The organism is Vagococcus elongatus, from assembly GCF_003987645.1.
Lineage (GTDB): Bacteria > Bacillota > Bacilli > Lactobacillales > Vagococcaceae > Vagococcus_A > Vagococcus_A elongatus.
This window is the reverse complement of record NZ_NGKA01000011.1, coordinates 57,672-99,929: the sequence shown is the minus strand read 5'-3', so window position 1 is coordinate 99,929 and position 42,258 is coordinate 57,672. Positions and strand designations below refer to the sequence as shown.

The following is a 42,258-nucleotide window of genomic DNA, read 5'->3' as shown; positions in this document are numbered from 1 at the left end:
CAACAAAAGTCGTTTGACAGTCACGGCAAAAAAAGCGTTGTTTTTTCAATTGAATGAATGTAGGTTGATGGGAAGAACTCAACCATTTTAACCGCGAGGTTAAGAACCCGTGTTTAACGATAGAAAAGTCTTCATTAATACTCCCACAGTTGGGGCAATGAGTGGGGTACAGCTAAGAGTGGCAAAATAAAGCAGGCTGGTAAGCCCCTTTATATCAACCTCCTGACAAAATTGTTTTTCAAAAGTGATATTTTCATCTTCTAAATTTAATGAGGTTCGGATACAATGATGATGAGACATATGAATCTTCCTTTCTGAATGGGTGATGGCAACTTTATTCTAACTGGAAAATTCATATGTTTCTATTTTTTTATAACAAAATAGGTATGAATGAATTTCTTCATCCACACCAAAAATTATACAACCGAACTATTCTGAGTGTAGCACAAATGACTTTTTTTAGTTGTCGAGCTTAATTTTACAATTGGCGGTATAATGAGGAGAAATAAGGATTATAAAATCCTCATGATTAAGGGAAGGAAAATAACAACGGAAGTTTTAACTGATAAAGGTATGATAGTGTTTTTTTCTGTAACTGTAATTATTGCAATTACTAAAGGCAACTTTATTTAACTTGTCCTAAAACTTGACATAGGATCAGGTATGATAAGTGGTCCGATAGATACGATACTAAGTATCATTTTATTTTTCCCTTTAGGATTTTTCTCTCCCGCTACTATACAAAAAATATAATCACATTGGTAGTGTTGCATTAACAGGATTTCTTTTTTCATTATCAATTGAAATCATCCAAATGTTTGGAAGAGGGGCAACAGATATAAATGACTTGATTACTAATACTCTTGGACCATGTTTAGGGTGCTTTATTTATAAGTCGTTTTCTCAATTCACTAAAAAAGAGTTGTGTATAAAATTTCAGGCTAGTAATATCAATGATGGAATCGAAGTGCTTTTTTTAATAGTCTGTTCATTTGTTATTATGGTTACAATCCAGCCGTGTATTATTTATAATTTGTTTGATTTAGCCTAAGATTTAAGTGATGCTGTGTTCCCATAAAAGCAAGTAGTGTAAATCTTTTAATGTTTTAACAAGCTACAAAGTGTAACGGAACTTTGTAGTCTGTACTACGTGGTAGGGAAAGTCGAATGAGTAAAAAAGTTTAAAAAAATAATTGATTTAACAAAGAGAGGAAGTGATACTGATGAATATTGTAGATAAAACTTTTTATAGTCTAATGGCTAAAATTCATTATGCAAGTGCGCGAAATAAATCCTCGTTTATGCAAAGTTATTTTTATTTACTGAAAGAATTTGATATCAGCTTAGGTTTTCATTTTACATGGAAAGATTACAAAGTAGTCTCGGACGAAATAGACTTGAAGATAAATAAAAGAATCTCCTTGGGAAAATTTGATTTAGATGATGTGGCTATTAATAATGATATAGAAGAAACAATAGATATATTAAACGGGTTAAATTTATATAGACCAAAAGAGTTGTCTAAAGATAAATATTTCGAACTGCTGTCAAGTTTAATGCACCTTAATAAAAATGAAAATATAAATTCAGAATCTTTTTTATCCCACAATGATGAAAAATATATTGAATATTGCAAGAATATACTTAAAGAGTATGTCTATCCCCACACGAAATAAGAAAGAAACAAAATTATCAGGGGACGACTTTACGATTACCAATGCTGCATGGCTTTATATGTCAATCACTCAGAACAAAAATATATATGATCACTAGTTAAACATCAAAAACGAATGCTTATTGTGATTGAAAATAAAAGGCTTATAGGCCTTTTTTATTTTTTGTAAAGTATACTTTGACTACAATTTAAAAATAAATATATTTGTAAATCGGTCACAAGTTTCAATGTTTGTTCTATACTATTACGGACAACTGATTTGTTCGATGTAAAGTATTACGATCTTTTTTTGAAAAAAAGCCATCCAATTCATGTTATGATGTATTAAAACAAAAATAAAGGAGATAAAGTTGGGATGAAAAAATTCATAGGCATTGCTAGCTGTTTATTATTTGCTTTTTCTTTACTTTCTGGATGCGGTCAATCATCTAACCAAACAACAGAGACAACCGCTAAAGAACTAGTCGGACAAACTGGCACCGCAATAAACCAAACAAGTGAAACTTCATCTTCTATTGAGCAGTCAGCTTCATTAAGGGCTGAAGACTTTTTAGGGAAGGCATTTAGCGGCACAGCCAAAGAAGGGGAAAAAATCTACGAATTTGAAATGGGTTTTGACGTGAAAAACCTCACTGGTAAAACTATTCGTGGGAAAGTACTGTACATGAGAGTAGGTCAAGAAGAGGGCTTTTTCGATTTGTATGATCAACTGGAGTTTACCCCTACAGATCAAGGTATTCATGTCAGCGCTCTATATATTGGTAGTCAAGTAGGAGTCGAATTCGAGGTCATACCAGGTGATGATGGAACTTTCTTGTTCACTGTCGGCGGAAAAGAGTGTGTTGTTTCCTACAACGAAGAAATGACACAACAAATGAATCAACAACGAGAAGCAACTTCGCAAGTTATCGATTCAGAAGATGCAATCAAACGAGCTCAGAAATTTATGGTCTTAGACAGTCAAGACCCTAATTTTTTTGATAACTATTCTTTTTATGAAGAAAGCGGTATTCAGACGGATAATCAAGGAAATGAATTCTATACTATCAGAGTCAGGCAAAATGCAAAAAATGGCATGAACTCTATGGCAATAGGTTTTATTAATGTTTATATTGAAAATGGGCATTGTGCTTGGCAATAAAATCGTAGTAACGATTGCTTACCCATTGGAGAATTATATTGTTTACTTGAGAATTTGTGTGAATCACTTTCTAAATCATTGATTTCAAAGGATATTCTAATAGGTCTTTTAATAAGTGCACTTTTACACGGTACAATTAAGTTGAAGGATTGTACAATACGTTTGAGGCAAATGAGGGGAAATATGCATGTTATCGGGAATAAAGGGAATCGGGGGTGGATAGACCAGTCGCTTGAACAATTAAGAAACTACCAAGAAAAGTAAGTGGAACAATTAAATAATTAAATTATTTTCTGATAATACTTAGAGTGATTATAGCTATTAGCGGTCGTAAAATCGAAAGATATTAAAGAAAATTAATCATCTAAATACGTAATATAGAGCGAGACAGCTTTAATGCTGAACCACTGAGATATCAATATCATCTATCATTTTGAGAGTTTGTTCAGTTTTTATGAGAAATAATTAGGGCAAAGTATACTTTAAAAATATGATATCCTGTATCATGTAAAAAAGTAAAAAGATGGTGGCTAATCTCTTAATTAGGGGTGATGCCTATGGGGTGCATAGCTTTTCTCCTGGAAAGGACTAAGCGTGTCTGTTTTTGAAGCTTTAACGCTGATGATCGCTTTTGGGACAATGGTTGTGCTGATAAAAGATGAAAAAAATTAAAAAAATAACCATCTAACACTTTGGTGGTAGTAGATGGTTAAAACTATGATTGTATAATTTTTGGTATTGATAAATAAGGACGAAATTCTCAAAGGATTTCGTCCTTATTTTGTTGATAACTTTCATTTTATTGTAAATTCGATAAACAGCACATCACAATATCAGTATCCTGATTTTCCAATTCTTGAATAATATGTAAATAGGTGTTCTGAGTTGTTGTCATGCTAGAGTGCCCCAGTCGTCGGGCAACGCTTGCTATAGACACACCAGCAAAAAGAAGTAGTGAAGCGTGTGTATGACGTAGGCCGTGAATTGATATTTCAGTTATGTGTGCAGATTTACAAAGTCGTGAGAGAATTCCATTTGCAGTTGAATTATAAATTTTTTCTCCTTCAGAAACGAAAATCGGTTTATCTGAAGGTTTATTTTTGATGAGTTGTGAAAACTGACTAATAGTCATCCAATCAATTGGTACTTTGCGAATCGAAGAACGATTTTTTGTAGGCTGAAAGCCTCCATTTTCTTTATAATTCCAGGTTTTATTAATTGCCAACGTTTGTTTATAGAAATCAAAGTCAGCCGGAGTAATAGCGAGGGCTTCAGAAAAACGAAGTCCTGTTTTTGCAATAAGTAAAATGAACCAATCCCAGTTAATAGTTTTTTCTAAATTCAAATTACCAATAAGTGATTGTAACTCGAACTGATTAAGATATTTTTCTTTTTTTGGACGAGGAGATTTACCTTTGATGATGGCACGACGTGTTGGATCACGTTCGATAAGTCCTTCGTCAACAGCATCCAGGATGGAGGTTTTTAGGTGACGGTGAAAATCCATTGTTGTCCTCTGTTCATGAATACTCGCATAGTCGTTGAGTAATTGCTGGTATGAAAGCCTAGTAATATCACATAAGCGAAGTGTTGGAGCAAGGGATTGAATCCATCGTAAACTTAGTTGATATTTTTTCATAGTTACTGGGCGAATTGCTCCATCTTTGTAAGTTTTAATCCAACGTTTAAAGTAGCTGTAAAATAACTCTTGACTATTCATTTAAAATCAGTCCTTTCTATGAATTAAGTTTATTTTACCAACTTACGCTGATGAAGCGCGATAGTGTCGTCGAATGACCGAAAGAATCTACCAATCTTAGATTGTTCATCTTTACTGTTTGGAACAAAACTTGTATAGTCTGAAATTTGTTTCAAAGAGATATGTTTAATAGCATTTCCAACTGATAGTGTTCTCATCGCTGATAAAAATGTTGGATTTACAGTTACTTGATAGATAAACTCTAGTTGATCAGATTGAATCCGCCCTACTCTCTGAGCCAAAAGAGCTTTTTCATTGCTGTATTTTGCAGTTTTCCCAAGATTTACCCCATCCATCGTGACCAATACATTTTCGCCACTCAGATTATATTTTTTGATCAGTTCTTCATCTGAGGTATCAATTCGATCGGTTACAGTGTTTTGTGACCTCAAACTTTCTGAAATATCTTTATTTGTTATTACCAGATATTCACCATTTTCATTGAATTCTTTACTCTTGAAGGCTTTTCCTGTGGTAACAACTCCCAATTCTCCCAACTTACGCTGTTCCCAAGCATTATTAAAAAAATCAATCCTATTCATCCGAATTAGAAATATACAAATATTTCATTGAAACGTTGACAATCTATTCCGGATATATTAACATTGTTAATATGAAATATAATCATATTCTTTGAAATCGTTGTGGGAGATTGAGAGGTGAAGTTTATGAAAAAAATAAAAATAAGTGAAGTTGTTTCATTTGTTCCCGGCATTAATCAAACGAGAGCCGAGAAACAGTTTGGAACAAAGGACATCAATTATTACGATCAATCATCTTTTGAAAGCGACTATGCCCATGAAGATGGGTCTGTTGTAGAGAGTTCAAGCGAAATGAATAACGAGCTTCTTTCACTAAATGAAGGGGATGTAGTTATTAGTCATTCCATGCAACTTGCGACAATAGTAGGTAAAAGTAATGTAGGGAAAGTATTATCTTTAAATTTTGTGAAAGTTGAATTTCTTAGTAATCAGCTTGATAAGCGATATTTTCTGTATCTGTTTAATGACCACAAAGATGTAAAACGACAAAAAGAGAGAAAGCTACAAGGGTCAGGAGCTGTTTTAAGAATACCTCTTAAAGTTCTAAGTGAAATTTCTATTCCCATGCCGCCATTGGAAAAGCAAAAAAGTATAGGCATGAGTTATACAGAAATGTTGAGATTACAAGGTAAGTTGACTAAGTACTCAGAATTACTGGAACAGTTCACAGGTTCAATTATAGAAGAAAGATTGAAGGAGGAATGAGTCAATGAAAAATCTTTCAGAGTTAGAGTTTGAAAAAGAAGTCATTGATTATTTGACGAAAATCGGTGGTACAAAGCAGTGGGACTACAAGAAGGACATAACAACAACCGAACAACTTTGGGCTAATTTTAAAGCTATCCTAGAGCAAAATAACTATGCTCGATTAGAAGAACCACTGTCGGAAACTGAATTCAGTCAAGTAAAGAAAATCATTACCAACATTGACTCACCTTATCGTGCTGGACAATTTTTATATGGTGTGAATGGTGTGTCAGAAATTGAAGTAGACCTTGATGATGGGCGCCATGTCTTTCTCACTGTGTTCGACCAAGCTCAGGTTGGGGGAGGTAATACGGTATATCAGATAGTCAATCAGATTAGACGCCCTAAAATCGTAGATGGAAAACCTGATCGGCGCTTTGATGTGACATTGCTTATCAATGGTTTGCCAGTGATCCAAATTGAGTTGAAAAAAGCACTTCATAGTACAACTGAGTCATTGAACCAAATGGAACAATATATTGCTGAGAAACAATTTACTGGTATTTTTTCGACGTTACAAATTTTGATTGCGATGACACCCTATGATATTCGCTACATGGCCAATACGTCACAAGAAAATTTTAATCGTGCCTTTGCTTTTAGTTGGCAAAATGAGGAAGATGCACGCCCGGTGCGTTCATGGAGAACGTTTGCGGATAAAGTGCTGTCTATCCCAATGGCTCATGATTTAGCTACACGCTACATGGTTTTAGATGGGACAAAAAATAAGGAAAGTATCAAGGTGATGCGTCCTTATCAAGTGTATGCGACTAAGCGAGTGCTTGATAAAGTTAGAAAGTTTGATTTTACTTATGATGATGGCAGATTAGGTTACGTTTGGCACACCACAGGGGAACGTGTCATAATAGTGATAGGGTGCAGTTTTTATTATAAAATCAAGGGTTTCAGGAATTTTAAACAAATATATTTCGTGCATTGCTTAGAGTAATTAGGATTTAATTGTTGTAAGCAGTGCATGAGAAGTAAAGATTTTGGTTCTTTAATAATTTACAATTATTTAGTATAATTATACTTAAGATGATAATTAGTTGCGTATTCGTAGAATTATATGTATCAACTGTATTCAAAAACATATTTATAAAGGGGAGATTTCTATGGAAGAACCTAAGATTACTGTAGATACAAGTATGTCTAAAAGGGATTATGAAAAGTTTTTATTTATTGCAACCTTTAGAAAGAATAAATTCACTATCCCTATTCTTATATTGATGGCCCTGATTGGAGGATTGTTTATAGGCTATGACGAGGATTATTTTAGTATAGTAAGGTTTTTTATAAGCTGGATTTTAATGTTTGTTTTTACTATTTTAGTTCTCGTGTTTAAAATTAAAAGAAAGAATGCCCAAAGAGTTAAGACAGATAAAACTGGTGCCTTTGATAGCATTAACACTTTGAGGTTTTATGAAGATAGAATTGTAATGGAGAATAAATCAATTAGATCAAGAGGTGAATTAAAGTATGATCAATTCCATGCTTTAATGGAAAGTAAGGAGTACTTTATTTTTTACTTTACTGCAAATCAAGCATCTCTAATCAAAAAACAGGACATAAAAAATCTAGATGAATTTAAAAACTTTATTTATGAAAAGTTTAGGGGAAATTATAAGTCTATATAAATACTTAGGAATAGGATAATAATTTAAGATATCTAGCTTAGGATAAATTAGTTGCATATCTTTTATAAAGTACGTCACATCAGTATTAATTATGTTCAACTAATTCATAATTAAAGGGAGGTTTATTTCATTAAGAAGAAAAACAAGAATATATGGATTGTGATTATAACAATAAGCATTGCGATATTATTTTCATTAAACTATTTTAAAAAAGACATTTGGGATGAAAATTCTGAACAATTGAGACACTCATTTGATATTATAAGTGGTACAGCTGTCATTGATGACTTATCCCAATGGACATCTTTTGATTGGGATGTGATGTATAGCTTTAGGCCATATGTATCAAAGGAGAGAGTGTATGAGGTTGTTGGATATAAATGGGACAATATAAGTGAGACTGTAAACGAGAATATGAATCAGATAGTATTTCTTAAAGATAATGAGGTTGTATGTTACTTATACGGATACCCTAATAATACTGGATTAGAATTTGACTTTGGTGAATATGAAGGTGATTATATAAAATTTAATTCAAATGATTTGATACCTTTTAATAGCATATTTGATGATAAAAATCAGATTAGACATTTTAATTATATTAAAGAGTAACCACTTGGTATCATTAATAAAGTACGTCATATCAGTAATAAAATTAAAAATAAAAAAATTATATAATCAAATCTTAGCGGTTCAAACATAAAAGTCTGGGCCGCTATTTTTATTTCCCATAGAAAGGAGGTCGACTAGATGGTAAATGATGAAGTTAATAATAAGGCTATAAATATTGAAATAAAAGTGGCCCAGTATTCAGCAAAGGCTATTTTGAAAACTATGAAAAGGATTATGGAAGATGCCGCTGAAAAAAGCCAACCACTTGCAGATTATCTTAGTGAGAAAAGAAAAACTAATTCAAGGAAACTTAAGGATATGGTAAAGAAAGGTCAGCTGGAAAATATTGATTTACAAAAGGGTGAAGTCAAGGAACTTAAAAACCAACTTAACCGATATGGAGTAAACTTTTCTGTAATGAAAAATAAGGAGTCAGGCTTATATTCAGTATTCTTTCAGGCAAAAGATACAAAGGCAGTGGATCTAGCCTTTAAAAAGGCCATAGAAAGATATGAGAAAAAGGAAAATAAGAGAGATTCAACAAGGGAAGTCTTAAATAAATTTAAGGAGAGGGTGAAGAATACGGTAGTTAAAAATAAGGTGAAGGAAAAACATCACCAACAAGAGAGATAAAATGAGTAGGCATTTAAGAGAAATCTTAGGTGTCTTTTTTATTGAGAAGAGGTGAAGTGAATGGATTTTGACTATTTTTATGGAAGAGACGCTGAAAGTTTTAGATTTATCCGTTTACCTATAGTTCTTATTGAAGATGATAAATTTAAAGGTCTATCAATAGATGCAAAGGTGCTTTATTCCATGTATTTATCAAGGAGTACTTTGTCTTATAAGAATAATTGGATAGATGAAAGTGGAAGGGTTTATATCTACTTTACAGTAGAAGAAACAGCTAGACAACTAGCTTGTGGAACAAAAAAGGCAGTAAAGCTTATAAAGGATCTTGAAGAGATAGGTCTTATAAAAAAGAAAAGAGCTGGACAAGGAAATCCTACTAAAATTTATGTTAAAGATTTTATGAGTGTTTTTAGAAATGAACAGTTTAGACCTGTCAAAAAGGAAAATCAAGACTTGTCAAAAGGACAATTCAAGAATAGTGATTTTGACAATTCAAGAATGGCAAAAAAGATAAGTCAAGACTTGTCAAAAAGACAACCTAACTATATAGAGAATAATAAGATTGATAATAGTTATATTGATTTTAGTGAAAACCATAAAAAAGGAACCTTCTTAAATGTAATTATTTCTGATGAAGAAGAAAGAAAACTAGAAGATATGATTCCTGATCTAAATGATTATATTGAAAGATTATCAGCTTATATGCAGAGTGCAGGAAAGACATATAGAGACCATGCTTCAACAATTATGACCTGGTATTTAAAAGATAAGAGTGAAGGAAAGCTTAAAAGCAAAAAGGCTTATACAGGTAATCCTTCAGACTATGAAAGTGAATGGAACTTAAATAATTAGAGAGGTAGAGAAAATGGAAGATAAAATAAAAACAATTGAAATTGATGGAGTTGAATTTCCTTTTAATGCAAATAAAGCATTTGAAAAAGATGGCCATATTTATTGTAGACAATGTGGTGAACAAATAGATTCAGAACCACTTGCTTGTCTGGGGAGTAAAAAAATAATATTTGGTAGAAAATGTAAATGTGATAGAGAAGAAGAAGCTAAAAGAAAAGATGAAGAAATAGCAAATCATATTAGAAGACTTAAAGAAGAATGCTTTAATACCAGCAGAAACCTTATAAGTTGTACTTTGGATAAGGTCATAGAACCTGATAGACAGGAAGTTATCATAGCAAAGAATTTCGTTAAGAACTTCAAAGAATTATCAAAAGGCAATAGTGGCCTTATATTTCATGGGAATGTAGGAACTGGAAAGACTTATCTAGCAGCTTGTATTGCAAATAAGATTATAGAGGAATATCAAATAAGAGTTAAGATGAGAAATATTCCTCAAATTATAAATGATATTGAAAAACGTGGCTTTGATATTGATAAAAATGACTATTACAGAAGGTTATCTAGCGTATCCCTTCTTATTCTCGATGACTTTGGGATTGAAAGAAATACAGAATATGTAAATGAAATGGTTTATCAGATTATAAACACTAGGTATGAATCAAAGAAACCAACCATTATTTCAACGAATATTCCTCTTGGTGTGATTATGAATGGAAGTAATGACATTGATAAAGAGAGGATATATTCAAGGATTAGAGAGATGTGTATTCCTGTTAAGATTGCAGGAAAAGACATAAGAACTGAGTTAGGAAAAAAGAAGTTAAGAGAAACTAGAGATTTACTTTTAGGATAAAGGTGAGGTGAATGAAATGAGTAAAATACAAATATTTAGAAACTCAGAGTTTGGACAGGTTAGGACAATATTAATTGATAATGAGCCATGGTTTATTGGAATGGATATAGCCCAAGCTTTAGGATACAAAAGACCAAGTGATGCTATTGCAAGCCATGTTCATGAGGGAGATAAGCTGAAACGGTGTTTTACCGTATCAGGTCAAGGTAGGAATTTGATAGTAGTAAATGAGTCTGGAATGTATGCACTTATCTTTGGAAGTAAACTTGAAAGTGCCATAAGATTTAAAAACTGGGTAACAAGTGAAGTTCTACCTTCAATTAGAAAACATGGGGGATATTTTTCAGGACAAGAGGAAATGAATGATCAAGAGCTTTTGGCAAGGGGTTATCTTGTAGCCTTAAGACAAATAGAAGCTAGGACAGAAGAATTAGAAGGTCTTATTCCTAAAGGAGAGTTCTTTGATAGATTTATTTCCCTGGGAGACTGTACTTGTCTTAGGGATACTGCAAAGGAGTTAGGAATTCCTCAAAATAGATTTATAAACATACTGATAGATAGAGGATACCTTTATAGAAATCAGAAAGGAAAGCTTAGATTTTACTCAACTGCGGCTGATTACTTTGAACTAAAGGACTATATCAATAAATATAACGGAGAGCCTGGAGTCTATACAGTAGTTAGACCTGAGGGAAGAGCATATTTCTTCTCCTTATTTAAAGAGATGGGAGAAATCTAGAAGGGAGGTAACTTTAGATGTTAATGTTAAATGAAAAAAGCTGTATTGACTGTGATGAGTTTGAATTTAATAAACATAATGAAGAAATAGATGAACTAATGGGAAAACTTACAGAACTTGAAGACTATGACTGTATAGTACTTCACAAATATATAGATATAGCTCACAAAGATAAAGAGATGGAGGTTCTTGATACAAGCCTATGGGATATATATGAGCTTGTGGAATATGCAGATTTTAAAAATGGTGTAGATATTCTTCTTGATGATGAAGGGTTTTTAAATTTATCAGTTTATGGACAAACCTATAAGGTGGTTGGTAAAGACCATTTTGTTAATTCGATTTTTAAAATTATTCCACGAGATGAAGAATATAACTTTCTTGATATATCTGACTTTATACTTGAAGGAAAGCCGATAAAACTTTCAGAAAAGCAGTTAGATAGGAAGAAAAAATCAACCATTGAACTTCTTAAGGAATGTAGAGAGAAGGCGGATAGGACTCATCTTGCAAAGGTGAGGGCTAATAAAAAGGAAATAGGTGAGGAAAGGTAAAAATCCCAAATGAAGGAGGGGAGGATTTGAGTGTAATAGAAAAAATTAAAAGAGATATAAAGGATTTACTCCATGTGCAAGATAAGAAGGCTTTTCTTAAAAAGAACATACCTTATCTTGCATTTTTCTATTTAGGAAATATTTTTTCTCACCATGTAAATTCATATGTAGGAGGTGATTTAATAGACCGTATATTTCAAGCGGTCCTGGAAATAGAAACAATGAGCTATCTCCCTAGCCTTGATTCAAGGGATTTACTCGTAGGTCTTATCCTAGCTGCATTAGTTAAGCTTATTATTTATAGTAAAGGTAAGAATGCTAAGAAATTTAGGAAAGGAGAGGAATATGGATCTGCAAGATGGGGTAATTCAAAAGATATTGCTCCATACATGGATGATGATTTTAGGAATAATCTTCTCCTTACTCAAACTGAAAGAATTACTATGAATAGTAGACCTAAAAATCCTAAGTATGCAAGGAATAAAAATGTTCTTGTAATTGGTGGTTCTGGTTCAGGGAAGACAAGATTCTTTGTAAAACCTAATCTTATGCAACTTCATTCAAGCTATGTAGTCACTGATCCTAAAGGAAGTTTGCTTCATGAGTGTGGCAAGATGTTAGAAATGAATGGATATGAGATAAAAACTCTAAATACAATTAACTTTAAAAAAAGCATGAAATATAATCCCTTCGCCTACCTTAGAAGTGAAAAAGATATTTTAAAATTGGTTCAGACTATTATAGCTAACACTAAAGGAGAGGGAGAAAAGGCAGGAGAAGATTTTTGGGTGAAAGCTGAAAGGCTTTATTATACAGCCCTTATTGGCTATATATTTTATGAAACACCAAAAGAGGAACAAAATTTTACTACTTTACTGGCAATGATAGATGCTAGTGAAGTTAGAGAGGAAGATGAAAACTTTAAAAACGCAGTAGACTATATGTTTGATGCCTTAGAAGAAAAGGATCCAGATCATTTTGCTCTTAAGCAATATCGCAAATATAAGTTGGCAGCTGGAAAAACTGCAAAATCTATTTTAATATCCTGTGGTGCAAGGTTAGCCCCTTTTGACATTAAAGAACTTAGGGATTTAATGAGTGAAGATGAAATGGAACTAGATACCCTAGGAGATAGAAAGACTGCCCTATTCGTTATAATTTCAGATACAGATGATACCTTTAACTTTGTAGTATCACTCATGTATTCCCAGATGTTTAACTTGCTCTGCGATAAGGCTGATGATGTATATGGGGGAAGGTTACCAATTCATGTTAGATGTCTTCTAGATGAGTTTGCAAATATAGGCTTGATTCCTAAATTTGAAAAACTTATAGCTACAATACGTTCAAGAGAAATAAGTGCCTGTATTGTATTACAGGCACAATCACAACTAAAGGCAATATACAAAGATAATGCAGATACCATAATAGGAAACTGTGATACAACCTTATTCTTAGGAGGAAAGGAGAATGGTACTTTAAAAGAGATTTCAGAAACATTAGGCAAGGAAACTATAGACCTATTTAACACATCAGAAACAAGGAGTAATCAGAAGTCCTTTGGGCTTAACTATCAGAAGACTGGTAAGGAGCTTATGACCAAGGATGAGCTTTTTGTAATGGATGGAAGCAAGTGCATTATGCAACTAAGAGGTGTAAGACCTTTCTTATCAGAAAAATTTGATATTACAAAACATAAAAATTATAAGTTCCTAGAAGATTATGATGATAGGAACTTCTTTGATGTTGAAGAATATATGAAAAGACAGGGTAAGGCAAGGCTCAATAAAGAGTCCATAATAACAAGATTGTAGGTGGATATATGAAAGTTAAGGTAAGAAGTCCTTCAATATAAGAAGGCAATTAAGTTAATAAATTTGATTTATACGATTGGATAAGAAATGATAATTTATATAGTACATTAGGTTATATAAGAAAATTAATTAAATAATTTAAAATTCTTTATGAAATTTAAATAAAGCCTTGACCTGTACCTTAGGGGGACTGGTATTATATAACTTATAAGGGGGTGAAACTTATGCTGATGAGCGAAGTAAAAGAGAAGACAAAATTAACTAGAAAAGCAATTGAATACTATGAAGAAAAAGGTTTGATTAAGCCTAAAAGAGAAGAGAACAACTATAGGGTTTATTCTCAAGAGGATGTAGAAAAGCTTAGTGAAATATATATTTATAGGAAATTAGGATGTTCTCTAGATCAAATAAAAGAACTTTTTAAAAGAGAAAGCAATTCTTCCTTGGCAGAAATTATAAGGGGAAGGGAAATTGAATCCCAATTAGAAAATGTTAGAGTTGAGGCTCTCAAACAGCTATTAAATGATGCAAATATAGACGAAGTAAAAGAGCAACTGGATTTTATAGATAGGCAAGAAACGATTTATTCAAAATTAATGAGAGTTTTTCCAGGATATTTAGGTCAATTATACTTTATGTCTTACAAAAATTTTCTCGATGAAAAATTGGAAGAAGATAAAGTTAAGTATTATGAAGAATATATAGAGCTTCTTGATAGTATGCCAGATTTACCTCTAACGGATGAAGAAAAGAATTTATTAGAACAATCTTCTAAAGATATTTCTAAATTGGATATGGAAAAAACTAATGAAGAAAAAATGAAAGCAATTGAAAACACTGATGAATGGCTTAAAAAAAATGAAGAGTTAATTTCTCAATATATGTCTTTTAAAACAAGCGATTTATATATGAACAACCCTATTATCAAAATCCAAGAAAAACTAAGAGAATACATGGAAAAGACAGGATATTATGAAGTAGGAATACCTCTAATAAGAAAGTTTAGTTCATCTTATGATGACTATTATAAAAAGTTGCTAAAAGCAAATGATAAGTTTATCGATAAGAAAAAATAAATAACACCTATAAAAAAGATGATAGTAATTAAAAACCTATTGTCTTTTTTTATTAAAAATTAGGAGGAGAAGATGAAAAAGATAAGAAATCCTACTAACTAGGCTAAGAAAACTAATAGATTTGATTTATAGCGATTGGATAAGAAACAAGTCCAGTCGCTTTTTTTATTTCAAAAAAGAAAAGAGGAGGCTAGAATTAGAATATGGCAAATTTTAAAGAAAGAGATATGAAAAATGTAACAGCTAATGTGGTAGGAGAAGTAAAATCATCTTCATTTTCCTGGGATGGTGAAACTATCAATGTAACAAACTTCTCCCTTGTAGAAAAGAAGAATGGGAAAAGGCACTATACAAACTGTGCAGCTTATGGTGAATGGTCAGAATTAGCAAAGGAACTAAAGGCTGGAGATCTTGTCCATGTCTTTGGATATATTAGGGAAAGAAGAAATAATGACAAACTATATAAGAATTTTATTGTAAAACATATGAATAAAATTGAAAAAGAAAATAAGGAGGAAAAATAACATGGCATTTTTTACAGAAGGAATAGCAGTCTTACAAACTTTGGTTACAGCAATAGGTGCAGGCTTAGGGGCTTGGGGAGTAATTAACCTTATGGAGGGATATGGAAATGACAATCCAGGAGCAAAGTCACAAGGAATTAAACAACTAATGGCAGGCGGAGGTATTGTTCTTATTGGAATGAAACTTATACCTTTACTTGCAAATACACTTAACTAAGAAAGAGGTAGATAAAATATGTTTGGACTTTTCGATAAGATAACTGAGTTTTTCCAGGAGATTTTTATCGGAATTATCCAAGCAAACCTTGAAGCAATGTTCTTAGATATAAATGAAAATGTAAGTCTTGTAGCTACGGAAGTCGGGAAAACACCAAGTGGCTGGAATGCAGAAGTATTCAGCTTTGTAAAGAATATTAACGACACTGTAGTGATTCCCATAGCGGGAATTATCATAACCGCCGTCTTGTGCATAGAACTCATAAATATGGTCATGGAAAAAAATAATATGCACTCTGATACCGATACATTCGATTTTTTTAAATATATCATAAAGATGTGGATTGCAGTATGGCTTGTAAGCAATGCTTTCACCTTCTCGATGGCAGTATTTGATGTATCGCAGACATTAGTAACTAAGGCGGCGGGAGTGATAAATACAAGTGCAGTCCTCGACTCCATGGATGTAGCAGCAATGGTAGAGAGTCTTAAAGATGAAAGCTTATGGAATTTGATACTGATAGCCTTGGATACTTCACTTGTGAAGCTTTCAATACAGGTTGTATCAATCATAATCATAGTAATAACCTATGGAAGAATGATTGAAATCTGCTTGTATAGCTCAGTATCAGCAATTCCATTTGCAACCATGGGAAATAAAGAATGGGGACAGATTGGAACAAATTATATTAAGGGATTATTTGCACTAGGGCTTCAGGGATTGTTTCTTATGATATGCCTTGGAATATATGCGGTACTTGTAAAAACAATTCATGTAACCACAGATATTCATACAAGCATATTCGGAGTTCTTGGATATACGGTACTTCTTGGAATTATGATGTTAAAGAGTGGAACAATTGCAAAGAGCATAATGAATGCTCATTAAAAATATATTTGGGAGGAATATAATTGAAACTTAAAAATAAGAAAGTAGCAGTGGGTCTAGCACTTACAGGAGTAGGTCTTATAGCTTCTGAAATTAAAAAGAGAAGGAAGATAGATGAACTTACAAAAAGGGGTTACTATACAGAGGGTTTTTTAGAAGATCTTGATGAAAAAGTATGGAGCTTAAATAGGTCTATGAAGGAGGTTGCAAAAGCTCATAATAGTCTTACAAAAATGACAACTGATGATTATGAAGACTTTGATGAGAGAATTTATGAAATTGAAGATGAAATTGCTACTATCTATTGTCATCTTGCAGAACTTGACAGGATTAAGAAAAATAGAAAAGGAGTAAGTGAAAGTAAAACAATATCAAAAAGTAAATCTGATGAACTAGAAGAAAGTATAGGTGACAGTGAAGAAAATGAAGTAGACCTTGGAGGAATAATAGAAAAGCTAGTGGAATAGAGAGGTGATAGAGATTGGCTTATGTTCAGATACCCAAAGATTTAAGTAATGTTAAAACTAAAGTGGCATTTAATCTTACTAAAAGGCAGCTTATTGGATTTGCAGTAGCAGGACTTATCGGTATTCCAACATACCTAAAGACAAGAGGTGCTCTTGGCAATGACCTGGCTGTCTTTTTAATGCTTATAATTACTATCCCTATTTTCTTTGTGGTCTTTTATGAAAAGGATGGTCTTTCATGTGAGAAGTACCTTAAATATGTATATCTTCATGAAAAACACCAGCCTAAAGTTAGGGTGAGTAAGGACAAGTTCATAGAAATGAGGAAGGAGGAGCAGGACATAAATGGCAAAAAATCAGGTTCAGCAAAGAAATCTAGAAAAAAGAAAAAGACAGGAAGAAAAACTACAAAAAAAGGAAAAAGAATTAAAAAAGGCAGTTAAAGAAACAAAAAATCTTAAGTCAAATCATAAAAAAGGCTCTCCATTCCTTGATTTATTTAAGAAAGAAAAGAAAAGATACACTATTGAAGATACTATTCCCTATAAGAAGATGTATAGAAATGGAATCTGCTATGTAGGTGAGGGAAAGTATAATAAACTTATAAAATATGAGGATATAAATTATCAGCTTGCACTTGAGGAAGATAGAGATCTTATCTTTAATCAATTTGCAGGCTTTTTAAATTCCTTTGATTCTACAACAGAGCTTCAGTTAAGCTTCGTTAACCAGGTAGGAAGGATCAAGGAAATGGAAAATGCAATTACTATACCAGATAAGGGAGATGATTTTGATGAGATAAGAGAAGAGTTTAGGGAAATGCTTAAGGATCAGCTTTCTAAAGGGAACAATGGTCTTAAAAAGTCAAAGTATATTATTGTAAGTACAAGGGCAGATACCTATGAACAAGCAAAACCTGTACTTGAAAGGATAGAGATAGATGTTTTATCAAATCTTAAAAGTATGGAGGTAAGAGCTGAAACACTAATAGGTATTGAAAGGCTAAAGCTACTTCACGACATGCTAAATCCAGATAAAGTGTTTGATTATGACGGACAAGGACTTGAAGATAGGGACACAAGAAAACTTATAATGCCCAGTACATTCAAGTTCACAAGTCCAAAATATATGCAGATGGGGAACTATATCTGTGCATTGAGTCATTTTCAGATTCTAGCAAGTGAACTTTCAGATAGGTTCTTATCAGAAATTATTTCTATTGAAGATAATATGTATATAAGTTTTCATATTCATGCTATAGACCAGGTAGATGCTATCAAAATGATAAAAAGAAAGAATACTGATCTTCAGAAAATGATGATTGAAGAGCAGAAAAAAGCCGTAAGAGCCGGCTATGATATGGATATTATCCCATCAGACCTCAATGTTTATGGTAATGACATAAAGAATCTTTTGACTGATCTCCAGTCTAGGGATGAGAGAATGTTCTATGTAACCTTTACAATTATGAATTTAAGTAAAAACAAGGAGAAACTTGAAAATACTATAGCTCAGATTTCTTCAATTTGTAACCGTAATAACTGTGCCTTAAAAAGATTAGACCACCAACAAGAGCAAGGATTTATGTCTATTCTACCATTAGGAGTAAACAAGATTGAGATTAAAAGGCAACTGACATCTTCATCAACTGCTGTATTTATGCCTTTTACAACAGAGGAACTATTTATGAGTTCCAATACAAGCTTATACTATGGGCTTAATTCTCTTTCGCATAATCTAATAATGGCAGATAGAAAGAAACTAAAAAATCCAAATGGACTTATTCTTGGAACACCAGGATCTGGTAAGTCCTTTGCAGCTAAAAGGGAAATGGCAAATGCTATTTTAGTTACAGATGATGATGTAATTATTACAGATCCAGAGGGTGAATATGGAAGCCTTGTAAAACAATTTAATGGCGAGGTTATCAAGATTTCAGCTAAGTCTAAAGATTATCTAAACCCTCTTGATATAAATATGAATTATGGGGATGGAGACGCACCATTAAAGGATAAGGCAAACTTTATAATGAGTATGCTTGAACTTGTAGTAGGTGGAAGTGGGCTAACTGCAGCTGAAAAATCTGTAATAGATAGGTGTCTTCCTAAAATATATAAGGACTACTTTGAAAATCCTATACCTGAGAATATGCCTATACTAAGTGATCTCTATACTCTTCTTCAAGAGCAAGAGGAAAGTGTGGGAAGAAAACTAGCTACAGAAATGGAAATCTATGTTACAGGCTCTTTAAATGTATTCAATAATAGAAGTAATGTAGACCTTAACAAAAAACTTATATGCTTTAATATAAAGGAGCTGGGAAATCAACTTAAGAAAATAGGAATGTTAGTAATACAAGACCAGGTATGGAATAAGGTTTCTTCAAATAGGGGAGCCAATAGGGCAACAAGATACTATATTGACGAGTTTCACTTGCTTCTAAAGGACCAGCAAACTGCCCAATATTCAGTTGAAATATGGAAAAGATTTAGAAAATGGGGTGGAGTGCCAACAGGTATAACTCAAAATGTGAAAGACCTTTTGGGAAGTGCTGAAATTGAAAATATCTTTGATAATACAGACTTTGTCCTTATGCTTAATCAAGCATCTGGAGATAGGGAAATCCTAGCCAAGAAACTTAAAATTTCTCCTTTTCAGTTAAATTATATTACAAATTCTAATGCAGGAGAGGGATTATTATTCTTTGGAAACACCATAGTTCCCTTTGTAGATAAATTCCCTAAAGATACGATTCTGTATCAGAAGATGACAACAAAGCCTGAGGAAGTGGAGCAAAAAAATGAATGAGAATAATAAGAAAAAAAGGAGAACTAATCTTGACATAGGTAAGAGAGAAAAAATAAAAGAATATAAGGAAAAGAAGGTTGATGATAGCCAAAGATTCCAAGAGTCTATTATAGAAACAAAGTCTAAATTAAATAATGTTGAGAAAAATGATGAGCCTACTTACAAGAAAAGTGGGCTTTCTTCATCTCAAAAACAAATAAAGAAGCATATGGATAAAAGGGAAAAAGTGGATAGTAAAACTCCTGAAATAATTGATTATAGGCGAAAAGAGGAAAGGGTAGGTGATTCAAGCAATTTAGAAAAAAGAACTTCAGAAAGTAGCCAGTTAAAAGGGACTATAAGAGATGATAAAAGTCTTGATATAGGTGCAAGAAAAAAGACTAACAATTACCTTGGTAAGAGAGTCCATGAGAAAGATAGATTTGATGATTCTATCATAAAGAAGAAAACTAAGCTAAAACATAGTCAAGTTAAGACTAGTGTGAAGAAAAATGAAATAGCTGAAGACAAGGAAGATATTGTAGGAGGTGATAGGAATCTCTTAGATAGTTTAAATGATAAATCAATAAATAAGAATAAAAGAAAAACCAATAAGTATGGAACACCAGATAAAGAGACTAAGAGCAATGACTCATTAAAAGAAGATGCCGAGAATCCTAATATTTCTGGCAAAGACGATGAAGAAATAAAAGCTGATGCTTATGAGGAAACAAGCTATGACCTAGAAGTTCTTAATAAGAATGGCAAAGTTTCAAACAAAAATTATTACAAAAGAAAAGCTATTTATGCTAGTCAGAAAAAAACAAATAAAAGGAAAGATGGAAAATTAACCACAGATGATGTTAAAGGCCTTAAAGATGGCATGGATAATAGGACAGATGAAAAATCTTTAAAAGAAAATATTACTCTTAGTGAGAAGTCAGAGAAAAAATATAGGAAAACTGAAAGTAGGTTAATTCATAAAGGGAAAAAAGCAAGTAAACTCTACCATAAGTCTAAGTACAGTAAGACAGGTAAGCTTCTGGGAGGAATATCTGGAGCAAGTTATTTAACCTCTGAATACATGAGAGCAGGGAGTGATGAAAATGTAGCTATTGATGCAGCAAATAAAGGTTTATATCTTAATGCAAACATGACAAGACATGCCCAGAATAGACTTCAAAGGAAAAGTCCTTTAAAGGTTGAAAGAAAACTGGATTTAAATCATAAGAAAAACATGGCCAAGGCTGAATATAATACGGAAGTTGAAGCTTTAAAGAAGGATCAAAATTTTCAGAAGAAGAGTGCCTACAAAAAACTGATTAAAAGAAAGCAAATGAAAAAGAAAATTTATGAAGAGCATAATATTGCAGTTACCTTCAAAGATAGACTTAAAAGGGGAATTGAAAATATTTTAAAAGGAAGTTCTCAGGTTATAAGAAGAAATATTAGGAGACTCCTTATTCTTCTTGCAGTTGCTATTATAGGTTTTATGACCTTAAGCCAGATTGCAACTTTTTTTATTGGTGGAATATCATCAGTAACAAGTCAAGTTATGAGTACCACATATTTGTCAGGTGAAGAGACTCTCGCAGATATAAATAGCGAATTTACTAATTATGAATATGAGTTGGCAGATGAGCTTGCCAATATTGAAAGCTATTATCCTGGATATGATGAGTACCATGTAGGAGGAGATACTGATATAGGGCATGATATTCATGAGCTTTTAAGTTTTATAACTGCTAGATATGGAGAAGTAACCAATGTTGCAAGTCTTAGTGGAGAATTAAAAGATCTATTTAATAAGATGTATAAGGTTAATTATGAAACTGTGGTGGAAACCAGATATAGGCAGGTATGCTATGGAAGTGGTGAAGATAGATACTGTGTAATGGAGCCTTATGATTGGTATATTTTGAAAGTTACAGTAGAGAAAAAAGAACTTGATACTGTAGCAAGAGAGGAATTTATTGGATATGAGGACAATCTTGCTCACTATGAAGCACTCCTTGAAACAGGTGGCAATATGGAACACTACTTTGGGGGAAGTGGTATAACCCCTGTAATACCAGATAGCACCATAATAGGTGACCTTATAAACAATCCTAATCTTTCAGATAAAGAAAAGGCTCTTGTATCAGCAGCATATAGGACACCGACAGCAGGTAACGGCTACTGTGCTGCATGGGTAAGCAATGTCTATGTAAATGCAGGTTTCCCAAGACCTGGAGGAAATGCTTGTGATCAATATTATTGGTATTGTCATAGTAATGATCTTTCAGAACTTAGACCTGGAATGATGGTAGCAGTACCTACTCACAATCATACTAAGGCAGGAAGGATTTATGGTCATGTTGGTATCTATGTTGGAAATGGGATTATAAGAGAAAATATAGGTATTGTAAAAGATACCAAGCTTTCAGACTGGATTTCCTATTATGGTAGCAGTGCAAAATGGGGATTTCCCTATTAAATGAAGGAGGGTTTAATGAATGGATAAAAAAACAGAAAATAGATATAAGAAAATAAAAAGAGACCAAAAAAAGCTAAAAGACCAAATTAAAAAAAGCGAAGATGAATTGGAACTTTTAAGGTTGGAAGAAGAGGAAATAGCAGGTCAAGAGATCATGGCTATATGTTATGAGCAGGAAATTAATCTTTTGGAAGCAGTGAAGATTTTTACTGAAGCAGAAAAAACAAGAGGAAATGAAAATAAAGTATTTAAAGAATTTGAAAAGGAGAATTTAACCTATGGAAAAGAACAATGATAAGAGAAAAATTATAAAAATATTACTAGTACTTGCAATAACAAGCATGATTGGGATAAACTTTGTTACCACTGTCTTTGCTTCAGATATTAGTGGAGAACTTGAAAGAGAGTTTGTAATTGATGTTAATAGTCCTGAATCTGCAAAGGACAAGGAGGACAACATCATAGTTGATGTAAATAAACCTTCACTCAATCCAGCGGAAACAGGGAATGGATTTGTGGTAGATGTAAATAAGCCTAAAGAGGAATCTACTATAACAAAGGAAAATCCTTATGAACCGTCAGACCCTAGTCAAGCAAGAGGGACTATTATAGAATCTGTTGGGGTAGATAATAAAGAATATCCTAGGAGAAGTGAGGTAGCAGATGTTAGAGAGGAAGCTAGCGGTGGTCAGATGAGGGAAAGACCAAAAGCTGATGCTAGAGAATTCCTTACTTTTCAAACAAAAAGTGGCAAGGTATTCCATCTGATTATTAACCACGACCAGCCTGATTCTAATGTTCAACTGTTAACTGAGGTATCTGAACAAGATTTACTAAATATGATAGAGCAAGATGAAGAAAGAAATGGCATATCTAAAGTCAAGGAGGAACCTAAAAAAGAAGTAGTAAAAAAAGAAGTAGTAAAAAAAGAAGAGCCTGAAATAGAGGAACCTGAGAAGGAAGATTCTAAAGGTTCTTTTTTAATTGTTCTACTTATCCTAGTGGGAGTAGGTGGTGCTGGATATTACTTTAAGTTTGTAAAATCTAAGGAAGATGGATTTGATGATTTTGAAGATGATGAGATTCCAAATGATGATGATTTTTTCAGCAATAATGATGAAGAGATAAATGATGGTGAAGTAGAAGATGAAGATACTGAATATACAAAGGAGGATTTGATTTAATGGGTAAAAGAACAGGACTATTTAAAAAAATACTAGCAGGAGTGCTTAGTTTCTCTATAATGTTTGGGGCAGTAACTCCTGTATTGGCAAGTGAGAAAGAGGATAAGACAGGTTATGATGTTGATATGACTATTGTAGTTGATATTTCAGGTTCAATGAGTGGAACTAAAATGACAAAGGCTAAAAATTCAGCTAAAGATATGGCAAAGGCTATATGGAAGGAACAAGAATCCTATGATATTAATACAAATATAGCACTTATTAGCTTTGAGTCTAATGTAATCCATCACAAAAATGATGGAGCAGACTTTTTCCGGAAAAAAGATGAGGACAAGCTCTTCAGTGCTATTGATGGTCTGTCTGCGAAGAATATGACCTTTACACAAGGAGGTATTCATGAAGCAAGAATGATTTTTAAAAACTCTACTGGAGATAAAAAAATCATAGTCCTTCTTTCAGATGGAGAAGCAAACCGTATTTATGAACCAAAGATTGACCTTGATGATTATATGAACAATAACAAAGAGGTTCTTGAAGGAAGTTTCTATTATGATAAAGCAGGACAAGACACCACTACTAGCAAGGGTAAGTTTTGTGCCCTAGCAGAAGCTAATCTTGCAAAAAGTGATAATATTGATGTTCTTGATATTTACACAGTCGCAGTTGATTGTAATGAACAAGCAAAAGAGTTTTTAAAAGAAGTAGCAAGTGGAGAAGATAAGTTTAAGGATTCAGATACAGATGACCTAGAAGATACTTTCAAAGATCTAACTGATGAAATAAAAGCTAATATAGAAAAAGAAAAACTAGAAAAAGAACTTGAAGATCTAAATAATAGGATTGATGAACTTGACAGAGAAAAATCAGAACTTGAAAAAGAGTTTGCTGAAGAAAGAGAGCAGGCAGCTAAGGATAAGGAGGAATTTAACAAGGAAATTAATGACTTAAAAGACAAAATTGATAAACTTGGAGAAGCTAAGGATAAATTAGAACAAGACTTAGCTGATGAGAAGGAAAAATCAGAAGAAGATAAAAAGGCTCTTGAAAAAGAAATAGAAGATCTAAAGCAAAAAACTGATGAACTAAATGAATCTAAAGAAAATCTAGAAAAAGAGATGGAAGACATAATAAATAAAATGGAGGAAGATAAAAAAGAACTAGAAAATGAGATTTCAGAACTAGATAAAAATATTGAGGATTTAAGGAAAGAAAAGGATTCGGTAGAAGAAGAACTTAATAAGAAAATTGAAGAACTGGATGATAGACTTAACCAGGAAAAAGCTGAGTATGAGAAGGATAAGGAAGAACTTGATAACAAGATTTCTGACCTTAATGATAAGTTAGACCAATTAAATAAGGAAAAAACAGAAATTGAAAATCAGCTTGAAAAAGAAAAAGAGGAATCTAAGGCAGAAAGAGATCAACTAAAAGAAAGTATTGATGACTTAGATAAAAAGATTGATGAAATAATTAAAGAAAAGGTAGAACTTGAAAAAGAACTGGTTGATGAAAAGAATAAGACAAAGGAGGAAAGGGAAAATCTTAAGGATGAGATTAATGAGTTAAATAATGATTTAGATTTAATAAATAAGGAAAAAGAAAGGCTAGAGGATAAACTAAATCATGTTATAGAATCCTTTGATAAAAAGGTAGAAAAACTAGAAGATGATATTGAACAATTATCTAAAGACAAGGATTTACTTGAAGAAGATTTAAGAAAAGAAATAGATAAGATGAATAAAGAAATAGAAGCCTTGAAAAAAGCAAAAGAAGAGATGGAAAAAGAATTAGAAAATCATAAGAATCAGTCAAGTAAGGATAAGGAAAAGTTAAATAATGAGATAAATAAACTTGATGATAAGATTTATAATCTTAGTAAAGAAAAGGATAAGCTTGAAAAAGACAATGAGAAATATAAGGAAAAATTTGAAAACCTTGAAGATGATGTAAAGGATTTAAGAGAAAATCTTGAAAGAGAAAAGGATAAAAACAATTTAAAAGATATGAATCTGCCAGAGGGTGTTAAAGCCAATCAATGGTATCCCGAAAAATTTGTAACTTTACCTGATAAGAAGACTTATGATGATGGTGAAGATATTGATATGGCTGGAATGAAGATGAGATTTACTCGTGTAATAAAGAGCAATGGAAAGTATATAAGAGAAACAGAAGATGTTGATTATAGGGACTTTAAGAATGGTTATAGGGGATGGGATTTTAATTTAAAAACTAAAACAGCAAAATATGAGGAAACTACCAATGGAAAGATGAAGATTGTATTTACATTCTCACTAAAATATCCTAATCAGTCCTGGTAAAAACAAGATAAATAGATAAATGATAGCGGCTCGGATAAGTAATTATATCTGAGCCGCTATTTTTTTGTCTAAAAATGAAATGGAGGAAATAAATTGAAATTAGTAATAGCAGAAAAACCAAGTGTAGCAATGAGTATTGCCAAGGTCATAGGTGCAAATTCAAGAAAAGATGGATACCTTGAAGGAAATAATTATATAGTTAGCTGGTGCATAGGTCATCTTATTAGAATGAGTAGCCCAGAGAGTTATGATGGAAGATATAAAAGATGGAATATAGAAGACCTTCCTATATTTCCTGATAACTACCAATATGAAGTTTCAAAATATACTAAGAAGCAGTATAGCATTTTAAAAAACTTGTTAACAGATAAAAGAGTTGTAGAGGTTATAAATGCTTGTGATGCAGCGAGAGAGGGAGAGCTTATTTTCAGGCTTGTTTATAACCAGGCAAGATGTAAAAAAACTATGAAAAGACTTTGGATTTCATCAATGGAAGATAAGGCTATAAAAGAAGGCTTTAATAATCTTAAAGATGGTAGAGAATATAAAAATTTATATCGATCAGCTTTGGCAAGAGGACAGGCAGACTGGCTAGTAGGCATGAATCTTTCAAGATATTACTCTTGCCTTCATAGTAACAATTATTCAGTAGGCAGGGTACAAACACCTACACTAGCAATGGTTGTAGATAGGGATAAGGCTATAAGAAACTTTAAAAAAGAGAAGTATTATACAGTTGAGATAAATGCAAAAGATATTTACCTTGAAACATCAAGGATTAATGAAGAAGAAAAGGCTAAGAGATTACTTTCATCTATTCCTAAAACTGTAGAAATAAAGGAAATAGAAAATAATAGAAAGATTACAAGACCTGATAAGCTTTTTGACTTAACAACACTTCAAAGAGAATGTAATAAGTATTTTGGATATAGTGCAAAACAAACACTTGATTATGCACAAAGTCTTTATGAAAAGAAACTGATAACCTATCCAAGGACAGATAGTAGGTTTCTTACTGACGATATGGTTAATAGTGTTAAACTTTATGTAGATTCCTTTGGGAATGACTTTGATGAAGAGAATTTTAAAAGTATTTTTAATTCTAAGAAAGTCGAAGATCACCATGCCATAATTCCAACAAATGCTTCTCTTGATTTTGATACTTCAAGCTTACAAAGGTCAGAAGAAAAAGTATTTGAACTGTTAAAAGTAAAGCTTTTAGCAGCAAGATCAGGAAATTTGGTTATTGAAAATACTAAGATTATATGCCATATAGAAGGCAGTGAATTTACCAGTAGGGGAACAGTAGTAATAGATGAAGGATTTACTAAATACCTTACTTCATATACTAAGAAAAAAGAAGACAAGGTTCTTCCAAGGCTAAATAAAGGTGATAGCCTTAGGATTGAAGATAAGAAAATAAATGAAAAATATACAAATCCACCCAAAGTCTATACAGAGGATACCTTGCTAAAGGATATGGAGCTTGCAGGTAAAGATGCAAAACAAGATGTAGAAATAATTACTAAAGGATTAGGGACACCTGCAACGAGAGCGGGAATAATTGAAAATCTTATTCAAAAAGAGCTTATAAAAAGAGATGATAGAAAACTTATTTCTACTAATAAGGGGGAAGAGCTAGTATCTTTAGTAGCAGACTTTCTTAAAAATCCAAATACAACAGTAGATTGGGAGATGAAGCTTTACGAAATCTCAGAGGGAAAAGCAGACTTAAAGGATTTTATAAAAGATGTAGAAAAAAGAATAAGGGAAGTTATTTCACAAAAATGAAGGTTATAGAACTTTTTGGTGGTATAGGTGCAATAAGGAAGGCTTATATTAATAGTCAAATTCCCTTTGAGATAGTAGATTATGTTGAAATAGATAAAAACTGTGTTAAAAGCTATAATGCACTCTACAAGGAAAATTATGAACCACGATGTATATGTAATTATAGTCTTCCACCAGATAAAAAAATTGATTTACTAATGCATGGTAGTCCCTGCCAGGATTTTTCTAGGATAGGAGAAAAATTAGGAGGAAAGATAGGAAGTGGAACAAGGAGCAGTCTTTTATTTGAAACAATAAGGATAATAGAAGAAATACAGGATAGGCCAAGATGGGTAATATGGGAAAATGTTAAGGGAGTTCTCGATAGGAAGATGAGAGCTTCTTTTTTTTATTACCTTGATGAAATGGAAAGGCTAGGCTATGAAACTAAGTATGAGACTCTTAACTCAATAAACTTTGGAATACCACAGAAGAGAGAAAGAATTTTTGCTATTAGTTATTTAGGTAAAAACCCCTTTAAATTCGAGAATCTAGAACATAAAAAAACCAAACATTTAGCAGACTTTCTAGAAAGAGATGTAATGGAGAGATATGGCGATATATTTTTAGTTAAGCAACCTTCAATGTTAAAAATACTTTCTGACCCTGAATACAAACCACAATTTCAAGGTAGACTTCAGGTAATAAAAGATTTTTGCTACACAATATCCACTAAGCAAGTAAGGGTTCCTAATTCTGGAATACTTGATATAGGTAATGGGAGATATAGGTATCTTACTGAAAGAGAATGTTTTAGGTTGATGGGATTTGAGGATAGTGATTTTGATAAGCTTATAAAGATATTCCCAAGGAGGAAAAACTGTATGTCTAGCATTTTATATAAGCAATCTGGTAATAGTATAGTGGTTAATGTTCTTGAAGAGATAGTAAAGGAAATTGAAAACTGTAGTATATAAGTTTGTAAAGATGGGTGATGGAGTAAAATCTATTACCCTTTTATTAGGCAAGGAGGAGGAAACATGAGAATAAATGATTTTGAACATTTGATACAAGAAATCAAGGCAAAAGTTCTCTCTAATAGTGATGAATATATTTCACTTATGAGGACTATTGGAAACAATTATAAATATGATTTTACTAGCCAACTTAGTATCTATAATAAGAATATTAGTGCAAGAGCCTGTGGAGAATTTGATTTTTGGAGAAAGACATTTAATAGAACTGTAAAGCGTGGCGAAAAAGGAATTCCCATATATAAAGACTATGGACAATACGGTAAAGTATCCTACATCTTTGATCTTAGCCAAACAGTATCAATGACAAGAGCCGCAAATCAAGTGGAATTATGGGAATTAACTAATGGAGAAGATAGCCTAAGAGCAGTTCTAGGGCTTGATGGAGCTTTTAATGATGGTGAATTAGAAAGCATGGCATTAGATGAAGTACTTGAAAATATTGCACAAACTGAGGTAATAAATAGGAGTAATTATCTCTTAAATGAACTTAAGATAGATCCTACTTATAGAAAAATCTTTAATGACTTTCTTAAAGAGTCTTTAAAAATAGGATATGCTGCAAGGCTTGATATAAATTATGAAGCTGATAGAAATAAGATTAATGAGATTCTTGGGAGTCTTGATGAAATTTCACTAACAATAGTAGGTAAAGAGCTAAGTTTAATGGTATCAAACATCCTAGAAAGAACAGTAGCTATAGATAAAGAAATTGATAAAAATAAGGTGCTGACAAAAGGAGTAATTGAGCGGTACAATGAAGATAGACAAATTAGAGACGATGAAGAAAATATAGGAGGGATAGATGATGAATTTCGAGGAGAGGCTAGAAGCATACCTGAAGGAAGACAAGGTAGAGAACGAATATCAGATGATATTTGGGGAATGCGAGACATCGGAAGAGATAACTTTGAAGATGAAAGAAGTGGCAGAGAAAGTTCTAATGAAGGATCAGACACACCTGACTCACAGATTCGCCCAAGCGAGACTAAACTTCATGGTAGAGGAGAAAGAGAATTTATTCCAGGAGATGTTCCTGGAGAAAAGCCTTATGAAGCATCTTCTAGAAGTAGAAGAGACAGCCAAGGGATTCATAGAGATGGAGAAACCGAGGATGATGGAAAGCTTTGGGTTGACAGAGAAACTGAAGGCAGAAGACTGGATGAAGTGGACAGGTCTTATGGAGAACCTGAATCACGAATTGAGGGAGATGGCAATGAAGGAGTACGTTTACAATTAGATGAAGAAATAAGCATAGATGAGGACCAGGGAGTAGATGATGAATCTGCTTCCTTTTTTGTTACTAAATATTATTCAAAAGAGAATCCTAGAGAACTTATGAATGAAGAAATGATAGAAAATGTACCAAATCTAGGGGATACTGAAAGTATTTCTTTGGCAGATAAGGTGGTTCATGGAGCCTATATTATTCCTTTTAGAAGCAATTGGACCTGGTATCTAACAGAGTATGACCCTGAAACAGAGGATGCCTTTGGATTAGTAGCAGGTTTTGAAGCTGAATGGGGATATTTTAATCTAAAGGAATTAAGGGAAATGGGAGCAGAAAGACTTATACTTGAAGATTTTCCTAAGACATTTAAAGAATTAAGAGATAGTGAACTTAAAAAACAGTTAAGTGAAGAAGAAATTCATAGGGTATTTTTTGGAGAACTTGATGACTTTACAAGAGATGAAGCTTCACAGGAGGTAGACCCAGAAATTCTTTTTATGCAAGGGGAAGATCAAATAGGGGAAGAGCTTATTGCAGCAAAAGTAGGTACAGAATTTATTATAATTCCAAAAGGCTATCTTAGTCATATAGAACTTGCTGAGGATGAAAGACAGGTTTTTCTTGAGGGGATAGAGTATCAACTTTATAAAGGAAGAACCTTTGAAGATTCAAAAAAGATAGAGTTTTTTATGGATGAAGAAATTTATAAGACCTATAAAATAAATGATTATCTTATAGATTTAAAAGACCAAGAGTTAAATAGAGAGCCTATTACTAGGGATAATGTTATAAAAATATGGGACAATCCTTTTATTATTACAAGTGTAAGGGAAGATATGCTTCTTATAGAAATGCTTCCTTATGAATTGAAAGATGAATATATTCTTGATACAAGACAGGTAAGAAGGCTTCAATTTGAAAGCATAGATGAATTTAACGAGTTTATTTATACTACTGAACTTTATGACTTTGATGAAGAAAAAGCTAAAGAAAATGAACAAATGACTTTTCCTTTTAGAGGTTTTGAAGATATAGAAGATAGACAAGAAGACGAAAGAGAAAGCCCTAAAATTGAAAATTTTATAATTACAGATGAAATTATTCCTGATAGCCTTCCACCACATCAAAGATTAGAGAATAACATAAATGCTATAAAAGTTCTAAAAATTTTAGAAGAAGAGAATAGAAATGCAAGTAGAGATGAACAAGTAGTTCTATCCAAGTATGTAGGTTGGGGTGGACTTTCAGATGTATTTGATGAAAATAAAACAGGCCAGTGGGAGAGGGCTAGAGTCTTTCTTAAGGAAAACCTCACTCCCAAGGAATATGAAAGTTGTCAAGAGTCAACCCTTACTGCCTTTTATACTCCTAAGATTGTAATTGATGGCATATATCAAGTCCTTGAAAACATGGGATTTGAAAAGGGAAATATACTTGAACCTTCATGTGGAGTAGGGAGTTTTATAGGAAGTATTCCAGAAAGCATGAAAGGATCAAAAGTATATGGTATAGAACTTGATAGCATATCAGGAAATATAGCCAGAAGATTATATCCAGAGAGTAATGTACAAGTTAAAGGATTTGAAGAAACTTCGTTTTCAAATAATTTCTTTGATGTGGCAATAGGGAATGTTCCATTTGGGGAATTTAAAGTAAATGATAGATTATATGATAAGAATAACTTTTTAATTCATGACTATTTCTTTGCTAAGTCAATAGACAAGGTAAGAAGCGGGGGAGTTATTGCATTTATTACTTCCAGTGGAACAATGGATAAAAAGGATGATTCAATTCGTAGATATCTAGGTGCAAGATGTGAGCTTCTCGGGGTTATAAGACTACCAAATAATACTTTTAAAGGTATGGCTGGAACTGAAGTAACTAGTGATATTATTTTTCTTAAAAAGAAGGAATCGGTAATAGAAAGAGAAGAGCCATGGTATGAACTTGGAATAGATGATAAGGGTCTAAGTTACAACAAATATTTTGTCGAAAATCCTCAAATGGTGCTTGGTGAAATGATAGAAGTATCAGGAAGATTTGGAAAGACTACTACCTGTCAAGCTAAGGAAAATCACGATTTTAAATCTGAACTTTCACTAGCTATAAATAGGATTCAAGGAAAGATTGAGCCTATAAAAGTCGAAAGGGAGGAAGGAGAAAAAGAAGCTGAGATTCTCCCAGCTGATGAAGATGTAAAGAACTTCTCATTTACCGAAAAAGATGGAAAGGTCTATATGAGAGAAGACTCCATAATGAGAGAAGTAAATAGAAGTGATAAAGACTTAGATAAAATTAGAGATTATATAGCTCTTGGTAATGCTTTAAGAGATGTAATTGAACTACAGTTAGAAGATAGAAGTGAAGTTGAGATTAGACTGGCACAGAAAAAGCTTAATGATATATATGATGAATTTAGCAAGAAGAATGGCTTTATAAATGGGAGAATGAACACAAGACTTTTATCTGAGGATAGTAATTTTGCTCTTATTTCAAGTATTGAAAAACTTGAGGAAGGCAAGTTCAAGGAAAAGGGCGATATATTTACAAAACGAACAATAAAAAAGGCTGTGCCAGTAACTCATGTGGACACACCAGACGAAGCCCTTATTCTTTCTATTGCAGAAAAAGGAAGAGTAGACCTTGAATATATGGAGGAACTTACAGACCTTGATGAAATAATTTTAGTAGAGAGTTTAAAAGGCAAGATCTTTCTTGATATTAAGGAATTTGATAGAGAAAACAATGCACTTCCTTTTACAGAGAAAGAAAAGCACAATCCTATGGCCTTTAACTATGTAAGTGCAGATGAATATTTAAGTGGTAACATCAGAGATAAGATAAATGTTTTAAATGAATATATCAATCATACTGAAAGAACTTTAGGCTTTATGGATATGGACAATTCTAGTATAAAGGAAATAGAAGAAAATCTTGCTAACTTTAAAATACAAAAAGCAAGTCTTGAAGAGGTAATGCCAAAGGAACTAACAGCTTCAGAAATTACAGTAAGGCTCGGAGCTACATGGATACCAGAAAAAGATGTAGAAAATTTTATCTTTGAAATTCTTAAAACACCAGGATTTGCAAGATGGGATATTCATGTTAGATACTCACCTTTTACAGCTGAATGGAGAATTGAGGGAAAGAGCAAGGATGGAGGAAATGACCTTGCAAATATGACCTATGGTACTAGTAGAGTCAATGCTTATAAGATTATAGAAGATGCCCTTAATCTAAAGGACACTAAGGTGTGGGATAGGGTTACAAACCCTGATGGTAGTAGGTCTTCCATACTCAACAAAAAGGAGACAATGCTTGCAAGTCAGAAACAAGAACTTTTAAAAGAAGAGTTTAAAAATTGGATATTTAAAGATCCAGATAGGAGATACCGTCTAGAAAAGATTTATAATGAAAAATTTAATTCTGTCCGCAACAGGGAATATGATGGAAGTAATATCCGCTTTGAAGGCATGAATTCAGGTATTATCCTTAAAGACCATCAAAAAAATGCAGTTGCAAGAACACTTTATGGTGGAAATTCTCTCCTTGCCCATACAGTAGGAGCGGGTAAGACCTTTGAGATGATTGCTTCTGCAATGGAGTCAAAAAGGCTAGGCATGAGTAGTAAGGCTCTATTTGTAGTGCCTAATCATTTAACGGAGCAAATAGGTAGGGACTTTATGGAACTTTATCCTGGAGCAAATATTATGGTTGCTACCAAAAAAGATTTTCAGCCAAAGAATAGAAAGAGATTCATAGGTAAGATTGCAACAGGAGAATATGATGCAGTTATCATAGGGCACTCACAATTTGAAAAGATACCTATGAGTAAAGAATATCAAGAAAATCATATAAATAGGGAAATTGAAGGAATCCTAGAATACATTGAAGAGTATAAGTATGACAGAAGTCAGAATTTCACAGTAAAGCAGCTACAAAATACTAAAAAGAAACTTGAAAGTAGACTAAAAAAACTTAATGATGATTTTAAAAAAGATGATGTTGTTACCTTCGAGGAACTAGGAATTGATAAGCTTTTTGTGGATGAGGCCCATAATTATAAAAATCTATTTCTTTATACAAAAATGAGGAATGTGGCAGGAATAGGTCAGAGTGAAGCACTCAAATCTTCTGATATGTTTATGAAATGTCGATATTTAGACGAAATGACGGGAGGAAAGGCAGTAGTTTTTGCTACAGGTACTCCAGTCTCAAACAGTATGACTGAGCTTTATACTATGCAACGCTATCTTCAATATGATGAACTTGAAAAGAACAACCTGCAACATTTTGATTCATGGGCAAGTACCTTTGGTGAGACTGTAACGGCAGTAGAACTTTCACCTGAAGGAGATAAATATAGAGCTAAAACAAGATTTAGCAAATTTTATAACCTTCCTGAACTTATGGCCATGTTTAAAGAAGTGGCAGATATAAAAACAGCTGATATGCTTGATTTAAAAGTACCTGAAGCAGAGTATGAAACCATAGTAACAAAGCCTACAGAGGAGCAAAAGGAGGTCTTAAAAGCTATTTCAGAGCGAGCGGACAGGGTAAGGGATAGAAGTGTTGAACCAGAAGAAGATAATATGCTAAAAATCACAAATGATGGAAAAAAATTAGCCCTCGACCAAAGACTTATCAATCCTCTTTTACCTGATGATCCTAATAGCAAGGTAAATGTATGTGTGAAAAATATTTATTCTATCTGGGATAAAACAAGGGATAATCGTTCAACCCAACTAGTATTTTCTGATATGTCTACTCCAAAGAATGATGGAAGCTTCAATGTTTATGATGATATTAGGGACAAGCTTTTGAATATGGGTATTCCAGAAAATGAAATAGCCTTTATCCATGATGCTAATACAGAAAAACAGAAGGATGAATTATTTTCCAAAGTACGTAAAGGTCATGTAAGGATTCTTTTAGGGTCTACCCAAAAGATGGGAACAGGTACTAATGTACAAAATAGACTTATTGCTACCCATGACCTTGATGTACCTTGGAGACCTGCAGATCTAGAACAAAGGGCAGGTCGTATTGTAAGACGTGGTAATGAAAATGATAAGGTTAAAATATTTAGGTATGTTACTGAGAATACCTTTGATAGTTATTTGTGGCAGACAATAGAAAATAAACAAAAATTTATCTCACAAATTATGACTTCAAAAACACCTGCAAGAGTAGCGGAAGATGTTGATGAAAACACCCTATCCTATGCTGAAATTAAAGCCCTTGCAACAGGTAACCCATTAATAAAGGAAAAGATGGACTTGGATATTGAAGTTACTAAATTAAAGATGCTTGAAGGAAACTATAAGAGCAATCTTTATAGTCTAGAAGATAAAATTATAAAGACCTACCCTAGGGAAATTGAAAGGTATGAAAAGCTTATTGAAGGTGCTAAAAGTGATATTGCTAGAATTAAGCCACAGGGAACAGGTGATAATAAATTTACTTCTATAAAAGTTGGAGAAGAAGTAATTACAGATAGAAAATTAGCAGGAGATAAAATTCTTGAAGCAATTAAGGGGGTTAAGCTAGGAGATAAAAAGATTGTTGGAGACTATAGGGGATTTCCTATAGAAGTAACATATAATTTTCTTACAAACCAACATAACTTTAATTTAAAAGGCTCCAACAATCACTATGGAGACCTAGGGGAAAATAGAGATGGGAACATCACAAGAATGGATAATGTCTTGGAGAGGATTCCTGATAGTTTGAAGAGATTTGAAGAAAAACTTGAAGCTACTAAGGAACAAATTGAAATTGCTAAAGAAGAAGTAAAAAAACCCTTTGATAAGGCTGAAGAATTAAAAGACAAGACTCAAAGGCTTACTGAAATTAATAGACTGCTTGACATGGGAGAAGTAGAAGACTTAGAGAATTTAAATCCTCTAACTGAAGATATTAAAAGGCTTATAATTGATTATTGTAATAGGGAGTTTGAACAAGATAATTCTTATGAGGATTTTAATAAACTTTATCCTGATGAAGGTCATATTGGACTTGCCTATACAACTACAGAAGATGGTAAACACGAAATACAGTATGAAATAAGTCTTAAAAATTATACCTGGACACAATATGTAGATGATAAAGAGGTATCTCATGGGAGCTACCTTGAAAGTGAAGAGGGCGAACTATCAAATAAAGATGAGGCTCTTATAAACTTAAAAAGAGATCTTGAATATAGTGACTTTGGTGAATATATAAGAGTAGATGAGAAAGACTTAAGAGAAAAACTTGGACTTGAGATTGACGATGAAGGTAATTTTTATGATCCACTTTCAAAAGACCTAGATAATGATGGGATTCCAGATAGGTATGATAATGACTTTAGAAGCAGCAACTACTTTGAGTCTACCTATGATGTTGATGGCCTTAATTTAGATGACAAAAAATCTACTTTAGGACAACTTGAAAGATTTAAAGCCAAAGTTAAAGAAGAAACAAACCTATCTTTGGATGAAAAAGATATGGAAAAGAATAAGGGTGCAAGATAAGAAGCTCTGAGTAAACTCGGAGCTTAACCTTTTAAAGTAGAGTAAATAATGAGTATATAAACAAGAAAAATAAGGAGGAACTTTATGTTGAATAAGAAAAATGAGAATAAATTGTTACAATATTTTGGCCTTACTAGCCATAGTGAAATAATGGATTATGTTAGGAAAAATTCAGAGGATGAGAAAGTAAAAGAAATAAAAGCATTGCTTAAAGCACTTCCTATAAATGCTGATGAGGAGGTGGATAGGAATGAGAAATAGCCTATATGAGGAATTTAATTGTAGGAATGAGGTAGAACTATATGAGAAAATAAAAAATAAAGATGAAGACATAAAACCACTTATAGAATTTTTAGATTATGCTAGAGCCAATATTAAAAATAATAGACAAGCAATAACTAGTCCTGATACCTTAGTAGAATATGTAAGGTCAATAACTTTACCTACTAAAGATGCCGGGACTATTATTTTTGCAAACACTAAAAACCATCCAGTTCACCTTAAAAGGACTAGACTTAGTCAAAGGAATAGCATAAAAGAAAGCTTAAGAGAGGGCTTAATGGCAGGGGCTAATAGTGTCTTTTTAGCCTTTTCTAATGAAACACCTGACAAAAGAATAGAGGATACAAAAGAGTGCTTTGAAAAGATAGGTATGAGGGTAGTAGATACTATAGGCTATAGTAAAGAGAATAATAGCTTCCTTTCTAAGGTTGCAGGAAGAAGTTATTACGCATCTAAAACTTATGAAATAGCCAATGATTCGGAAAATACTTATGGAGATAAGGATTATAGCCTTAAGGATAAGTATGAAGATTTTACAAGCTACTTTGCAAGTAATGAGCTAGTAGATTTAAATTTAATAGAAGATACAAATGAAATAAAAGAAATACTGAAAATAGGCTTCCAGCATCATCAACAAGAAATATTTGGCATTATAGTTTATGACAAGGATGATAAGATTATAGGAGCAGAAGAACTTTTTAAAGGAGCTACTGATGCTGCAATAGTGGACTTAAAAATTATAGCTAGATCCTTATTAAACTACCAAGATGTTAAAGGTATGGCAGTTTTCCATAACCATCCTAGTGGGAATCCTACTCCTAGTAGCGAAGATATAGGAATGACTATCAAAATAAAAAATCTTACTGAAATCTTTGATATAGAGTTTTTAGACCATTTTATAGTTGGGAAAGAGAAGACCTTATCCTTTTCACAGGAGATTGATAGTTTTCAAAGTGAAAATCAGAATTATCAAGAAAAGCAAGAGCAAACAGGATTTCTTAAGGAAGATAAAAGTATTTACAATATGGCGAAAGACAAGCCTAGAGTAGGAGATAAAATAAAAACCTCATTGTCAGATGAAACTATTGTTTTAGATATAGATAAAGATAATGCTATATTGTTTGATGGAAGACAATTTGTGGAGGTCTATGGGCTACAAAGTAATGATGAGAAGTTTTTTTGGAATCATGGTAACTACTCCAATAGTTATCCTCAAAAGAAGGATAGTAACATAGTAGATACATTAAATAATTTGATAGATAAAGACCATGAGGGCTTTGTTAAGGCTTTAATCATGCAAGAGATGGGAGTAGACAGCCCAGACCTATTAGAAGAGCTTTATGAAAGGTATATGCGTAATGATGGGGTAAATCTAATTAATGACTACTTTGAAGAACTTATATATGAGCTAGAGGGAGAAATACCAATAATAAGCAATAGAACTATAGATATTAATGAACAAAAAAATAAAGAAGATGACCTTTGTAATAAGATTGATGATTTCATAAATTCTTATGTAGAGCTATCCAATGCTATGTATGGAGTAGACTACGATTTTGCAGAGAACTATCCTCTGGATAAGTCTTTTCATGATATAGACTTTATAAGTTGGGCTGAAGCAACTAAATTAAATTTATCCAAAGTAGGAAAAGGAATAGATGTAGAAAAAGATAATAAAGAAGTAAAAAAAGATAATAAAGAAGTAAAAAAAGAATCTACTATTGCAAAACTTAATAAACTTAAAGATAAGGTAGCTAAGGATAGCATAGGAAAAGCACAAGAGAAGGCTGAAAATAAAAAGAATGATAGAGAAATGTAATTGCAGTATAATAAGCAAGTAGCAGATATAGGGCAGACTTCGGTCTGCCTTTTTTTGTGTTTTTAAAAGTTAATAACCCAAATCATTATAACTATGATATAATCAAATATGGATATAATTTACGCAAAGATAGAGAATATTTATATATAATATATGTAATAAGGGGGATACAGATGGGATTCAGCTATAATAGACTTTGGAAGATTTTAATTGATAAAGAGATGAACAAGACAGAGTTTCAAAAAGCTGTTGGATTAAGCCCAACCACAGTTGCCAAGCTAGGAAAAAACGAGACCGTAAATATGGAGGTCTTAGCACGAATTTGTGACTTTCTTGAGTGTGGTATTGAAGATATTTTAAGCTATACACCTAAAGAATAGAAATATGATAATAATAGATAAGGAGGCAGGCTATGGATACTAATACGCCCTATATAGCTTCATTAACAAGAGAACCTTTTATGTTTTATGAAATGAAGATAACAGCAAAGTTACTTAAAGAAGGATTAAGTGAAAAAGAGATTATAGATAAAATATTTAACGAAAATTTATATCAATATCCTACAGAGAGAAGCCTAAAAATGAGAACCAGAGCTTGTATAAGAAGATTGAATACTCTTGAAGACAAAGAACTTATAGACTGGGTAGTAGATAGGCCTGTAGATATTTCAAGACAAATTTGTTTATACGCTATGATGAAGAGTTCAAGGCTTATATGGGAGTTTATGATAACTGTAATTGGAGAAAAATATAGGACACGCAATTTTTCATATGGTCGAATAGATCTAAATATTTTTTTTACTCGACTTCAAGAGCAAAATGATACAGTGGCAAATTGGAGTGAGTCAACTGTTAACAAACTTAAATCTGTGGTAGCTAGTCTTTTAAAAGAAAACGGTTATATAGATAGTATAAATTCTTCTAAACTTAATGAAGTTTTACTAGATTACAAATTAAAAGACAAAATAATAGAAAACAAAGATGAAACCTGTCTTTCAGCTTTTAACTATTTTGAATAAAGGGGTGTGATAGAGTGAGCAATATATATGAAAAACTTGATAGATTAAAAAACTTAATACAAGATCAGGATTTTCTTACGGGCAGAGGTCTTAGTAATGAAGTAAACATAAGGATGTTTTGCTATGAGCCTGAAGATGAAATGGCTGTAAGACATTTTATAGGACAACTTGAGAACGATAAAAATTTAAACTGCAACCTTATATCTTATAATCTATATCACTTATTTTTAGATATATGTGAAGAAAAGAATATTCTAGCAAAAATTCCTGAAATGGAGGAGAAAAGAGGAAGTGATTTTCTCCAAGATCGAATATTAAAATTTTCAACAACTAAGGCTTTTGCCGAAAAAATGCAATATGGACAAAGAAAATCTAATGATGTCCTTCTACTTGCAGGAGTTGGAGAAGTTTACCCCTTTATGAGAGTTCATTCACTTCTTGAAGAATTACAGGTAGGATTTGACGATATACCTATTGTTGTCCTTTATCCAGGAAGCTTTAATGGAAGATCTGTTGTATTGTTTAATGAGTTTACACCAAATGATTATTATAGGGCTTTTAATATTATTTAGGATTTAGGAGGGAATAGATTTGAAAATACAAGATATGTTTTATGATGATATAAATAGGGAGATAAAAGGTGTTATTCAGGTAGATCAAGATGCTGAAAATATAATAGAGCAAGAATTGACAGAGTATGTAATTACCAGGGAGTTAAAGAAGCATTTCATTAGTTTTTTTAACTATTATTCAGAATCCTATGACAGGCAGACATCAGATATTGGAGTATGGATTTCAGGTTTCTTTGGAAGTGGTAAATCTCATTTTCTTAAAATCCTTTCATATATTCTTGAGAATAAAGAAGTGAATAAGGTAAAAACAGTAGAAAGATTTAGAGAAAAGTTTGAAGATGACCTAGCAACTTTCATGATGATAGATAAATCAACTAAAGCATCTACAGATACAATCCTATTTAATATCGATATAGAAGGGTCTATGATAAAGAATAAAACAGCTGTTTTAAGGGTATTTGCTAAGATGTTTTATAGACATCTTGGTTTTTATGGCGACAATCTTAAAGTAGCAAAGCTTGAGCAATACATAGAAAGAAAAGGAAAAACAGAAGAATTTAGGCAAGTTTTTGAAGAGAAAAATGGGGAGTCATGGCTCAATTCAAGAGATGTATTTGACTTTTGTGAAGATGAAGTTATAGAAAGCCTTGTAGAAGTTCTAGGTATGAGTGAAATATCAGCAAGGAATTGGTTCGATTCATCAGAAGAAGTTGATATTTCTATAGGTCAATTGGTTTCCGAAATGAAGGACTATGTAGAGAAAAAGCCAGATGACTATAGGTTACTCTTCATGATTGATGAAGTTGGACAATATGTTGGAGCTGATACAGATATGCTTCTTAATCTTCAATCATTAGTGGAAAAAATAGGTTCGGAGTGTATGGGAAAGGTCTGGGTTATGTGTACTGGGCAAGAAGCCCTTGATGAAATAATTAGGACAAGGGCAGATGAGTTTTCAAGAATCCAGTCAAGATTTAAAACTCGACTTACTCTTTCTTCAACAGCAGCAGATGAGGTTATACAAAAAAGAATTTTAAAGAAAAAGGACAAGGCTAGAGTACACCTTGAAGAGGTATACAATCAAGAAAAAAATGTAATGGACAATCTTTTTAAATTTAAAGGAGCCTTAGGAGACATAAGAGGATTTGAAGGATCAAATGAATTTTCTATAAACTTTCCCTTTGTACCATACCAGTTTATCCTTATGCAGAAAGTATTTTCTCAAATCAGGAAATATGGTAATGTTGGCAAGCATTTATCAGGAGGAGAACGTTCTATGCTTTCAGGATTTCAGGAAGCAGCCCAAAGAGTTCAAAAGAAGGATGAATATGCAATAATTCCCTTCTGGATGTTCTATGATACAGTCCATACATTCCTAGATAGTTCAATAAGAAGGGTAGTAGAAAGAGCTGAAAGAGCTGCATCCGATGATAAAGGCTTGGAATTATATGATGTAGATGTACTAAAACTTCTATATATGGTTAGGTATGTCAATGATGAAATACCTGCAAGTATAGATAATATTGTAATTATGATGGCAGAAGATATAAGAGTTGATAAAATTGAACAGAAAAACAAAATTCAAAAGTCTTTAGATAGGCTTATTCGTCAGAACTATATTGCTAGAACAGGGGAGACTTATAATTTCCTCACTGATGAAGAACAAGATGTGGAAAGAGAAATTAAAGATGAATATATAGAACCAAGTGAAATTACAAGAAAAATTTCTGAAATGATTTTTGCAGAGATATATACTACAAAAAAATATCGTTATGAAAAGAAATATGACTTTGATTTTGATAAAAAAGTAGATGGTATTAACTATGGAAATCCTCTTGGGGAAATGGAACTGGAAATATTAACTATTGCAACAAATGTTATAGATAAGCAAGAGCTAAGATTAATGACATCATCTAAGAATAAGGTTATTGTAGTACTTGATGACACAGAATACTATAATTTTATAGAAAATGCTATGAGAATAGACAAGTATGCCAGAAAAAAGAATATTCCACAGCTACCAAAATCTATGCAAGATATCATAAGAAACAAACAAGATGATGCTGAACGCTTTAAGGAAGATGCTTTAGATGAACTCAAAGAAGCTTTTAAAGAGGCTAAATTTTATATAGATGGGAATAGGACTACTATAAAAGCAGGAACACCTCAAAATAAAATAGATGAGGCTTTGGAGTATTTAGTATCCAATCTCTACAACAAGCTTGGGTTAATTACAAAGAATGCCACATCTGATGAAGATATTTATATGATCCTTGATGGAAGAGAAGATGATGGTGTAATGGCAGGTCTTGAGTCTAATAGAAGAGCTGCAGCTGAAGTGGAAACCTATCTTATAGCACAGAATGAACAACATCTTCCAACTAGTATGGCAGATGTTCAAAAAAGATTTACTTCCATTCCATATCACTGGCGGGAAATAGATATTGCGGCTGTAGTTGCTAGATTAATCTATGAGCAAAAAGCAACAATTAAATATGGTGGTGAAACTATAAGAGCTA

At 32.6% G+C, this 42,258-nt stretch carries 36 protein-coding genes and 2 pseudogenes (1 of these 38 cut by a window edge); 34 read left to right on the top strand and 4 right to left on the bottom strand.

Annotated features, from left to right (window positions below):
* Positions 1-121 (bottom strand): transposase family protein (locus tag CBF29_RS14260; RefSeq protein WP_148112407.1); only part of this gene is annotated, 121 nt, incomplete at its 3' end.
* Positions 100-300: a hypothetical protein gene (locus CBF29_RS08450; RefSeq protein WP_126809307.1), complete on the bottom strand. Its 201-nt coding sequence runs from the start codon at positions 298-300 to the stop codon at positions 100-102. The genes CBF29_RS08450 and CBF29_RS14260, both read right to left, overlap by 22 nt.
* A 433-nt stretch (positions 301-733) precedes the next feature.
* On the opposite strand from CBF29_RS08450, the pseudogene CBF29_RS14170 reads away from it, so the two are divergent.
* The 4 genes and pseudogenes from CBF29_RS14170 to CBF29_RS14005 form a co-directional block, all read left to right on the top strand.
* A pseudogene (locus CBF29_RS14170) lies at positions 734-1,051 on the top strand (VanZ family protein); the annotation flags it as partial.
* 172 nt (positions 1,052-1,223) lie between these two features.
* On the top strand, positions 1,224-1,676 hold the full coding sequence (locus tag CBF29_RS08440) for a hypothetical protein (RefSeq protein ID WP_126809306.1): 453 nt from the start codon (positions 1,224-1,226) through the stop codon (positions 1,674-1,676).
* Between the two features lie 354 nt (positions 1,677-2,030).
* Positions 2,031-2,816 (top strand): hypothetical protein, encoded by a 786-nt coding sequence (locus CBF29_RS08435; RefSeq protein ID WP_126809305.1) that lies wholly within the window; start codon positions 2,031-2,033, stop codon positions 2,814-2,816.
* Between the two features lie 594 nt (positions 2,817-3,410).
* A complete protein-coding gene (locus CBF29_RS14005) occupies positions 3,411-3,488 on the top strand; it encodes a putative holin-like toxin (RefSeq protein ID WP_281272913.1) in 78 nt (25 codons plus the stop codon).
* 127 nt (positions 3,489-3,615) lie between these two features.
* On the opposite strand, the gene CBF29_RS08430 is transcribed toward CBF29_RS14005, so the two are convergent.
* Both CBF29_RS08430 and CBF29_RS08425 read right to left on the bottom strand, forming a co-directional pair.
* Positions 3,616-4,536: a site-specific integrase gene (locus tag CBF29_RS08430; protein WP_126809304.1), complete on the bottom strand. Its 921-nt coding sequence runs from the start codon at positions 4,534-4,536 to the stop codon at positions 3,616-3,618.
* 29 nt (positions 4,537-4,565) lie between these two features.
* Positions 4,566-5,117: a restriction endonuclease subunit S gene (locus CBF29_RS08425; RefSeq protein WP_126809303.1), complete on the bottom strand. Its 552-nt coding sequence runs from the start codon at positions 5,115-5,117 to the stop codon at positions 4,566-4,568.
* 126 nt (positions 5,118-5,243) lie between these two features.
* Here CBF29_RS08425 and CBF29_RS08420 point away from each other — a divergent pair, with 126 nt between their 5' ends.
* From CBF29_RS08420 to brxC, 30 genes and pseudogenes are all read left to right on the top strand, one after another.
* Positions 5,244-5,822, top strand: a complete 579-nt coding sequence (locus CBF29_RS08420; RefSeq protein WP_126809302.1) for a restriction endonuclease subunit S — start codon at positions 5,244-5,246, stop codon at positions 5,820-5,822.
* A 4-nt stretch (positions 5,823-5,826) separates the two neighbouring features.
* Positions 5,827-6,717, top strand: a pseudogene (locus CBF29_RS08415) (type I restriction endonuclease); the annotation flags it as partial.
* 262 nt (positions 6,718-6,979) lie between these two features.
* Positions 6,980-7,501, top strand: a complete 522-nt coding sequence (locus CBF29_RS08410) for a YcxB family protein (RefSeq protein WP_211334265.1) — start codon at positions 6,980-6,982, stop codon at positions 7,499-7,501.
* A gap of 159 nt (positions 7,502-7,660) precedes the next feature.
* Complete coding sequence (locus CBF29_RS08405) at positions 7,661-8,113, top strand: hypothetical protein (RefSeq protein WP_126809301.1); 453 nt, start codon at positions 7,661-7,663, stop codon at positions 8,111-8,113.
* Between the two features lie 138 nt (positions 8,114-8,251).
* Positions 8,252-8,746 carry a PcfB family protein gene (locus CBF29_RS08400; RefSeq protein ID WP_126809300.1) on the top strand — a complete coding sequence of 165 codons (495 nt, stop codon included), beginning with the start codon at positions 8,252-8,254 and terminating at the stop codon, positions 8,744-8,746.
* Positions 8,747-8,806: 60 nt separating this feature from the next.
* Positions 8,807-9,598, top strand: a complete 792-nt coding sequence (locus CBF29_RS08395; protein WP_126809299.1) for a replication initiator protein A — start codon at positions 8,807-8,809, stop codon at positions 9,596-9,598.
* Positions 9,599-9,611: 13 nt separating this feature from the next.
* The gene (locus tag CBF29_RS08390; RefSeq protein WP_126809298.1) at positions 9,612-10,454 is read left to right on the top strand and encodes an ATP-binding protein; all 843 of its coding nucleotides are present in this window, start codon (positions 9,612-9,614) and stop codon (positions 10,452-10,454) included.
* Positions 10,455-10,470: 16 nt separating this feature from the next.
* Entirely contained in the window at positions 10,471-11,193 is a 723-nt protein-coding gene (locus CBF29_RS08385) for a BRO family protein (protein WP_126809297.1), read from the top strand.
* 17 nt (positions 11,194-11,210) lie between these two features.
* On the top strand, positions 11,211-11,747 hold the full coding sequence (locus CBF29_RS08380; RefSeq protein WP_126809296.1) for a hypothetical protein: 537 nt from the start codon (positions 11,211-11,213) through the stop codon (positions 11,745-11,747).
* 26 nt (positions 11,748-11,773) lie between these two features.
* Positions 11,774-13,561, top strand: a complete 1,788-nt coding sequence (locus CBF29_RS08375; RefSeq protein ID WP_126809295.1) for a VirD4-like conjugal transfer protein, CD1115 family — start codon at positions 11,774-11,776, stop codon at positions 13,559-13,561.
* 230 nt (positions 13,562-13,791) lie between these two features.
* Complete coding sequence (locus tag CBF29_RS08370) at positions 13,792-14,637, top strand: MerR family transcriptional regulator (RefSeq protein WP_170170032.1); 846 nt, start codon at positions 13,792-13,794, stop codon at positions 14,635-14,637.
* A 203-nt stretch (positions 14,638-14,840) separates the two neighbouring features.
* Positions 14,841-15,161 carry a single-stranded DNA-binding protein gene (locus CBF29_RS08365; protein WP_126809293.1) on the top strand — a complete coding sequence of 107 codons (321 nt, stop codon included), beginning with the start codon at positions 14,841-14,843 and terminating at the stop codon, positions 15,159-15,161.
* A gap of 1 nt (position 15,162) precedes the next feature.
* Positions 15,163-15,378 (top strand): Maff2 family mobile element protein, encoded by a 216-nt coding sequence (locus CBF29_RS08360; protein ID WP_126809292.1) that lies wholly within the window; start codon positions 15,163-15,165, stop codon positions 15,376-15,378.
* An 18-nt stretch (positions 15,379-15,396) separates the two neighbouring features.
* On the top strand, positions 15,397-16,266 hold the full coding sequence (locus CBF29_RS08355; protein ID WP_126809291.1) for a VirB6/TrbL-like conjugal transfer protein, CD1112 family: 870 nt from the start codon (positions 15,397-15,399) through the stop codon (positions 16,264-16,266).
* 23 nt (positions 16,267-16,289) lie between these two features.
* Entirely contained in the window at positions 16,290-16,733 is a 444-nt protein-coding gene (locus CBF29_RS08350; RefSeq protein WP_126809290.1) for a hypothetical protein, read from the top strand.
* A gap of 14 nt (positions 16,734-16,747) precedes the next feature.
* Positions 16,748-17,176, top strand: a complete 429-nt coding sequence (locus CBF29_RS08345; RefSeq protein WP_126809289.1) for a PrgI family protein — start codon at positions 16,748-16,750, stop codon at positions 17,174-17,176.
* Positions 17,079-19,541: a VirB4-like conjugal transfer ATPase, CD1110 family gene (locus CBF29_RS08340; protein WP_126809288.1), complete on the top strand. Its 2,463-nt coding sequence runs from the start codon at positions 17,079-17,081 to the stop codon at positions 19,539-19,541. The genes CBF29_RS08345 and CBF29_RS08340 overlap by 98 nt, the downstream gene beginning before the upstream one ends.
* Positions 19,534-21,996: a CD1108 family mobile element protein gene (locus CBF29_RS08335; protein WP_126809287.1), complete on the top strand. Its 2,463-nt coding sequence runs from the start codon at positions 19,534-19,536 to the stop codon at positions 21,994-21,996. Before CBF29_RS08340 ends, CBF29_RS08335 begins: the two co-directional genes overlap by 8 nt.
* A gap of 19 nt (positions 21,997-22,015) precedes the next feature.
* Positions 22,016-22,291, top strand: coding sequence for a hypothetical protein (locus CBF29_RS08330; protein WP_126809286.1), 276 nt, complete (start codon positions 22,016-22,018; stop codon positions 22,289-22,291).
* Entirely contained in the window at positions 22,275-23,180 is a 906-nt protein-coding gene (locus CBF29_RS08325) for a CD1107 family mobile element protein (RefSeq protein WP_245987318.1), read from the top strand. Before CBF29_RS08330 ends, CBF29_RS08325 begins: the two co-directional genes overlap by 17 nt.
* Positions 23,180-25,498: a VWA domain-containing protein gene (locus CBF29_RS08320; protein ID WP_126809285.1), complete on the top strand. Its 2,319-nt coding sequence runs from the start codon at positions 23,180-23,182 to the stop codon at positions 25,496-25,498. Before CBF29_RS08325 ends, CBF29_RS08320 begins: the two co-directional genes overlap by 1 nt.
* Before the next feature lie 93 nt (positions 25,499-25,591).
* Positions 25,592-27,289, top strand: coding sequence for a DNA topoisomerase 3 (locus CBF29_RS08315; RefSeq protein ID WP_126809284.1), 1,698 nt, complete (start codon positions 25,592-25,594; stop codon positions 27,287-27,289).
* Positions 27,286-28,245 carry a DNA cytosine methyltransferase gene (locus CBF29_RS08310; RefSeq protein ID WP_126809283.1) on the top strand — a complete coding sequence of 320 codons (960 nt, stop codon included), beginning with the start codon at positions 27,286-27,288 and terminating at the stop codon, positions 28,243-28,245. The genes CBF29_RS08315 and CBF29_RS08310 overlap by 4 nt, the downstream gene beginning before the upstream one ends.
* Before the next feature lie 63 nt (positions 28,246-28,308).
* Positions 28,309-36,048 (top strand): helicase-related protein, encoded by a 7,740-nt coding sequence (locus CBF29_RS08305; protein ID WP_126809282.1) that lies wholly within the window; start codon positions 28,309-28,311, stop codon positions 36,046-36,048.
* An 84-nt stretch (positions 36,049-36,132) separates the two neighbouring features.
* Entirely contained in the window at positions 36,133-36,309 is a 177-nt protein-coding gene (locus CBF29_RS13775; RefSeq protein WP_170170031.1) for a hypothetical protein, read from the top strand.
* Positions 36,299-38,149: a JAB domain-containing protein gene (locus tag CBF29_RS08300; RefSeq protein WP_170170030.1), complete on the top strand. Its 1,851-nt coding sequence runs from the start codon at positions 36,299-36,301 to the stop codon at positions 38,147-38,149. The genes CBF29_RS13775 and CBF29_RS08300 overlap by 11 nt, the downstream gene beginning before the upstream one ends.
* 173 nt (positions 38,150-38,322) lie before the next feature.
* Positions 38,323-38,529, top strand: coding sequence for a helix-turn-helix domain-containing protein (locus tag CBF29_RS08295; protein ID WP_126809280.1), 207 nt, complete (start codon positions 38,323-38,325; stop codon positions 38,527-38,529).
* Between the two features lie 32 nt (positions 38,530-38,561).
* Positions 38,562-39,167 carry a DUF1819 family protein gene (locus CBF29_RS08290; RefSeq protein ID WP_126809279.1) on the top strand — a complete coding sequence of 202 codons (606 nt, stop codon included), beginning with the start codon at positions 38,562-38,564 and terminating at the stop codon, positions 39,165-39,167.
* A gap of 14 nt (positions 39,168-39,181) precedes the next feature.
* A complete protein-coding gene (locus tag CBF29_RS08285; protein WP_126809278.1) occupies positions 39,182-39,739 on the top strand; it encodes a DUF1788 domain-containing protein in 558 nt (185 codons plus the stop codon).
* Positions 39,740-39,758: 19 nt separating this feature from the next.
* A protein-coding gene (brxC, locus tag CBF29_RS08280) for a BREX system P-loop protein BrxC (protein ID WP_126809277.1) crosses the window boundary here: on the top strand, positions 39,759-42,258 show its 5' portion. It continues 1,100 nt past the right edge of the window; only the first 2,500 of its 3,600 coding nucleotides appear in the window; it begins with the start codon at positions 39,759-39,761; its stop codon lies beyond the right edge, outside the window.

Bases quoted from the DNA above. Each gene is read 5' to 3' on its own strand.
- CBF29_RS08420 (WP_126809302.1), top strand. From the start codon at position 5,244: ATGAAAAAAATAAAAATAAGTGAAGTTGTTTCATTTGTTCCCGGCATT.
- CBF29_RS08425 (WP_126809303.1), bottom strand. From the start codon at position 5,117: ATGAATAGGATTGATTTTTTTAATAATGCTTGGGAACAGCGTAAGTTG.
- CBF29_RS08330 (WP_126809286.1), top strand. From the start codon at position 22,016: ATGGATAAAAAAACAGAAAATAGATATAAGAAAATAAAAAGAGACCAA.
- CBF29_RS08395 (WP_126809299.1), top strand. From the start codon at position 8,807: ATGGATTTTGACTATTTTTATGGAAGAGACGCTGAAAGTTTTAGATTT.
- CBF29_RS08355 (WP_126809291.1), top strand. From the start codon at position 15,397: ATGTTTGGACTTTTCGATAAGATAACTGAGTTTTTCCAGGAGATTTTT.
- CBF29_RS08435 (WP_126809305.1), top strand. From the start codon at position 2,031: ATGAAAAAATTCATAGGCATTGCTAGCTGTTTATTATTTGCTTTTTCT.
- CBF29_RS08365 (WP_126809293.1), top strand. From the start codon at position 14,841: ATGGCAAATTTTAAAGAAAGAGATATGAAAAATGTAACAGCTAATGTG.
- CBF29_RS08295 (WP_126809280.1), top strand. From the start codon at position 38,323: ATGGGATTCAGCTATAATAGACTTTGGAAGATTTTAATTGATAAAGAG.
- CBF29_RS08310 (WP_126809283.1), top strand. From the start codon at position 27,286: ATGAAGGTTATAGAACTTTTTGGTGGTATAGGTGCAATAAGGAAGGCT.
- CBF29_RS08305 (WP_126809282.1), top strand. From the start codon at position 28,309: ATGAGAATAAATGATTTTGAACATTTGATACAAGAAATCAAGGCAAAA.
- CBF29_RS13775 (WP_170170031.1), top strand. From the start codon at position 36,133: ATGTTGAATAAGAAAAATGAGAATAAATTGTTACAATATTTTGGCCTT.
- CBF29_RS08440 (WP_126809306.1), top strand. From the start codon at position 1,224: ATGAATATTGTAGATAAAACTTTTTATAGTCTAATGGCTAAAATTCAT.
- CBF29_RS08300 (WP_170170030.1), top strand. From the start codon at position 36,299: ATGAGAAATAGCCTATATGAGGAATTTAATTGTAGGAATGAGGTAGAA.
- CBF29_RS08390 (WP_126809298.1), top strand. From the start codon at position 9,612: ATGGAAGATAAAATAAAAACAATTGAAATTGATGGAGTTGAATTTCCT.
- CBF29_RS08320 (WP_126809285.1), top strand. From the start codon at position 23,180: ATGGGTAAAAGAACAGGACTATTTAAAAAAATACTAGCAGGAGTGCTT.
- CBF29_RS08370 (WP_170170032.1), top strand. From the start codon at position 13,792: ATGAGCGAAGTAAAAGAGAAGACAAAATTAACTAGAAAAGCAATTGAA.
- CBF29_RS08385 (WP_126809297.1), top strand. From the start codon at position 10,471: ATGAGTAAAATACAAATATTTAGAAACTCAGAGTTTGGACAGGTTAGG.
- CBF29_RS08450 (WP_126809307.1), bottom strand. From the start codon at position 300: ATGTCTCATCATCATTGTATCCGAACCTCATTAAATTTAGAAGATGAA.
- CBF29_RS08430 (WP_126809304.1), bottom strand. From the start codon at position 4,536: ATGAATAGTCAAGAGTTATTTTACAGCTACTTTAAACGTTGGATTAAA.
- CBF29_RS08400 (WP_126809300.1), top strand. From the start codon at position 8,252: ATGGTAAATGATGAAGTTAATAATAAGGCTATAAATATTGAAATAAAA.
- CBF29_RS08380 (WP_126809296.1), top strand. From the start codon at position 11,211: ATGTTAATGTTAAATGAAAAAAGCTGTATTGACTGTGATGAGTTTGAA.
- CBF29_RS08325 (WP_245987318.1), top strand. From the start codon at position 22,275: ATGGAAAAGAACAATGATAAGAGAAAAATTATAAAAATATTACTAGTA.
- CBF29_RS08290 (WP_126809279.1), top strand. From the start codon at position 38,562: ATGGATACTAATACGCCCTATATAGCTTCATTAACAAGAGAACCTTTT.
- CBF29_RS08410 (WP_211334265.1), top strand. From the start codon at position 6,980: ATGGAAGAACCTAAGATTACTGTAGATACAAGTATGTCTAAAAGGGAT.
- CBF29_RS08360 (WP_126809292.1), top strand. From the start codon at position 15,163: ATGGCATTTTTTACAGAAGGAATAGCAGTCTTACAAACTTTGGTTACA.
- CBF29_RS08340 (WP_126809288.1), top strand. From the start codon at position 17,079: ATGGCAAAAAATCAGGTTCAGCAAAGAAATCTAGAAAAAAGAAAAAGA.
- CBF29_RS08335 (WP_126809287.1), top strand. From the start codon at position 19,534: ATGAATGAGAATAATAAGAAAAAAAGGAGAACTAATCTTGACATAGGT.